General features: G+C 39.2%; 40 protein-coding genes (1 of these 40 running past the window's edge). 4 read left to right on the forward strand and 36 right to left on the reverse strand.

Translation table 11 applies throughout. The features are described 5' to 3' along the window. The 6 genes from ACFPYN_RS12605 to ACFPYN_RS12630 all read right to left on the reverse strand — a co-directional run. Nucleotides 1–223, reverse strand: partial view of an HlyD family efflux transporter periplasmic adaptor subunit gene (locus ACFPYN_RS12605; RefSeq protein ID WP_377734656.1) — the 5' end (the start) only. It extends 1,082 nt beyond the left edge of the window; the window shows 223 of its 1,305 coding nt (coding positions 1–223); it begins with the start codon at nt 221–223; the stop codon falls past the left edge of the window. Then, complete coding sequence (locus tag ACFPYN_RS12610; protein ID WP_377734657.1) at nt 220–909, reverse strand: hypothetical protein; 690 nt, start codon at nt 907–909, stop codon at nt 220–222. The genes ACFPYN_RS12605 and ACFPYN_RS12610 overlap by 4 nt, the downstream gene beginning before the upstream one ends. A gap of 836 nt (nt 910–1,745) precedes the next feature. Then, nucleotides 1,746–2,078, reverse strand: coding sequence for a hypothetical protein (locus ACFPYN_RS12615; RefSeq protein WP_377734659.1), 333 nt, complete (start codon nt 2,076–2,078; stop codon nt 1,746–1,748). Between the two features lie 206 nt (nt 2,079–2,284). Beyond that, nucleotides 2,285–2,749 carry a hypothetical protein gene (locus ACFPYN_RS12620; protein WP_377734661.1) on the reverse strand — a complete coding sequence of 155 codons (465 nt, stop codon included), beginning with the start codon at nt 2,747–2,749 and terminating at the stop codon, nt 2,285–2,287. Between the two features lie 1,901 nt (nt 2,750–4,650). Next, a complete protein-coding gene (locus ACFPYN_RS12625; RefSeq protein WP_377734662.1) occupies nt 4,651–5,085 on the reverse strand; it encodes a transcriptional regulator in 435 nt (144 codons plus the stop codon). 120 nt (nt 5,086–5,205) lie between these two features. Next, the gene (locus ACFPYN_RS12630; RefSeq protein WP_377734663.1) at nt 5,206–5,487 is read right to left on the reverse strand and encodes a hypothetical protein; all 282 of its coding nucleotides are present in this window, start codon (nt 5,485–5,487) and stop codon (nt 5,206–5,208) included. 326 nt (nt 5,488–5,813) lie between these two features. On the opposite strand from ACFPYN_RS12630, the gene ACFPYN_RS12635 reads away from it, so the two are divergent. The 3 genes from ACFPYN_RS12635 (at nt 5,814) to ACFPYN_RS12645 (ending at nt 12,144) form a co-directional block, all read left to right on the forward strand. Then, nucleotides 5,814–7,373, forward strand: coding sequence for an SWIM zinc finger family protein (locus tag ACFPYN_RS12635; RefSeq protein WP_377734705.1), 1,560 nt, complete (start codon nt 5,814–5,816; stop codon nt 7,371–7,373). Beyond that, a complete protein-coding gene (locus ACFPYN_RS12640) occupies nt 7,370–10,102 on the forward strand; it encodes a DEAD/DEAH box helicase (protein WP_377734665.1) in 2,733 nt (910 codons plus the stop codon). Before ACFPYN_RS12635 ends, ACFPYN_RS12640 begins: the two co-directional genes overlap by 4 nt. 1,211 nt (nt 10,103–11,313) lie before the next feature. Beyond that, nucleotides 11,314–12,144 (forward strand): DUF4839 domain-containing protein, encoded by an 831-nt coding sequence (locus tag ACFPYN_RS12645; RefSeq protein ID WP_377734667.1) that lies wholly within the window; start codon nt 11,314–11,316, stop codon nt 12,142–12,144. Between the two features lie 1,044 nt (nt 12,145–13,188). Here ACFPYN_RS12645 and ACFPYN_RS12650 read toward each other — a convergent pair. Further along, complete coding sequence (locus tag ACFPYN_RS12650) at nt 13,189–13,329, reverse strand: hypothetical protein (RefSeq protein WP_377734668.1); 141 nt, start codon at nt 13,327–13,329, stop codon at nt 13,189–13,191. 76 nt (nt 13,330–13,405) lie between these two features. Then, entirely contained in the window at nt 13,406–13,825 is a 420-nt protein-coding gene (locus tag ACFPYN_RS12655) for a single-stranded DNA-binding protein (protein ID WP_377734669.1), read from the reverse strand. Nucleotides 13,826–14,089: 264 nt separating this feature from the next. Between ACFPYN_RS12655 and ACFPYN_RS12660 the strand changes: the two genes are divergently transcribed. Next, entirely contained in the window at nt 14,090–14,527 is a 438-nt protein-coding gene (locus tag ACFPYN_RS12660; RefSeq protein WP_377734671.1) for a YwpF family protein, read from the forward strand. Nucleotides 14,528–14,667: 140 nt separating this feature from the next. Here ACFPYN_RS12660 and ACFPYN_RS12665 read toward each other — a convergent pair whose 3' ends face one another. From ACFPYN_RS12665 to rpiB, 28 genes are all read right to left on the reverse strand, one after another. Further along, nucleotides 14,668–14,952 (reverse strand): hypothetical protein, encoded by a 285-nt coding sequence (locus tag ACFPYN_RS12665; protein ID WP_377734672.1) that lies wholly within the window; start codon nt 14,950–14,952, stop codon nt 14,668–14,670. Between the two features lie 81 nt (nt 14,953–15,033). Further along, nucleotides 15,034–15,420 carry a hypothetical protein gene (locus ACFPYN_RS12670; protein ID WP_377734673.1) on the reverse strand — a complete coding sequence of 129 codons (387 nt, stop codon included), beginning with the start codon at nt 15,418–15,420 and terminating at the stop codon, nt 15,034–15,036. Between the two features lie 89 nt (nt 15,421–15,509). After that, entirely contained in the window at nt 15,510–15,953 is a 444-nt protein-coding gene (fabZ, locus tag ACFPYN_RS12675) for a 3-hydroxyacyl-ACP dehydratase FabZ (RefSeq protein ID WP_377734706.1), read from the reverse strand. A 32-nt stretch (nt 15,954–15,985) separates the two neighbouring features. Continuing rightward, nucleotides 15,986–16,282, reverse strand: a complete 297-nt coding sequence (locus ACFPYN_RS12680; RefSeq protein WP_377734674.1) for a DNA-directed RNA polymerase subunit beta — start codon at nt 16,280–16,282, stop codon at nt 15,986–15,988. Nucleotides 16,283–16,333: 51 nt separating this feature from the next. Then, complete coding sequence (gene mreB / locus ACFPYN_RS12685) at nt 16,334–17,329, reverse strand: rod shape-determining protein (RefSeq protein WP_377734675.1); 996 nt, start codon at nt 17,327–17,329, stop codon at nt 16,334–16,336. Nucleotides 17,330–17,469: 140 nt separating this feature from the next. Next, nucleotides 17,470–17,742: a sporulation transcriptional regulator SpoIIID gene (locus ACFPYN_RS12690; RefSeq protein ID WP_377734676.1), complete on the reverse strand. Its 273-nt coding sequence runs from the start codon at nt 17,740–17,742 to the stop codon at nt 17,470–17,472. A 55-nt stretch (nt 17,743–17,797) separates the two neighbouring features. Beyond that, the gene (locus tag ACFPYN_RS12695; RefSeq protein ID WP_377734677.1) at nt 17,798–18,463 is read right to left on the reverse strand and encodes a peptidoglycan DD-metalloendopeptidase family protein; all 666 of its coding nucleotides are present in this window, start codon (nt 18,461–18,463) and stop codon (nt 17,798–17,800) included. A 34-nt stretch (nt 18,464–18,497) separates the two neighbouring features. Continuing rightward, a complete protein-coding gene (spoIID, locus tag ACFPYN_RS12700) occupies nt 18,498–19,289 on the reverse strand; it encodes a stage II sporulation protein D (RefSeq protein ID WP_377734678.1) in 792 nt (263 codons plus the stop codon). 1,813 nt (nt 19,290–21,102) lie between these two features. After that, complete coding sequence (gene murA, locus ACFPYN_RS12705) at nt 21,103–22,401, reverse strand: UDP-N-acetylglucosamine 1-carboxyvinyltransferase (RefSeq protein WP_377734680.1); 1,299 nt, start codon at nt 22,399–22,401, stop codon at nt 21,103–21,105. Nucleotides 22,402–22,766: 365 nt separating this feature from the next. Beyond that, complete coding sequence (locus ACFPYN_RS12710) at nt 22,767–23,003, reverse strand: DUF1146 family protein (protein WP_377734682.1); 237 nt, start codon at nt 23,001–23,003, stop codon at nt 22,767–22,769. Between the two features lie 364 nt (nt 23,004–23,367). Further along, nucleotides 23,368–23,775 (reverse strand): F0F1 ATP synthase subunit epsilon, encoded by a 408-nt coding sequence (locus tag ACFPYN_RS12715; protein ID WP_377734684.1) that lies wholly within the window; start codon nt 23,773–23,775, stop codon nt 23,368–23,370. 24 nt (nt 23,776–23,799) lie between these two features. Then, nucleotides 23,800–25,215, reverse strand: a complete 1,416-nt coding sequence (atpD, locus tag ACFPYN_RS12720; RefSeq protein WP_377734686.1) for a F0F1 ATP synthase subunit beta — start codon at nt 25,213–25,215, stop codon at nt 23,800–23,802. Nucleotides 25,216–25,246: 31 nt separating this feature from the next. Continuing rightward, nucleotides 25,247–26,104 carry an ATP synthase F1 subunit gamma gene (gene atpG, locus ACFPYN_RS12725; protein ID WP_377734687.1) on the reverse strand — a complete coding sequence of 286 codons (858 nt, stop codon included), beginning with the start codon at nt 26,102–26,104 and terminating at the stop codon, nt 25,247–25,249. A 42-nt stretch (nt 26,105–26,146) separates the two neighbouring features. Further along, on the reverse strand, nt 26,147–27,655 hold the full coding sequence (atpA, locus tag ACFPYN_RS12730) for a F0F1 ATP synthase subunit alpha (protein ID WP_377734688.1): 1,509 nt from the start codon (nt 27,653–27,655) through the stop codon (nt 26,147–26,149). Between the two features lie 27 nt (nt 27,656–27,682). Next, a complete protein-coding gene (locus ACFPYN_RS12735; protein ID WP_377734689.1) occupies nt 27,683–28,219 on the reverse strand; it encodes a F0F1 ATP synthase subunit delta in 537 nt (178 codons plus the stop codon). Then, on the reverse strand, nt 28,216–28,749 hold the full coding sequence (atpF, locus tag ACFPYN_RS12740) for a F0F1 ATP synthase subunit B (protein WP_377734691.1): 534 nt from the start codon (nt 28,747–28,749) through the stop codon (nt 28,216–28,218). Before atpF ends, ACFPYN_RS12735 begins: the two co-directional genes overlap by 4 nt. Before the next feature lie 153 nt (nt 28,750–28,902). Next, entirely contained in the window at nt 28,903–29,127 is a 225-nt protein-coding gene (gene atpE, locus ACFPYN_RS12745) for a F0F1 ATP synthase subunit C (RefSeq protein WP_024535550.1), read from the reverse strand. A gap of 65 nt (nt 29,128–29,192) precedes the next feature. Further along, nucleotides 29,193–29,903, reverse strand: coding sequence for a F0F1 ATP synthase subunit A (atpB, locus tag ACFPYN_RS12750; RefSeq protein ID WP_377734692.1), 711 nt, complete (start codon nt 29,901–29,903; stop codon nt 29,193–29,195). Between the two features lie 29 nt (nt 29,904–29,932). Next, nucleotides 29,933–30,304 (reverse strand): ATP synthase subunit I, encoded by a 372-nt coding sequence (locus ACFPYN_RS12755; RefSeq protein WP_377734693.1) that lies wholly within the window; start codon nt 30,302–30,304, stop codon nt 29,933–29,935. A gap of 3 nt (nt 30,305–30,307) precedes the next feature. Beyond that, a complete protein-coding gene (locus tag ACFPYN_RS12760; protein WP_377734695.1) occupies nt 30,308–30,529 on the reverse strand; it encodes an AtpZ/AtpI family protein in 222 nt (73 codons plus the stop codon). A gap of 392 nt (nt 30,530–30,921) precedes the next feature. Then, nucleotides 30,922–32,037: a non-hydrolyzing UDP-N-acetylglucosamine 2-epimerase gene (wecB, locus tag ACFPYN_RS12765; protein WP_377734696.1), complete on the reverse strand. Its 1,116-nt coding sequence runs from the start codon at nt 32,035–32,037 to the stop codon at nt 30,922–30,924. 19 nt (nt 32,038–32,056) lie between these two features. After that, complete coding sequence (gene upp / locus ACFPYN_RS12770) at nt 32,057–32,686, reverse strand: uracil phosphoribosyltransferase (protein ID WP_377734698.1); 630 nt, start codon at nt 32,684–32,686, stop codon at nt 32,057–32,059. A gap of 321 nt (nt 32,687–33,007) precedes the next feature. Continuing rightward, entirely contained in the window at nt 33,008–33,976 is a 969-nt protein-coding gene (locus ACFPYN_RS12775; RefSeq protein WP_377734699.1) for a nuclease-related domain-containing protein, read from the reverse strand. A gap of 535 nt (nt 33,977–34,511) precedes the next feature. Continuing rightward, entirely contained in the window at nt 34,512–36,707 is a 2,196-nt protein-coding gene (locus ACFPYN_RS12780) for a bifunctional diguanylate cyclase/phosphodiesterase (RefSeq protein WP_377734700.1), read from the reverse strand. Nucleotides 36,708–36,924: 217 nt separating this feature from the next. Further along, nucleotides 36,925–38,301, reverse strand: a complete 1,377-nt coding sequence (locus ACFPYN_RS12785) for an amino acid permease (protein ID WP_377734701.1) — start codon at nt 38,299–38,301, stop codon at nt 36,925–36,927. Nucleotides 38,302–38,676: 375 nt separating this feature from the next. After that, on the reverse strand, nt 38,677–39,912 hold the full coding sequence (gene glyA / locus ACFPYN_RS12790) for a serine hydroxymethyltransferase (protein WP_377734702.1): 1,236 nt from the start codon (nt 39,910–39,912) through the stop codon (nt 38,677–38,679). 21 nt (nt 39,913–39,933) lie between these two features. Continuing rightward, on the reverse strand, nt 39,934–40,485 hold the full coding sequence (locus ACFPYN_RS12795; protein ID WP_377734703.1) for a TIGR01440 family protein: 552 nt from the start codon (nt 40,483–40,485) through the stop codon (nt 39,934–39,936). A 14-nt stretch (nt 40,486–40,499) separates the two neighbouring features. Next, nucleotides 40,500–40,940 (reverse strand): ribose 5-phosphate isomerase B, encoded by a 441-nt coding sequence (gene rpiB, locus ACFPYN_RS12800; protein ID WP_377734704.1) that lies wholly within the window; start codon nt 40,938–40,940, stop codon nt 40,500–40,502. Between the last annotated feature and the right edge of the window lie 1,319 nt (nt 40,941–42,259).

A 42,259-nucleotide genomic window follows, 5' to 3' on the forward strand; every position in this document is an offset into this window, starting at 1 on the left:
TTATCGTATCTTCATTCTTAACATAGATGACATCCATACTAAGTGGTGCAACAAGTGATTCTTTAGGTAATAATTCTTCAAAATCACCTTTAGCTACTCGCTCATATTCGTGTACATATACGGATTTTGAAATAACGCTTTTATCACTAAATAATAGGATGGCGTTTGCTCCGAGGAATGCCGAGATGGCAACGGCTAGGCCAATTGTTAACCATTTATTCATTGAGGGGTACCCCCTTCTACTACGCGTAAGAACCATTCTTCAAGTGGCAATATGCCGACAGTTGCTGTGATTAGTGCCATGACAATATGGATGGCAATGATGATGATTACTATCATGCGTGGGTTCATATCCGTGAAAGAACGGATGAATCGAACTTGCAACGCAATGATCAATGCTGTGAAAATTGAAAGTTGGTTAAAGAAAAATACTAAAAACGGATGATCAAATACAGTTGCTGCGAGTGGTCCAAATGAAAATAGGGACACGGGTGTAGTCATACCCAACATCATAAAAATGAAGAATAATAAAGCTTTTTCCAGTAGGAGAATTCCTACTACATACAGTTGTAGAACGGCTAGTTTTGATAACTCGATTCCTGTGATTTTATTTAATAGGAATGCGATGCCGAAAAAGTGGAATGATAGGTAGAGGACTGCCCAAATAATGATTCCAGCGAGTGATACGAGTCGTGCGATGGCAAATGAATCTTTGCCGCCTAATGCATATACGGATGTGATGTGCTGTGTGTTCATTCCCCACAGTTCTTGTACTACAAACAATAATAATCCAAAAAAGCCTACCATCCATGCGCGTTTTTTAAAATCTCGCATGTTTGAAGAGCCAAGATTGTCTATTAATTCTTGCTGGTTTGCAAGATATCGCCAAAATCGGAAATCAAAAATCATAAGTTAGAATCCTTCCTTTACTATCTTAAGCTATTATTCTTTCTATACTTTCTATACTTTACCAAATATCGACATCATTTGTAACGTCTAAAGGGCATAGTTCTAGAAATATTGTGTGTTTTATTGAAAGAATTTATTAATAATGGATAATTTTAAGCGATTTCTATGAAGCTGTTCCGATAGGCTGGTATTTCAATAGAAGGTTTTCGACAGAATTCGTGTAAATTGTTATTGTGTATAACAACCAGGTTTTCAGTGTGCTTCGGTCGCACTCTCTGCTGCATAATAATCTAGGGAATACAGAGCTTGGGCTTGTGACTTCGTCACTCGCCCAAGCTTTCTTTTTTCAGATCATCTTGCGGCGGGTGTACGTCCTGCGCTCCCTTGCAACCTAGGCGCTCACAGTTAAGATCGTTTGGTTTACTAAAGAATAGACACTATCTTTACGTAGATAGTCGACCAAAAATGATATTTTGGTCTCTTCCTGCTCCCTTTAATTCAGACCATTTTTTAAAGTTAGTGGTGATACTTACTCTAAAGAAAATATAAGGGCGTGCTAGCCAGAGAAACACTGAGTATTTGCTCAGTTTTTTCTATTTCTAATTTTTAGTAAGCCTAATTTTCATCTCCGCTAATTAAACTAAGCACCCCTTATTTGAAGAAGAAAAGGGATGATCCATCCGCAAACAATCAATTCAATTCTCTGTAAGTCGTCATAACACCCGGATTCGGAAGTGTTCGACACATTGCTCAATACGAAAAAGCCACCTTGTAAAGGCAGCCGGTTGTTCAAATAAAGCAAACGTTAGTTGAACAAAGAGAAGAAATATTTTCCATTAGATTACTAAGAAATAATAAGTAACTATTCCAATCACTCCAAATGACATTAGGAGAACACTTTTCTTAATACTTTCGTCCCAGATTTGAATACCTCCAGAAAACCAACCTATAAATATCATAATTGCACCAATATGTTGAAGGATAGCAATAGATGTAATTAAGCCAGAAAAAAATACTGCAAAACCTATAAATCTTAAACCCTCATCAAGGAGGGATGAAGGACTTTTTGTCCCCCTTAATTCTTCTTGTTCTTCTTTATCCTTTTTTAAATATATAATTATAAAATAAAAAATAGGTATCCCCAATAATAAAATCTGTATTATCCTCATTTGACTCCCCCGTTAACAAATTAAAGAACTGATAATCGAATACACTTACTAACCCCAACAAACATAATCAAGATTCGCTACACCTGGATGTATGCTCCATACACACCAGGTTGCCATAACACCACGATGAGAAAGTGTTCGACTTCATTACTCAATAAGAAAAATCTGCCCTTTAAAGACAGCCGGTTGTTCAACTATTGAATCCATTACATTACAAACAGTTTTTGTTCTTTCGTATTGGAAATTGCAAGTATGTAGCTATTACCTTCTAATTTATAAAAGTATCTATCATTATTATTATAAGTCACGGGATTCTCTTGAAATAATCTTTTAAAATTCTGAGTATGATCGTTTATATCAGCCACATCTTTTTGAAAGGTTTCAAAGAGGTTCGAAACTGTATCAGAGGATTCTCCATTAATAGGTATCCAACCGTCTTCCTGCTTTATCTTGTTTTCAATAGCATCATAATCAAGAACTAAATAGGTTTGTCCCTCATTTGGGAACCCATATCTTGTATTAAATACTGTTTCTATCATATTTGGTTTTGGGACCTCAAACCCCCAATTCAATCTCCATTCAGCATATATTGAAATATAATTCCAATTAACTATCATAAATCCAACCAATAATAACGGAATTGTAATCCAAATTATGGTTTTCTTTTTCATGTTAATTCTCCTCTATACAGAACTGGCATTACCATTTAATGTTTTCTTCCAGAATTATGGTTTTATAAAGTAATATTCTCAGTTCAATAGAAAGTTTCCTGGTTAAACTAACGCCCCGTTAGTTCATTAAACAAAGCTCTTTTATGTATTATACCAACAATACCCATTTTTACCTGTTAAAAATAAATTTTTCTGCCAATTATAAAAGCACTTCAAAATGAGGTTCTAATTCGGGTTTTATTTGGCTGTTTATTTTGATAATAAAACAGGTTCGATTTGACCGTTTATTTCGGAATAAATGATCCAAAAATGAATGGCTTAGCCAGAGACACAAATGTCTTTTATTTGTGTCTCTCCTCAACACTCCCAATCTACCGGACTTGTTAACGATGGGTTACCCAACGCAAAAAAGTGTAAGTCCCCAACACTACTTACACTTTTTGCGCTATTTTTGTTGCAAGATTTAGGCCCCCACCTAAATAGGGTAATTGGATTTTCTTCTTGGAGGTTGCATTGTGCGCGGTTTGTTGTAGGAATGAGTAGAGTTCGCCACAGCACTATGTATGTTATCCATCTCCCTCTATTTTCCCTTCCCCAAAAAGGATTAATAGCTCTTCTATAGTTTAAATCTCCTATTCTGAAAAGGAAATATTTCTCCTCAAAATTGAACTTTGCCTACTAGTTCCGCTCCTAAAATTGAATTTTCTCTAAAAAAAGTGCCTCAAAATTGGATTTTGCTTTCTCACAAAAAATTGTATAAATATTTTTAATCAAACCAACACTTTATATAACCTATCAAAGGAAAATTCTCTCATATACTAACTTCATCGTGTTACTTGCGATACGCTGTTGATCTGCATGGCTCCATGACCAACTTGATGAAGTAGATGACTTTATTTCGAGCAGATAATTAATTAGAAAGGTTGTGTTGGTTAAATGAAATTTGGTAAGTTGTTTGATTTAAGTGCTGTCGATTTATTATTCGGTATCATTGGTTCAAGTGTATTTATCATTGTTTTATATATGTTCACTACACTTTAGGAGCGTGTTGTATGTTCAGGTACGATTAGAACCCTTCCCCGGTCGATTTTTCTCGGAGAAGGGTTTTTGCATGGCTGCAAGGTGTTTTTATTGAGGGATTTTTAATTTTAGAGGATGTATGGTGACTTGCACCATTTGTCATATTATGGTGGTTACTCCATTAGTCAGACGTGAGGACGTATTTTTCAGACGTGAAGTCCAATTAGTCAGACGTGGATGCTTTTTTTTCAGACGTGAACGCTAAAAAGTCAGACTGAGCGACCATTCAACTTTTAAAAGAAGTACTCGCTGACAGAAAAACCCGACAAGCGCAAGCGTTCGGGGGCATCTAAAGGTTTTCTTTTGGTTTAGTGTGAATGGTAAACCTTGAATGGTGCTGCCGGTAAGTGTGGCAGCCTTTTTGTTGGATGGCTTTGTGGATATGGGTTTTCAGACGCGAAGTTTATGATTCCTACGTGGGAGCTGATTTTTCTTACGTGGACGGCTATTTTTCCTACGTGACCGCCGAAAATTCCTACGTGACATGCGTATCTCACAATATTGCTATCACCTAGACGTTGAGTCGTGTGAATGGTAAACCTTGAATGGTGCTGCCGGTAAGACTGGCAGCCTTTTTTGTTGGATGGCTTTGTGGATATGGAGTTTTCGGACGCGAAGATCATGATTCCTACGTGAGCGCTGTTTTTTCCTACGTGGATGGCTATTTTTCCTACGTCAACCTCCAAAATTCCTACGTGACGTTACCATTTCCCCAGAATTCCTCTCTCACACTAAAAATCTCCACATAAAAACACCTTCCTCATTTTCATTAAGGTAGGTGTTTTCATTTTTTATAGAATTCCATGGTTATCCTCCAACGGTTAGTGTAGTAAGCGGTTAAAGAGATTTTCATCGCGTGTTTGAAGAGCGTAGTCAATCATTCGGCTATGATTTGCGCCTTCAAGCAACGTGATGAATTCGCTTGCTTCTTCTTTTACATCGCTTCCAGGTTCTGTGTTTTCTGGTTCGCCGTGCTGTAAAATCGTTTGCAAATGCGTATGAATATCTGACACTAGCAATAATTGATAGAGTGGCAAGCGAATGAAGCGATTCCCTTTTTGAAAGACGAAGACTTCGGACAAGTTTTCGACTTGGTATGTGTTCATATTGACGATGATTTCTTTGCCTTCCACAGGAATGAAGTGAAAGAGTTCGTCATCTTTTTTTATGGAAAAGTATTGATAAGCAAATACCAATTTCATCTTTTGGCCTTCTAGTTTTGAGTAGAACGGTTTCATTAGTTGTACGTGTAACATTGTGATCCCCCCTTGTTTTAATCTAAATATTCTGATTACTACTATTGTATCACAATCCCGTCCATTTCGTGCAGGATAAATTCGGAAAAAATACCGCCTAGAGTCAGGCGGCATGCTTGTTTAGGCCTTCGGTTGTCTGTATGTAAAATAAGCAATAGATTTTTCGTCATCTTGAATAAAAAATCCAAGAAGATCGGTTTGTACGGTTGCAGCCATTTCTTTTCCGAATTGCTCGTCACACGTAAATGAGCATTTATTAGTGCGAAAATCAATTTGAATGTCTTTAATTTGAAAGCAATCAAATGTCACCTTTTTAATTATTACGATTCCTTTATCGTTCGACGTAATAACTGTTGATTTTCTTTTGCCGTTCGGAATTTCGTAACCACTTGGCTTTACCATGGCACTTTGCTGTAATCCTGGTAAGATAATTTCATAGGATGGGCAAACAGATCAACCTTTCCTTTACATATTTGTGATGGATTTTGTGTATATCTTAAACTCTATCAATTTCGAGAGATAGTAGAACATCATTTGCCTACGAAACCCGACTATCGTTCGGTTAAATGAGATTCTACATTTCCATATTCCCATACAAAACCATTGGATTTACAAGAAAATTTACAGGATTTTTGAAAACTTATTTGCATTTAAATTCTTAATTCTTTCCTATCACTTACGGTTTCGCTCGAAAAGCCGTATAATGAAAGGAAAGTTTTTTTTTGGAGATGTTGCTATTGAGTCATTCATTATTTAATATTGCTGTGCGTTATCAATCACATATCCAAAAGTGGATGGAGACGCTATCTGAAGACCTGCACCCTTCTCATCTGGATGATGAAGAGCTTGTACGTCGTGCGTCCTTTGCCGTACGTAATGGGGCAGTCCGCGCTATTTCATACGATCCATACGAACATACTTTAGAAGCACGCGTTCATGATGTCAGTTCTGCCGTTGTGACCATTCATCTAGTTGATGAAGAAATTACGTGTTCTTGTCCTGAAAAGCATCTATGCCGTCATAGTTTAGCGGTTGTTTTTAGTTTATATATGCAAAAGTTTTCCCTCTCTGAGTGGCTCCAGGAATGGCGTTTAAAAAAGACGGAACAACTTTCAATTCTTGCTAATGAACGTACACCTGAAAGCTGGAATGCGATTGTTCAATCGACGTTTAATGCCGTTTCTGGTGATTGGTCGTGGAAAGAACGTTATTATATCGACAGTTCAATTAATCAAATGAAACAAAAATTAAAGAAATTTATGCCTTTTGAGCGTGAATGGCAACCTCTTTACGATGTCTATACACGTACGATGTTGTTGCGTCTGTTATTCGAAGTAAGTGAAGAACTGAACGAAAACTTGTTCCGTGCCACCATTCAAGCCGATATTGAAGATATGCAACATCAGCTAATTACTCTATCGAATAAGCCTCGTTTATTCGCAGCTGATCCTTTTTATGATGCGCTTGTTTTGCATGTGCGTCATATCGTCTATGATTTGAAAACGATGGATGATCTTCGTTTCAATTTGCTTCATGCATTTTGGGTCATCATGCTGACTGAAAAAGGTCGTCGTGAGGCAGAATATAAATATTTACTTGATATAAAGAATTTTGACAACGACATCTTCCGCGCATTCTTCTGTGTGTTACTCAAAAAACCAGATGAATTACGAGAAATTGCCGATAAAATTCATGCGAGCCAAATGCCAGAATGGATGCACTTAGCTAAACTTGCGAAAGAACAGGACGACTTAACGTCTCTTACTATTATTTTGCATGCCATGCGTCCGCATATTTTTGACTATGTGAATAGCCATTTATCTGCATGGAATCGTTCGTTGTTTGTGTCGAAATTGTATGCGTTATATAAACATATCGATATGCCGGATGATGAACGTGAGCAACTGTTTTGGCAGTTCGGATCGTTTGGTGTTCGTGCCTATTCAGACTTCTTAATTGATCAACATCGTTATCAAGATTGGGTTGCTCTTCACCATCGTTTTGCGTCCACTCTCGATTATGCAGAGTCATGTGGCATGAAGACGATCATACAAGAGGCTCCAGAGGCCGTCTTACCGTTCTATCATGTATTGGCACTTAGTGAAGTGCGTGAACGGAATCGCCATAACTACAAGCAAGCTGTGCGTATTTGGAAGAAAATGAAATCAGCTGCGAAGAAGAGTGGCAAAATCGATTATTGGAACCTTTACGTTAGCGAGATTCAGACGAAATATCGTCGCTTGCGAGCTCTCCAAGAAGAGATACAGAAAGGAAACTTGCCTTTATGACTTCCCATGTATCGCCTTTTATGAAGAATTTAATCCTTTCATTTGACCAAATGGATGATGGATTTACGACCGTACATGCCTATAACGAAGAAGGCATGCGGTTATTTACGGAACAATGGATTTCGTTTATTTCCTTTCAGCATGAACCATCTTTCTATGGTTTGCATCACGATGAAGAATCGAATTTTTCATCTTTAGAGTTAGTCGAGTTATTTTCTCCTTCAAGTAAACATCCGTACGTTCACGTCAGTGGATTCGCTCCAGAAGATGAGTCCATGATTGCAACTATTCAACAAGCTTCGACTTTTTGGAGTTCACCAACGCTTTGGGACGAACTGACTTTTGAAGAGGATTCTCTCGTTCATTCATCAACAGATGCGCCACCTGCTGCGAAACTGTTGCTAACTTCTGCTATTCAGCAAAAACTGTACAGCGTTGGATTAACGCTGAGCGATATTCCAACACTTCTTCCCTTCTTCAAACAAGGTGGATGGCCGTTGAAAGCACAAAGTGGTCAAGGGGAAGTCAATGTTGCACTGCGTCTTAGCGAGCCTGAATCTTCTTCGGATGAATGGATTCTTGAGACAGTCGTACGTGGCAAAAAAAGCTCCGTGCACTGGACACCACCTTTTCGCAAAAAACAATCTCCAATCGCAGATGCACTACCTGATAAATGGAAAGTTCATGCGGCTTATGTGCATGAAACGCAATCCAACATGCTCGATTTGATGAGTGTCGAAGCTAGTACAGACCTCTTTTTATCACGTTCAATAAGTGATTTAGACGTTCGTCACTTCTTGCGGGATGATGCGGCGCGTTTGCAAGCACTCGGGTTTGAAGTCATCTTACCGTCTTGGTTAAAAGCTGTGAAGGAATCAAAACTTCGTGTCAAATCAAATGCGAAAACAACAACGTTTAAAACGACTGCTGGATTAAATGAAATATTAACTTTTGATTGGAACTTCTCATTAAATGGCCAAGCGATTTCTGAAGATCAATTCAAGTTAATGGTTGAAGAGAATCGGGAGTACATTCGTGCTGGAAACGAGTGGTTCCGCATTGATTCGAACTGGATGCATGAAATCCGTCAATTAATGGAGCAAACGGAAAATGAAAATTGGACAGTCAAAGAATTGCTATTCCGCGAGTTACCTGATGCGCTCATTAACGAAGAAGATACTAGCGATGAAGACGACGATCCGTTATTCCAATTTGAATTGAACCAATCATTAAAGAGATATTTAGAACAGCTTCAAGAGAAAAAGGAATTACCGACAACAACCGTTTCCACTCATCTGTTAACCGAGTTACGCCCTTACCAACAACAAGGACTAGACTGGCTAGTTTTCATGCGTGAACAAGGATTTGGCGTTTGTTTAGCGGATGATATGGGTCTAGGGAAAACGGTACAGTTGATTGCCTATCTATTACATGTGCATCGTACACATCTGACGGATAAGCCATCGTTTATCATTTGCCCAACATCTGTTTTAGGAAACTGGCAAAAAGAGCTCGCTCGTTTTGCTCCTGATTTAGATGTACATGTGCATTATGGACAAACACGTTCGAAAGATGAGTCGCTTGCTGTCGAATTATTGGCTTTAAAGCCTGATGTCGTGTTAACTACGTTTGGTACTGCTTCACAAGATGCGGAAGCGTTAAGTGAAATCGAGTGGTGCAGTGTGACACTTGATGAAGCGCAAAATATTAAAAACATGCATACGAAACAAAGTCGAGCGATTCGTAAATTACGCGGTGAACATCATTTAGCGTTAACGGGTACGCCAGTTGAAAACCGCTTGTCCGAGTTATGGGCCATTTTCGACTTTATTTATAAAGGGTATCTAGGTAGTTTCCGCAAGTTCCAAGAAAACTATATTGCACCGATTGAACGTGATGACTCAGAAAATCACAAACAAAAACTACGAGCTAAAATACGTCCTTTCTTACTTCGACGTACGAAGCAAGATCCGGATTTGTTATTAAATCTTCCGGATAAGCAAGAACAACGCGAGTATTGTCCGCTAACTACTGAGCAAGCGGCACTCTACGAAAGCTTGATTCAAGAAACGTTGTTCAAGCTTGAAACGTTAACTGGTTTTGAGAAAAAAGGTCTTATTTTAAAAATGTTAAGTAAGCTGAAGCAATTGTGTAATCACCCAGCTCTTTATTTAAAAGAGGGATTTGGTGAAGCGGAGTATATGATGGAGCGTTCTGAGAAGTTAGCACGCATTGTCACTCTCGCTGCTGAAATTGCTGCTCGCGGTGAGCAATGTCTGATTTTCACGCAATACATTGGCATGGGCCACTTGTTGCAGCATTGTTTAAGTGAATTACACGATATTGACCCACCTTTCTTATCGGGTAGTATGCCGAAACAACAGCGTGACAATTTGGTTGAAGCGTTCCAAGAAAAAGAGTTCCCCGTGTTTATTCTGTCGCTGAAAGCTGGCGGTACTGGTCTTAATTTAACGGCAGCAAACCATGTGCTTCATGCGGATCGTTGGTGGAATCCAGCGGTTGAAAATCAAGCGACGGACCGTGCTTATCGCATTGGGCAAACGCGTTTTGTGCATGTTCATAAGTTTGTGACGATTGGGACGATTGAAGAAAAGATCGATAAATTGCTTGCCGATAAACAAGCGTTGTCTGAAGATTTGATTCAGTCTAGTCAGTGGATAACTGAGATGGCAGATGAAGATCTGAAGGATTTGTTAACTTTAGGGTAATGATGATTTCAACAAATTAGATGGATTCAGTGGATACTTTGATGTAAAAAGGTTTTCAGTGCGCTTCGGACGCACTTTCTGCTGCATGATAATCTAGAGAATACAGAGCTTGGGCTTGTGACTTCGTCACTCGCCCAAGCTTTCTTTTTCCAGATTATCTTGCGGCGGGTGAGCGCCCTTCGCTCCCTTGCAACCTGGACGTGCACAGTTATGATCGTTTGGTTTACTAGAGAATCGATACTATCTTTATGTAGATATACTTTATTTCAGACCATTTTTTAAAGTTAGTGGTGACACTCACTATAAAGCAAAATAGACAGTAATTGATGTTAAATATCCCGCTTTTCATTCTTCCGATAAATCTCAGTCTGACTTTTTGAGGTTGACGTCTGAAAAAATAGCGTTGACGTCTGAAAAAAACACCTCCACGTCTGAAAAATCGGCATTGACGTCTGAAAAACATGAGTGGCATAAAATTTGGGACACTTTGCTGATACAGTTAGGTTTTCAGTGCGCTTCGGAAGATTCTTCTGCTGCACTATGATCTAGGGAACAAAGAGTTGGGCTTGTGACTTCGTCACTCGCCCAACTCTGTTTTTTTAGATCATTCTGCGGCAGGGGTTCGTCCGCTCCGCAACCATGAAGCGCACAGTTAAAATCGCTTGGTTTACTAAAGAATAGACACTATCTTTATGTAGATATTCGACCGAAAATACTATTTCGGCCTCTTCCTGCTACGTTTATTTCAGACCATTCTTTAGATTCAGTAGTAACACTAACTCTAAAGAAAAAATAAAGGCGTGCTAGCCAGAGATTAAGCCGTTCAGTTTTGAATCACTTTTCCCTAAAAAAACGGTCAAATCAAACCTATTTTATTAACAAAATAAACAGCCAAATATAACCCAAATTAGCACCTCTTTTCGAGATGCTTTTTATAAATCGCAGAAAATTTTAAATTTTTAGAGGTAACATGGGTATTATTGGTATAATAATTAAAAGAGATTTTCTTATTGAACTAACGGGTCAGGTTAGTGAAAGAGTCTTGATTAATCTTTGCTCTGCAATCGGGCAATTATCTGGAATGAAAATAATTTTCTCAATTGTATAAGTTTGTAATAATTGGTGTTAAGCAAACTGACCAGTTTATTAGTTTGGTTAATTAATACTATCTTAAATGAGCGATAAATCTGTTAATTGGAGGATAATCAAAAATGAAGAAAATGGTTAATGTTCTTTTGGCATGTATTATGGTTATGACATTAGTGGGATGTGGTGGAGAATCGAATGAACATGTAGGTGAAGCAAAAACGCCGTCAGGTTCAAGTGTCCAAGAGGGCAGTAATTATCAAGATGTTATTGATAATTTTGAAGAACAAGGTTTCAAGAATATTAAAACAAAAAAACTGGATGATTTAATTACAGGTTGGATAACAAAAGATGGAGAGGTTGAAGAAGTATCTGTTGGTGGTGATATCAATTATTCTCCAGATGAATGGGTATCTGCGGATACAGAAGTCATTATTAAATATCATACATTCAAAATAGAAGATACTGAGAGTGCAGCAAAATCTAAGGTCAAGGATAATTCAAATGCGGAAAAGCCAAAAGCAGAATCTAAGGTAAAGGATAATTCAAATGTGGAAAAACCAGAAGAAGAAATCCTAACGGTAGAAAACAATAAAGAATTGGCAACAATACTTAGCACAAAAGATGAGACTAGTCCTCTTTTTAAAAATTTTGCTGAGAAGTATGATGGAAGAACTATTGAGTTTGATGGGAATACCGCTTATGTGAGTCCTTACAGAGATTATAAAACAAGATTTATTTATTTAATTTTTGCTGGTGACTACAGTACAACTACTTTCTCGGGACCTGAATTCCAATTTAAAAATGTTGATTATTATGGTTTACATCTTACAGGCGATAATATTCCTGACCCTTTTGGAGCAGGTCATAATATTCGTATCACTGCTAAGGTTGTGGGATTTGATGAAGATCCTAATTTTATTCTACTCGAGCCAGTTTCTATCAAAATGAGATAAATATCTTTAACACGTACCTAAATAGGTGAAAATGATACTATAAGTTACAACCAGTGGTAGCATATGCGAAGTTAGGATTAGAAAATCCGAGGATTGAGCGTCTGAATCTAAAGAAAGAACAAATAAATCAATTGATAAGACAACCATAATCCCAGTCGAAATAAAGTTATTCATGAGGGCATATGCTCTTGAGTGAGTTTTTTGAGATGTAATAAAGATTGCGAAGTAAATACTTAAAGTAATGATGGGCGTTTCTGTAACGTGAAAGATTGCACTAAAAGTAACGGGAGCTTTAGTTTAATAAGCGGAGATAAAAATTAGGCTTACTAAAAATTTGAACTAGACAAACACTGAGAAAATACTCAGTGTTTTTTTCTTATTTCCGATCACAAGCATTCATTTCCCAGTTAACAGGTTTCTTGTTTAGTTTTTTCGATTGTATTTTCGTCAATGCAATTCCACCTATCTTTATCATACGAATTAGATACCTAAATACTCAGATTACAATCACAATTGTAATAGCAATAATTGACCTGTCAATAGTATGTTTAGTTTGAAGGTAAAATCAATATAATCTTAATATATCAATGAAAAAATAGACACCCAATTTACTAGCTAATTGGTGGCAGATGGCAAGCCATCTACCACTATTCTGTTCATGACATTCACTTTAAAGAAAAAATAAACGGTGACAGACGCAGCCACAATTGCCATTCAAATTGTGGCTCTCATCAGCTCTCCATTGTTCCGCATGTAGTCGCACCATTGAGTCAATTTCATTTATACCTTTTGATGGATGAAAAACTCCTTTAAATTTTCTAAGAATTTCATTATTTGATTGGAGTGAAGGGCGGCGACTCCAGCGGGAAAAGCATGAGCTGAAGACCCCACAGGCGAGCTTGCTCGTCGAGGAGGCTGAGGCCATGCCCGCGGAAAGCGTCCGCCCGTAACGGAAATCGATCTATATAACCTGCTACGCTTTTCTATGTACAAGACCGGTCGTGCTTCACGCGACCGGTTCCTCTCTTGTCAATCAAGTAAAACTTATTTCCCCACTACTCTTAAGCTTGGTTCTGTGAATTTATGTTCAAGTACTAGGATTCGTTCATTCAGATGGGCAATCATACGAATTAGTTGTTCCATATGTAGTTCCATTCGAATGAGATGATCAGGTGTAGCTTTCATATTGGGTGAATTCCTTTCTCTTGGATTTGAGAAGTTGTGTACAAACCATCGGTGCGGTCTACCGAGGCAATTGAAGCTATACAACAGGTAATTCCTTATGCTCTTGTTCTGTGAAAATGAAATCTTCTGTTGCTTTCGATTCTTTCGTTACATGTGTGTGTTCTGAAGATTCTTCTGTTCTAGGTTTCGTTTGTAGAAACTGGACTTCTTCAACAATCACTTCTGTGACAAAGATACGATTGCCATCTTCTTTTTGATAGGATCTTGAATGAATATGTCCATTAATCCCAACAAGTGAGCCTTTTCCACAATACTTGACCGTGTGTTCGGCAAGTTTCCCCCATACAGTACAGAGTACGAAATCCGCTTCATCTCCTTTAGCATTTTTGTACGTACGTTGTATGGCTAACACAAAACTTGCTTGCACTCTACCTTCTGACAAATGCCGAAGTACCGGATTCTTTGTCATTCTCCCAATCATCCCGACTTGATTCATTTATTCACCTCCTTCTTAGGTATTGAATTTATTGTACAAAGGACTTAAATTGTTGGCAAAGAGCCAAAAATTCATTTTGACCACTTTTGCGTTGGTGAAAATTCAATTTTTAAGGTTCTATATTTTGACAAAAACTGCACATTCTTAAGTAGCTGTAGGCTGAAACCCAGTTTGTCATTATGGCATTTTGGCTAGTTTCCGAAGATTTTTCAACTCTGTGTTATACTAGATTCAAGTAAACTTTGCGGAAAGGCTGTGAGCTTATTGAAAACGTTTAAAATGTTGTCCATGACAGTGGTTCAAGGGGACCAAACCATCTCAATCCCCCTCGTAGATGGCATCATTATTAACCAAGAAAACAGCCACCGATCGTGGATTTTGGAAATGTATGTAGATAAAACTGACAGCACCTTTTTTGAACAATTTAAAAACTCTGGTGAATTGATGGAAGTAAAAGTCATCATTTCGTATCCTGAAAATGAACCAGCAAGCTTTGAAGTCGCTGTGAATGCTGTGAAAACAATCGGAGATTATGTGTCGGTATTGTTTACAGGAACATTAAAACGTGTACGCAGAAAATATGCGGAACAACTTTTATCAGAACTCATCTCAAATGGCATATCAGGCGAAGAACTTATTGCGCGCTTTGAAAAAGATATGCGCAATCGACCTCAATTAAAAAAAGACTCAGCTACTGTTTAACGTAGCCGAGTCTTTTTTTGAGTTATTCGTTCTACAAAGTAACAATCATGTCGAGTGTTGAGCTATCGTGGCATTGTTCCGATATGTTTTTCTTGTTGAGAATGCCGCTACTGGTCTAACTCGAACTGATTTTTTCTTCATTACTCGTCTTTGTCGTCCGCGTCACGTGTGTCCATGTCATCTTCTAATATTTCTTCTTCTTCCGTATTCGGGTCTTTCATCATGTCTTTATCTTCGTCGACATTTTTGTCTTCCTCAGTTGGGGTAACATCGCCATTAGGCACTACATCTTGAACATCTTCACGAACATCGTTTGCATCATCTTCCATTGGTGTTTCATTTGTTGGGATATCATCGTCTCTCATATTACAACCAACCAATAATAAAGCACTCATACCAAATACAACCGCATTTTTTTTCCACATAAAAAAGTTCCCTCCTTTCTCTAATGGTTCACCACACTTCGTGTGATTCAAAGTAGGTTGCCCGAGAAAGGAAAGAACTATTTATGCTTTTTGTTTTTCTTTTAAAAGGGATTCTACGTATGTAGCTTCCGCTTTACACGCATAATTAAAGTGAGTATTACTCTCTTCTTGCATGATTTCTATTTTTGCAACTTGATCTTCTGACGGTGGCTCATTCAAAATTTTGTCTATAACTTGGTTGATTTTTTTTGCAACTTCTTCGTGAAATTCAGGGTGCTGTTTACATTCCACTGAAATTTTATCTGCCCAAAACGGTGATTCATTTATATAGTTGCGCCATTTCAAAATAAAATCTTCCATTTTGAAGTTATTTTCAGACCACTGAATAGTGGCCATGTATTGTTGAAATACAACTGAAATTGAGCGGGTTATATTACTTTTCACTGTAGCTGGTAATTCTTTGTACATTAAGCGTAAACCTCCTACGAAAAGCTACACCGTCTACTTTAGTATTCCCTTAGACGAATAGCATTAAACAAAGTGCTAAATAGTGTAAATTACGTTGTTTTCTCAACAATCGGTCCTAGTGCGAATAGTATATCCGTTTCGCACGCGATTTCACCATCTACTGTTGCAATAGCATGTCCTTTGCCCATTGCGCCGCGGATTTTAGTGAACTCGACTTCTAATCGAAGCTGATCTCCAGGAACAACTTGACGTTTGAAACGACAGTTATCAACGCCCGTTAAGAAAGCGAGACGACCTTTATTTTCTTCTTTATTTAATAAAGCCACTCCACCAACTTGCGCAAGTGCTTCGATAATTAAAACACCAGGCATAACGGGATATCCAGGGAAATGTCCATTGAAATAATCCTCATTAATGGATACGTTTTTTAAACCAACTGCTCGTTTGCCATCTTCAATCTCAATAATTCGATCAACGAGTAAAAATGGGTAACGATGTGGTAAAATCTCTTGAATTTGTTGTGCTGATAAAATCACGTGAATTCCTCTTTTCATAAAACGCAGATTTAGGACTGTTTACCGTTTAATATATCCAAAATATGTTGCCAAGTCTCCCATTTTAGGGCATCTTTTGGATCACCGTCACCTACGTACCCATAACCAATTGTTAAGCCAGCTGCAATCGCACCAACAACAAGAGCTGAGACTAGAATGATGCGAAGCCATATCGGGAAAAGACGGATTTGAACCCACCAAGTTTTCTTTTTGTCCTTAGCCTGAGCTTTTTCAGCTTTGTGCTGTTTCCGCTTTGAAGATGCTGTGGTATTCACTTGTTGTTGTTCGTCTTTTACTTCTTTCGTCATGCGTCGCTCTCCTTATCTTGTATCACTTGTGATTATGAGTTGTACCACACTTTATAGTCGAGTTGAGACTTTGCCGATGTTATTCAACATAATGCCTGTCCCAATTGCTACACAATCCATTGGATGTTCAGCAATCAATACGGGTACTTTAAGGGCGTCAGCAAGCAAGGAATCTATTCCATGCATCAGCGCACCGCCACCAGTTAAGATGACACCTCGATCGATTATGTCTGCAGATAATTCAGGTGGTGTTTTTTCTAACACATTTTTTGCTGCTTGAATAATAAGTGAAACTGATTCGCGTAAACATTTTTCGATTTCTTCAGAACGAATGGAAATAGTTCGTGGTAGACCTGTTAACATGTCACGACCCCGAATATCCATTTCTTCATTGCGTCCCCCAGGAAATACCGTACCTATCTGTATTTTAATATTTTCAGATGTACGTTCACCTATTAATAATTTATATTCGCGTTTTATGTATTGTAAAATATCATTATCAAATACATCTCCAGCAACTTTAATTGACTCAGACGTCACAATGTCCCCCATTGAAAGGACTGCAATATCAGATGTTCCGCCGCCAATGTCAACGACCATATTACCACTTGGTTGGAAAATATCCATACCCGCTCCGATTGCTGCTACTTTTGGTTCTTCTTCTAAATAAATTTTCTTACCGCCAGATTTTTCAGCAGCTTCACGAATTGCTTTTTGTTCTACACTTGTAATATTTGTAGGACAACAAATTAAGATTCGAGGCTTTGAAAAAAATCCTTTGACGTCTATTTTATTAATAAAATGTTTTAACATAGCTTCAGTCACATCAAAATCAGCGATGACTCCGTCTTTTAGTGGACGAATCGCCACTATATGTCCAGGAGTACGACCTACCATTTGTCTTGCTTCTTCCCCCACTGCTAAAACTCGTTTCGTTTTACGATCCATTGCCACGACTGACGGCTCATTTAATACAATTCCTTTGCCTTTAACATGTATTAATACATTAGCCGTTCCAAGATCTATTCCAATATCCTTAGCAAACATGAACACCTTGTTTCCCCTTCCCGCGTTTCCCCACATATTTGAACGTTCTTTTTTTGTCTCTACTAACTGACTATTCTATCATAGAGAGCTAGTAATTACATCTTTTTTCACAGACAAAAAACGTTATGACGAGTCTTTCGTCATAACGTTTTTTGTGTTTTTTCTTCCTTCTGTTTCCACATCTGTTTAGTGGCTTCCCCGCCTCGAATATGTCGAATCGACTTATGATAAGCAAGGATTTCACTAACTTCTTTGGCCAGTGCTTCATTCACTAGTTTTAATCGTTCTGTTAAATCTTTGTGCACCGTACTTTTCGAGTAACCTGATTTCTTTGCAACGGCGCGTACTGTTAAACCCGTTTCATGGACCAATTCACCAAGCTCTAGGCAACGTTTCCGGATCTGTTCGTGCAAGACCGCATCCTTCCGTACAGAACGTTTCCTATACCGTATGCTTTAAATTTGGGACTTAGAACGCTAAATACGTACCTGGGTTAACTGCTTCACCATTATCAAACACTTCGAATTGTAAATGAACACCTGCTGTTGCGTTAAAATCATTTTCAGTTGTAGTCGCTAGTGGTTTACCTTGTGGAACAACATCTCCCACTTTAACTAGAATTTCTTTAACTGAACGATAACGTGTTACCAGACCATCTTCATGTTCAAGAACAACTTCGTCTCCAAGGAATGGATCGAGATTTACTTCTTTTACAGTTCCAGTCATTGCAGCGACGACCTCAAATGGTGCTCCATCGATTGAAATGGAGACCCCATTATTTGTTTCATACGTTTGATTGAATACAAGAAGGGAATTTTCTTGTGATTCTTCTGTAGCGTTGACATCATAGAAATCTTGCAAAATCGTCATATGATCAAGCATAGCTTCATCAAATGGGAATTTCATGCTTTCTTTTTGTGCTGTTACTGCAATTTTCTCCCCGCCCTTGTTGCCGTCAACTTCTGTTCGTGGTCCATCTGCGACTTCACTATCTGGGCCAATAAACGCGTTATAGCCCCAAATCATGCCGACAAATAATAGCGAAAATCCTACGTAAATAGCCGGCCATAGCCACGTCTGTTTTTTACTTGGTTTTTTTGGTAGAGAAGGATTATTAGATTTTTCCTCTCGCATATTCATCACCTCTGTTGCTAGTGTTGTCAGCGATTTAAGGTTTTAAACATGCTAATTGAATAGATTGGAAATTTTTTATTTCTGTATTGGGATAATAATGCTTTAAGATCCCTTCAGCTTTGCTGCCCTCCTGCGCCATCGCGTTGGCTCCGTATTGACTCATCCCCACCCCATGCCCGTATCCTTTCGTTGATACGGTGATTAAATTAGGATTGGATACATCAATGTCAAAATCCGTTGATGGGAGCCCCAAGATGTCACGAATTTCACGGCCCGTCCATTCGCGTTTCGCAGTGGTCACTTGTTGAATGCGTTGTGATTCATTTGGTTTTAAAGTCAGTTGTTTAAAGTGATCAGCCGTCCAACTAAAACCAAATGCGTCGTTCCACTCTTTCAGTGTGAACGATTTTGTTTGTTTAAATTTAGGCGAAGTGCTGTCGCCTAGACTATCAGTTGTTATTAAATATGGAATTTCAGTCCCGCTGTATCCTTCTGCGCTTTCGGTCTTGCCGTTGCTCGTCGAGAAGAACATGGCTGTAATGAGCTCGTTGTTATAGGTGAGAATTTGAGAGGCTGTTTCTGTAACTGCTTGAACGATGTTTGCTGGAGGTTTGCGTTCGCTTTCTGAGACGAACGCCTGGTGTGAGGTTGTGGGTTTAATAGTAGTTGCTCCGAAATTTGTTGTTTTGAGTGCGAATGTACGAGCGGCAATGGCCTGTGCTTTTAAAGCCTCTAGATTGAACGTAGAAGGCATTTCTGCTTGAACCACACCTTTGATGTATTCTTCTAATGGAAGCGGCTCAGCAAGCCCCTCCACGCGAATCATTACTGGATCACACGCAATTGCGGCATCCGGTGGAGGTTCTTTTACTTGTTGCGGTAGTTTCTTTATTAATTGCAGTGGCAGGAGGAATAAACAGAGACATACGATAATAATGGCTAAGTATCTCATGAAGGAATATATGTATTAAGAGAGCAACATATGAAAAGTGTTTATTGTGGAATAGGCTGTTGGTATGGAAAAGATAGAGTGTATTAGAGAGACAGACGATGATAATTTGGAGACAGTTGAGAATCCAACTGTCTCTTTGCTGTTAGTGACGCTTACTATCTATGAAGCGAAAAGGTTTTCAGTGCGCTTTGGTCGTATCTTCTGCTGCACTATGATCTAGGGAATAAAGAGTTGGGCTTGTGACTGCGTCACTTGCCCAACTCTGTTCTTTTAGATCATTCTGCGGCTGGGATTCGTCCTTTGCTCCCTTTCAACCTGGACGCTAACAGTTACCATCGTTTGGTTTACTAGATAATCGTTACTTTTTTTATATAGATATTCGGCCAAAGATGGTATTTCGGCCTCTTTCTGCTTAATTTATTTTAGAGCGTTCTTAAAGTCAGTAGTCAAAGTTACTTTATAGAAAAGATAAACGGTTGCAGACGCAACCACAATTAATCCTTCAAATTGTGGCTCTCATCAACACGACACACTCACGCTTGCTCGTTAAAGAAATCTAAGTGAAGTGATCCTTCTGGTGCAAAAAGGTTTTCAGTGCGCTTCGGATGCTTCCACTGCTGCATAATAATCTAGAGAATTAAGGGCTTGGGCTTGTGACTTCGTCACTCGCCCAAGCTTTCTTTTTTCAAATTATCTTGCGGCGGGTGTACGTCCTTCGCTCCCTTGCAACCTGGATGCTCAATGTTAAGTTCGTTTGGTTTACTAGAGAATCGTTACTTTTTTTATATAGATATTCGACCGGAAATGGTATTTCGGTCTCTTTCTGCTCAATTTATTTTAAAACACTTCTTAAAGTTAGTACTTTTGAAAAAATATACAGTGATTGGTGTAGAAAATCTCATTTTTCATTCTTCCGAAAAATCTCAGTCTGACTTTTCGAGGTTGACGTCTGAAAAAATGGCGTTGACGTCTGAAAAAAACACCTCCACGTCTGAATAATCGGCATTGACGTCTGAAAGACAGGATTAGCACAAAATATCGGGCTATACGATGACACCGCAAAGTTTCCAGATCCCCTTTCGACGTTTCTTTTGCTATACCTTGGTCTAGAGATTTGAGAAAACATCTTACATATAGAAGAACAAACTGAACTTTCATCAACACTATTCACGCTTACCGCTCTTAATGAAAGGACAGTCACTAAAATTAAATTACTACATGCCAGTTGTTGGGGAGTGACGAAAGCATCCCAGCTACAATATTATCTATAGTCGTAATTGAGGGGATGCGATAAAGCCACATCCTCTCAATACTTAATTATAAGGTAAAGGTACAGATTTTTTTCCGAGCTCCCCTAAAATCTGAGTGAATATTCTTTCGGATTTCATGTTGTTCAAAATGGTTCAAACAGCAGCGCAGCGAAAACGAAACCATTCAAAAGCCTTTAGATAGGAGCCATTACACTAAGCTGCATGGCTCTTTACTGTTAGTGAGAGGTTATTATGCCTTATCTACTTCAATAAGTTTGCTCGTGAATGATACAGGTTTGATCGATAAATCTTCTGATATAGTGATAAATATTCCATAATTGAAAGTGGTCATCAATAAGTTTCCGACAAATCGCAACAAAAAAACCGACATCTTGGGTATAAGATGTCGGTTTTTGGAATAGGATAGGATAAGGGAATTAAACGGTTTGCATTACCTTTTCATCTGATGATTCGGATGAAACGCGTTCAATGTCTGCACCAAGTGATGCTAATTTTAAGTGGAAGTTCACGTAACCGCGATCTAAGTGATAAAGCTCAGTGACGCGTGTAACGCCTTCAGAAGCTAGGCCAGCTAAGATTAATGCTGCAGCTGCTCGTAAGTCAGTTGCTGCTACTTCAGCACCTTGTAAATCAGAAGGACCTTGCATAATTACAGAACGACCTTCAATTTTAACATTACCATTCATGCGGCGGAATTCTTCCACGTGCATAAAGCGGTTTTCAAATACTGTTTCAGTAAGCATACCATTACCAGTTGCCGTTAACATTAAAGCCATCATTTGTGATTGCATGTCAGTAGGGAAACCTGGGTGAGGCATTGTTTTAATATCCACAGATTTCAATGTGCCAGTTGCACGGATTCGAAGTCCGTCCTCTTCTTCATTGATGAGAACGCCCATTTCTCTCATTTTCGCAATTAATGCTGTCATATGTTCAGGAACTGCGTTTTCAATTGTAATGTCACCTTTAGTAATCGCTGCAGCTACCATAAATGTCCCTGCTTCGATGCGGTCAGGAATAATGTGATGAAGTGTTCCTTCAAGCTCTAGAACACCTTCGATGCGGATTGTGTCTGTACCTGCACCTTTAACACGTCCACCCATTTCGTTAATAAAGTTAGCTAAGTCAACAATTTCTGGCTCTTTAGCAGCATTTTCAATGATTGTTGTACCTTCTGCTAAAGCTGCTGCCGTCATAATGTTTTCAGTTGCACCAACGCTTGGGAAGTCAAAGTAAATTTTAGCACCCTTTAGACGACCTTCTGTTTTTGCTTCAACGAATCCGTGACCAAATGAAATTTCTGCACCCATTGCTTCAAACCCTTTAAGATGTTGATCAATTGGACGTGAACCGATTGCACAACCACCTGGAAGAGCAACTCTTGCAAAACCATTACGCGCTAAAATTGGTCCCATAACTAAAATGGAAGCACGCATTTTACGTACATATTCAAATTGAGCTTCACTTGATAAGGTAGTAGATGAATCGATAATTACTTCATTGCGTTCAGGGAAGTACTCCACTGTAGCGCCTAAACTTTTTAACACTTCATTAATCGTGTAAACATCAGCTAAATTAGCTACGTCACGAATAATGTTCTTTCCTTTTGTTGCTAAGAGAGCTCCAGCTAAAACGGGTAATACCGCGTTTTTAGCACCCTCCACTCTTACTCTACCTGTTAACTTGTGGCCGCCTTTTACTACTATTTTTTCCAATGATTGACCCTCCATGTACTCTATATTATTTTCATTTATCTATCTGTCGAATAAACTCGTATGATGTCATTTATTAGGAATAAAACATTTCTCATATTACAGTCATTTTGTGTTTAACACAAGTATCGATACCCTCATTTTTTCGAAAATATTCCGACAAGAAACTGTCTTATATGATACGTAAGTCCCGAGTGCTTTGTGTCGGTCAAAACGAAACTCTTTTTTATAAGTGATTCTACTTACATGTTCCCTATAATACTAGATTCAAAACATCCTTCGACAATTTATTTCCCGGGCAATAAATAATTCTCTCCATGGCCATAGCTACGAAACTGATTCATCTTTATGGACAGAAAGAGAATTCCCTACATAAAGAGGTACGGCATTTGTCTAGACCAACTCGACATTGCGAGAAAAAAGTCGGAAACAGTTGTACCAATGGCGATGCTTAAAAGGATATATAAAAGTTGTACTTGAAAGACATGTTGTTTTTTGACGATTTTCTCGATCATTACTGCTCGCAATGCAAAGAATGTAATTCCAATAAAGAATGCGTGCGATAAAACACCTAAAATTGCTTGTTGACCGATTTCATTATACATATCGCTGGCTCCCTTCGACTAAGTTGAAGATTATTAATGCCTTTTACAACAGCTTGTGCCCACTTTAACAAAACGTTTAAAAGTTAGAATTCTGTTTAGTCACGATATAAATGCAACTACTCACGATATATTTCATTTAGTCACGATATAACCACAACTACTCACGATATACTTCATCTAGTCACCATATACCTACGACTACTCACGATATATTTCTTTTAGTCACGATATACCACTCACGACTGACGATACATTCTCGCTATGACTTGATTTAACGCTTAAACAAAGCTGAAAATCTGAACTTCATTGTAATCCATAAAAAAACGAGTCGAAGAGAAGGTTCTCCTCGACTCGTTCGTTTTTTTTAGATGTTACCCTCATAAACGTTGATACGATTCATTGCACGTTTCAATGATAGTTCCGCGCGGTTGAAATCGACGTCGTCTTTTTTTGATAAGTTCAGACGTTCTTCAGCACGTTTCACTGCTTCTTTTGCACGGTCTACATCGATGTTCGTTGATACTTCAGCTGCTTGAGCTAAGATCGATACTTGGTCAGGTCGGATTTCAAGGAAACCGCCGCTTACCGCGACGATGTCTGTTTGTCCGTCTTTTTTCAAACGAATGGCACCCACTTGTAGTGGAGCAACCATTGGAATGTGTCCAGGTAACACACCGATTTCACCAGTTGCCGTATTAGCAATGATCATGTTGACTTCTGAATCGTATACCGGGCCGTCGGGAGTGACAATATTGACTTTGATGGTCTTCATTTTTTCCCCTCCTGGTCCCTGTAATTAAACTTCAACGCCCATGCTTTTCGCTTTGGCAATAACTTCTTCAATGCGTCCAACTAAACGGAAAGCATCTTCAGGTAAATGGTCATACTTACCTTCAAGGATTTCTTTGAATCCTTTAACAGTTTCCTTAACAGGAACGTATGAACCTTTTTGACCTGTGAATTGCTCAGCTACGTGGAAGTTTTGAGATAAGTAGAACTGAATTCGACGTGCACGGTTAACCGTTTGCTTGTCTTCATCAGATAACTCATCCATACCAAGAATCGCAATGATATCTTGAAGTTCTTTGTAACGTTGTAAAGTTGATTGTACTTGACGAGCTAACTGGTAGTGCTCTTCGCCAACAATTTCAGGTGTTAAAGCACGTGAAGTTGAAGCCAAAGGATCTACTGCTGGGTAAATACCCATTTCAGATAATTTACGCTCTAAGTTTGTTGTTGCGTCTAAGTGAGCAAATGTTGTTGCTGGAGCTGGATCCGTATAGTCATCGGCAGGAACATAAATCGCTTGGATAGATGTAACTGAACCTGCGTTTGTAGACGTGATACGCTCTTGCAATTGACCCATTTCCGTAGCAAGAGTTGGTTGGTAACCAACGGCTGATGGCATACGACCTAGAAGGGCTGATACCTCAGAACCTGCTTGAGTGAAACGGAAGATGTTATCGATGAACAATAGTACGTCTGCACCTTGATCATCACGGAAATATTCTGCCATTGTTAAACCAGTCAAGGCAACACGCATACGTGCACCAGGCGGCTCGTTCATTTGACCGAATACCATTGCTGTTTTCTTGATTACGCCAGATTCGCTCATCTCGTGGAATAAGTCATTTCCTTCACGCGTACGCTCTCCAACACCTGCGAATACCGAAATACCGCCGTGCTCTTGTGCGATGTTGTTAATTAATTCTTGGATTAGTACAGTTTTACCTACACCAGCACCACCGAAGAGACCGATTTTACCACCTTTAATGTATGGTGCTAATAGATCTACTACTTTGATACCTGTTTCAAGAATTTCAACTTCTGTTGAAAGGTGTTCGAATGTTGGTGCAAGACGGTGAATTGGATCACGGCGATTTTCTACCGGGATTTCTTCGCCTAAGTCAATTACTTCACCAAGAACGTTAAATACACGACCTAGAGTGATGTCACCAACTGGAACTTTAATTGCTGAACCAGCGTCTGTAACATCCGCACCACGCATCAAGCCATCTGTTGATGACATTGCTACTGTACGGACAGAGTCGTTACCAAGGTGTAATGCTACTTCAAGAGTTAACGTTGAAGGTGCTTGGTTTGGACGTTCAATCGTAACTGTCAATGCATTGTAGATTGCTGGTAAGTGGCCATTGTCAAACTTTACGTCAACAACGGGACCCATTACTTGAAGAACGTGTCCTATGTTCATACTTGTTCCCTCCTGTCATAACTTATTACTTCTATTCTAAGGCCGCTACGCCGCCAACGATTTCTGTAATTTCTTGAGTAATCGCCGCTTGACGTGCACGGTTAAATTGTAATGTTAATGCGCTAATTAAATCACTAGCGTTATCGGTTGCGCTCTTCATTGCTGTCATACGTGCAGCATGTTCACTTGCTTTGCCGTCTAGTAAAGCACCGTAGATCAAGCTTTCCGCATATTGTGGAAGCAACACTTCAAGAATGGCATCGGCTGAAGGCTCGAATTCATATGAAGCTGTTGAACTTGATGGGGTGATGTCCGTTAACGGTAGCACCTTTTTCTCTGTAACGTCTTGTTGAATGGCGCTAACAAAATGGTTGTAGTACATATAAAGTTCATCATACATACCTTCTGTGAACATACCAACAGCCTTGCGCGCAATTTCCTTAATATCTGCAAATGAAGGTTGGTCTGGTAAAGCGACCATGCTTTCAATCACTGTAAGGCCACGTTTCGTGAAGAAATCACGCCCAACACGTCCAACTGCAAAGATTACAAATTCGTCATTTGAATTGTGACGCTCACGAATTGCATTCGTTACAGCACGTAAAACGTTACTGTTGTATGCACCCGCAAGTCCACGATCAGATGTGATGACTAGGTAAGCTGTTTTAGCTACAGGACGAGAAGTTAACATTGGATGTCCACTGTCTTGAGTACCTGTTGCAATTGCAGTTACGACTTCTTGAATTTTGGCCATGTAGGGAACGAATGATTTCGCATTCAATTCAGCACGGTTCAATTTCGAAGCCGACACCATTTGCATCGCTCTTGTAATTTGGCTCGTTTTCTTTGTTGATGTAATTCTGGTTTTTATGTCGCGTAATGATGCCACTGGTATTTCACCACCTTATCGTTTTTTATTCATCCAAAAAGATTACTCTGATTTTGCAAATGTCTTTTTAAACGCAGAGATCGCGTTTACTAAGTCTTCGTCAGCAGGAAGATCTTTTGTAGTACGGATGTGATCCAAAACGTTTGTGTGGTTTGAGTCTAACCAGCTATGCAATTCGTTTTCGAAACGAGTGATATCTTGAACTGGAATATCATCTAAATGACCACGTGTTAGAGCGTAAAGAATCACAACTTGTTTTTCAACCTTAATTGGTTTATTCAAGCTTTGTTTCAATACTTCTACGATACGTACGCCACGGTTAAGTTTTCCTTGTGTAGCTTTATCAAGGTCAGAACCGAATTGAGAGAATGCTTCAAGTTCACGGAATGCAGCTAAGTCTAGACGAAGTGTACCCGCAACTTTTTTCATTGCTTTAATTTGAGCTGAACCACCAACACGTGATACTGAAAGACCCGCGTTGATTGCTGGACGTACACCTGAGAAGAATAAGTCAGATTGTAAGAAGATCTGTCCATCGGTAATCGAAATTACGTTTGTTGGAATATAAGCAGCGATATCGCCAGCTTGTGTTTCAACGAATGGAAGAGCTGTAATCGAACCGGCCCCAAGTGATTCATTCAACTTCGCAGCACGCTCAAGTAAGCGGCTATGTAGGTAGAATACATCCCCTGGATATGCTTCACGGCCCGGAGGACGACGAAGTAATAATGAAAGTTCGCGGTAAGCAGCAGCTTGTTTAGATAAATCATCATAAACAACCAATACGTGCTTGCCTTCGAACATGAATTCTTCAGCCATTGTAATACCAGCATAAGGAGCTAAGTATAATAATGGAGCTGGTTGTGATGCTGATGCTGTAACAACGATTGTGTATTCTAAAGCGCCGTTTTTACGAAGCGTTTCAACTACGTTACGAACAGTTGATTCTTTTTGTCCAATTGCAACGTAAATACAAATCATGTTTTGGTCAGCTTGGTTTAAGATTGTATCAATCGCAACAGATGTTTTACCTGTTTGACGGTCACCGATGATTAACTCACGTTGTCCACGACCGATTGGTACTAATGCATCAATCGCTTTGATACCAGTTTGCAATGGTTCATGAACCGATTTACGGGCCATAACCCCTTGAGCTGGGCTTTCGATTGGGCGAGTTCTTGTTGTGTGAATCGGGCCTAAGCCGTCAACTGGTTGACCAAGTGGATCGACAACACGGCCGATCAATTCTGGGCCAACTGGTACTTCCATAATACGGCCTGTACGACGTACTTCATCGCCTTCTTTGATGTCTGTATATGGACCAAGGATAATAATACCAACATTGTTAGCTTCCAAGTTTTGTGCCATTCCAAGTACACCAGTTGAGAACTCAACAAGTTCTCCAGCCATGACGTTATCGAGACCATGAGCACGAGCGATACCATCACCAATAGTGATAACTGTACCTACATCGCTAACTTTCATCTCAGATTGATAATTTTCAATCTGCTGCTTAATTAGAACGCTGATTTCTTCAGCTTTGATGCTCATGTATGTCACCTCTTTCATTTATTATAGTTAACTTAGTAATTGTTTTTTCAAGCGATCAAGCTTGCCGCTAACGCTGCTATCGAAAATACGATTTCCGATTTGAAGACGAATGCCACCTAATAACGACGGATCAATTTCGTTTTCAATGCGTAACGTTTGTTTTCCAACTTTATGGGCAAATGCAGACGAAATCGCCGCACGCTCATCATCAGTTAAAGGACGTGTAGAATATACTTTCGCATCAGCGATACCTTGTGCGTCATTCGAAAGTGCTTCAAATTCAGTTGCAATTTCTACTGTTTCGTTAATACGTTTGCGGTCAACCAACAATTGAAGAATGTTGACAACAAGTGGATTGGCTTTACCAAACAGTTCACGAATTAATTCTTTTTTGCGTTCTAAAGAAAGTTTTGGCGAAGCAAGCAAAGCCTGCAAATCACTATTTTCTTTAAAAACAACTTTCACTTCACGTAAATCTTCTTCTACTGAAGTTAGTTGGTTATGTTGTTGTGCAAGTTGAAATAACGCTAAGGCGTAACGTTGCGCTGCAGTTGATTGACTCACCCTACATCGCCTGCCTTCGCAATCGTTTGTTCGATTAACGCACGGTTATCTTCCTCAGAAATTTCTTTCCCAAGAACTTTAGATGCGGCAAGAACAGATAGAGATACAACTTCTTCGCGAACTGATGCGATAGCTTTATCTTTTTCTGTTTCGATTTCACGGACAGCTGATTCTTTCAAACGGTTCGCTTCAGCACGTGCAACAGTGATGATTTCTTCACGTTGTACATCGCCTTGTTTCTTCGCGTTCTCAACAATCGCTTGTGCTTCCGTTCTCGCTTCTTTTAATAAACTACGTTGTTGTTCTAATAACTGGTGTGACTCTAAACGGCTATTTTCAGCAGCTTCGATTTCACTCGCAATCAAATCTTCACGTTGTTTCATAACTCCCATCAAAGGACCCCAAGCAAATTTAGCAAGCAAGAGCATCAAGATGATGAAAATAACTAAAGTAGCAAAGATGTCACCTGTGTTCAAAAATTCTACTTCATGACCATCAGTGGCACCTAGTACGAGATAATCCAAAAACACGATTGTTTCACTCCCTTCAAGAGCTTCATTCTATAATTAATCTAATAAGATGTTTTTCAAAAAAGTCAGTTGATCAAAATGATCAGTATTCACAAGAGAATGGCGAAGGCTCTTTAAAGCTGAACTCCGCCATTTTCATATATTCGCTTTAGATTAACGGTTTAAAGTGATGAACGCGATAACTGCTGCGATGATTGGAAGTGCTTCAACTAGTGCAACACCGATGAACATTGTTGTTTGAAGAACGCCACGAGCTTCTGGTTGACGAGCGATACCTTCAACTGTTTTTGAAACGATTAATCCGTTACCAATACCTGCACCAAGTGCACCTAAACCGATTGCTATAGCTGCTGCTAATAAACCTACTGAACCTACCATAATTAAATTTCCTCCTTGGAATATGTGTTTTTTTGTGTTAGTCGTTCAAATAAATGAACATTATATTAATGGTCGCGGCTCACTTTGTGGGCCATATAAACCATCGTTAACATAACGAAGATAAACGATTGGATTGCACCAACGAATATCGAGAAACCTTGCCAAGCCATTGTTGGCAATATTGCACCAGCAAAGTGTAGATAACTTACAGAGCCTAAACTTGCAAGTAAGCCAAGTAGGATTTCCCCTGCATAGATGTTACCGTAAAGACGCAGACCGAGTGTCAACGTATTTGCGAACTCTTCAATAATTTTCAAAGGTGCTAAGAAAGGAAGTGGACGTAAGAAGTCTTTTCCGTATTCTTTAATACCTTTCATTTGGATCGCGTAGAAGTGAGTTAAAATAACGACCATTGTAGCAAGTGTCATAGCAACTAGTGGATCAGCTGTTGGTGATTTCCACCAAAGTTCTCCGTTTATGATGATTGAAAACGGAAGTCCTAACATGTTTGCCACGAAGATAAACATGATTAGTGTAATTCCAAGTACATGGAATCGACCACCTGTACTCCAGTCCATGTTGCTTTTGATAATGCCTTTTACGAAGTCCATAACCCACTCCATAAAGTTTTGCATACCGGTTGGTTTCATACTTAATTTACGTGTGGAGATAAAAGCAATTAAGAAAACAATGAGTGCCGTAACCGATAGCATCAAAACGTTAGATAGATTGAACGTAAGTCCAAGCCATACAACGGTTGGATTCTCATGATGCACGATGTATTCACCTCTCTTTCACAATTTGATTAATGGTATTTCACATGGTATACAATTCTGTCTACTAATAAGTAAACATATGGAATCATCAACCCAATGACCGTGCTATTTAAATGAAATTGTTCGGGAATAGACATAGCAACAGCAACCGCCGCGATACCTGAGGCGAACCTGAGTGCCGTGCCGAGTGAGGCTACTTTCTTCCCTTCACTTAAGGAGCGGTCAAATTTCTCCAATCTTCGTACGAGGAGCCAAAAATTATACAGGCCGAAGAGGCCGCCTAATGCTAAGCCAGCAAACACGGTTGGATAAGGTGTGAAACCCCAGCCTAGCGCACAAAATGCGAGCAAAAAAAATATGAGTTTCTTTTGCCTAGCGTAAACTTGCTGTAAATCTAGCATAGATTATGTATCTCCTGAGTCGTATTTTCGAATGGTCAGAATTATGGCTGTAACACCGGTAGCTAGACCAGTGAACAGACACAGAACTAAAAATAACGGGGTGGTGCCTATTTTGTTGTCGAGCCACATACCTGTGAAAACACCGATTAAAATAGAACCAACAAGTTGTGAGAGAATAGCCGAGTACAGAGCCATTCCTTGTAAAGGACGTCTTGTTTGACGCATGATGATCCTCACGTTTTTGCATTTTTTGTAAAACCGTGAATCTGGTAGAAAGTAGATATGACAAGGTCCAAAAGCATAGTTGCCCGTTGAAAGCCCTCTCATTTAATCCCTTGTAAGCATACAATAGGGGTAAAATGATGTCAATTGATTCCCGTGAAAAACTTCACAAAGGTGCATACCTCGACATATAGTCGACAAATTTATGAACACGCGGATGCGTTGGTTTTAATTAGTGCTGAAAACACTGGATTATTTTCGATTGGCATGATGCCAGTCACCCAACTATGTTAATAGAATTTGTTGTACTTGCTTACATGATACTTTACTAAGTTTCTTCTATATTAAATGTGTTTCAAATAGAAAAGGACTACCGAAGCAGCCCTTTATGATTTCTACCTATTTAAATAAACTTTCAATGCTTCGACGATACGTCTAGAAGCTTCTCCATCCCCATAAGGGTTTGAAGCTTTTGACATGGATGCGTACTTCTCTTCATCCGTTAGCAATTCTTTTGCTAAGCCATAAATTGTTTCTTCATCTGTTCCCGCCAACTTCAATGTACCCGCCGCAATTCCTTCAGGACGTTCAGTCGTATCGCGCAATACAAGAACTGGCTTCCCTAAAGAAGGTGCTTCTTCCTGCACGCCGCCTGAATCAGTCAATATAATGAAAGAACGTGCTGCGAAGTTATGGAAATCAAGTACTTCTAATGGTTCGATCAAGTGAATGCGTGGATCGTTTCCAAGTACTTCATTCGCTACTTCTCGAACAGCTGGGTTCATATGGACTGGATAGACCACTTGAACGTCATCATGTTCTTCAATTAAACGTTTAATTGCACGGAACATATTGCGCATCGGTTGTCCTAAGTTTTCACGTCGGTGTGCCGTTAATAAAATCATGCGATCTGTGCCGATTTTATCTAACACTGGATGCGAATACTCTTCGCGTACTGTTGTTTTTAACGCGTCAATTGCCGTGTTGCCTGTAACAACAATGCGATCTTCAGGTTTGTTTTCACGACGAAGGTTTTCTGCTGACACTTCGGTTGGTGAGAAGTGAAGGTCTGCCATCACACCTGTCAATTGACGGTTCATTTCTTCTGGGTACGGTGAGTATTTATTAAACGTACGAAGTCCAGCTTCCACGTGACCTAACGCAATTTGGTTGTAAAATGCCGCTAAGCTTGCAATGAAAGTCGTTGTCGTATCACCGTGAACTAACACGATGTCAGGCTTCGCTTCTTTCATAACTGCATCCAATCCTTCAAGTCCTCGTGTTGTCACGTCTATTAAAGTTTGACGGTCTTTCATAATATTCAAATCGAAATCTGGTTTGATGCCGAATGTATCCAACACTTGGTCAAGCATTTGGCGATGTTGCGCCGTTACCGTCACGATGGATTCGATATCGTCAGTATGTTTTTCAAGTTCTAATACAAGTGGTGCCATTTTAATTGCTTCTGGTCGTGTTCCAAAAATCGTCATTACTTTCCATTTTTTCGTCAACGTCAAAGCACTTCCTTACTTATTTTGTTCCGAACAAACGGTCTCCAGCGTCGCCTAGTCCAGGAACGATGTAACCATGGTCGTCCAGTTTTTCGTCAAGCGCTGCAATATAGATGTCTACATCAGGATGCGCAGCTTTAAGAACTTCCACACCTTCTGGAGCAGCGATTAAGCACATAAACTTAATGTTTTTAGCGCCACGTTTTTTCAATGCGTTGATGGCAACAAGTGCAGATCCACCCGTTGCAAGCATTGGGTCAACTAATATAAAATCACGCTCTTCAACATCCGCTGGGAGCTTCACATAATATTCGATAGGTTGTAATGTTTCAGGATCACGGTATAAGCCGATATGTCCAACTTTAGCAGCAGGCATTAATTTCAAGATGCCGTCTACCATGCCGATTCCAGCACGTAAGATTGGCACGATACCTAATTTTTTACCTGATAATACTTTTGCTTTCGCAGTTGTGACTGGTGTTTCCACTTCTACATCATCTAGAGGCATATCGCGTGTAATTTCAAACGCCATCAAAGTAGCTACTTCGTCGACTAGTTCACGGAATTCTTTTGTACCTGTTCTCTTGTCACGAATAAAAGTTAATTTATGTTGGATCAATGGATGATCAAATACGAATACTTTTCCCATTATGCCCTCTCCTTTACGTTCAAACTTCATCTATTATAGCAGAAAAAACGCATTGCGCTCGACTTGAGATGAAATCGGATTTTTTAGAAAGTTTGTGAAATCTGTTATTGGGTTGAGGGGTCATGTGGTTATTCCCCTTCATTTGGGTTTATTCCCCTTCACTTTGTGTTTATTCCCCTTCGCGGCTGCTTTATTCCCCTTCATTCTCTATTTAATCCCCTCCAACTATTGTTTATTCCCCATCACCCAATTTTTTTCACAGAAACACCCCCAAACGGAGTGCGTGGGGGCTAATTGGTTTGGTTTTCGCTACGCTGCTGATCAATTATTAGTATTGTCCAACTTGTAGTTAAGTATATATTCACGTTTTTTCTTTGAACCAATTGATTCAACATTTAATTTCCCCAAAATTTTAGATGCCTGTTTACAGGTGTCAATTTGTAGAAAGTGCCTGCATTCTTTATTGGTAATCTTTCTATCAATCAACATTGCAAAATCGCTAAGGGCATTAAGATGCCCTACTTTAGTGGATTCACCACATTTTTGACAGCGCCATTCTCTATAAAACTTTTTCACATCAAACGAATGGCACTTTTCGCAAGTAACACCGGGAACAATATCTTTGGGTTCAATAAAGTATTTAGAGGTAATCGGAAATGGATTGTAATCTTGATGTGCATTTAAAAACTCAGTTAAGACTGCCTCCATCTGATCATGATTCAATTTCACTTTATCTCTAGGGCGTGTTCGAATATAATGTGGAAGCTCCTGAATTCCAATTATCGGAATATCTGATTCTTCAAATTGGAGTGATCGATTGGCATCTTTAAATATCACAATTCGATAAATGGGTAATTCTATATTCTTTATTTCTAAAAAATCTTGTAGCAAGTCAGTTATTTCAACTACTTGAGCTAATGGATTTTTATAATAATCAATTTGGCCAGAAGCTAAAGTTCGTTCGAGTTGCGGATGATTTTTACGAATTTTAATATGCCCACCAATATTTTTCATTTCCAAAATAATCGCGTAGTACGGAGTAAGAATTAAGGAATCAATTTGAAACCAAGCCGTTGAGTAAAGATGTAAGTCGTGTAAAACATAATAATCAAATCTGAATTTCACACGTTCAAAAAAATTATTTAATAGTTCCTCCCCTTTTATACCAGCAATTATTTGCCTTTTTAGTCCTTCTAAAAAAATGTATTGGGGATGCGATGGAGATAACCTTCGAATCGCAGCCTCTACTCCCATTAATTTTAATGAATCCGTTCGATATTTCATAATCATCAACATAGCACCTACCCATAACAGTTCTTAACCTAAATTTTATATCAAACCAATATTCTTTACATCAAAATGGGGCAAAGTTGTATTTTGGCACTGTCTTGACGATGCAAAATTCATTTTCCCCTTGAAATAATGAGGCATAATTGAATTTTGGCTATTTATATAAATCGAGTTGAAAAATTAACTATAGTGGGTATCCCAGTTCAGTTATTCCTCAACAGAAATACCCCCAAACGAAGTGCGTGGGGGCTAATAAGTTTGGTTTTCGATTCGCTGCTGTTGAATGGAATTGATATATGGTGGTTATTCCCTTTCACTTTGGTTTATTCCCCTTCACTTTGTGTTTATTCCCCTTCGCGGTTGCTTTATTCCCCTTCATTCTCTATTTAATCCCCTCCAACTACTGTTTATTCCCCTTCACCCAATTTTCCCCACAGAAATACCCCCAAACGGAGTGCGTGGGGCTAATTGGTTTTCGCTTCGCTCTTGTTTGTATTAGTTTCTTCCTACCCAAAAAAGACTGCCTCGGCAGTCTTTAGTGTTGTTCCCTGTCTAAAATACTATCCATCTCATCTAATGTCATGGGTTTGTGGAAGTAGTAGCCTTGGCCACTGTTGCATCCGATGGTCCTGAGTATGGTTAATTGTTCGACGGTTTCGATGCCTTCAGCAATTGATTTCATATTTAAATTGGCCGCGAGTTGTACGATGGTGCGAACGATGGCGAGTGTGCCTTCGCTTTCAATTTTAGATATGAAGCTTCGATCAATTTTGATTTCACTGACTGGTAATTGTTGCAAATAGCTGAGTGACGAGAAGCCCATGCCGAAATCATCAACGGAGCTTTCGAATCCTGCTAACTTCAATTGCTCAAAAATATTTTTGGCTAAATCAAAATCTACTAAACCGACACTTTCTGTAATTTCAATGCGTAAATATTTCGCTGAAATCCCGTATTCTTTCACGGTTTTGCGTAAATCTGCAACAAAGTATGGATGGAAGAAATGATCGTTGGAAATATTGATTGCCACCGGAAACAGCGTTTTACCCTCTCGCTTGCGCTTTTGTAACCAGGTTAATACCTTAGCCAGGATGATTTGCTCTATGGCTCTAATCTTCCCTGAGTTTTCAGCGACAGGAATAAATACACTCGGTGGTACTTGACCGAGTTCTGGTGAATTCCATCTTGCTAATGCTTCAAATGAAAAAATCTCGCCTGAATTCAAATCGACTTTCGGTTGAATATGAATGTCAAATTCACTTCTTTGTAGAGCATGTGATAAATGATTAATAATATATAGTTTGCGCTTCGCTTTTTCATCTTGATCAATCGTAAAGAATGATAACGCATTTCCTGCTCGCTTCTTGGCTTCTGAAATTGCTGTATCTGAGTAACGTATAAGTTCTTCACAATCAATTTTGTTACCTTGAAAAGGTGTTACACCGATTTTCATCGTTACATACATTTCTTCATCACCTATTAAAAAGGGATCATTCACACTACTCAAAATCAAGGATGTGTATCGTTCAAATTCATATGTCGGAATTAAACTAGCAATAATTAACGCTGGGCTTGAGAAGCGAGCGATAATGTCCTCGGAGCGTTTACACACTCGTTGAATCCGCTTGCACATTTGCTTAATCAATTCGTCTCCAGCAACTCGACCATAGACGTCGACTATATGTGCAAATTCTGATGGTTCTATGATAGCGACGAAACCAGGTTCATTTTCATTCAATAAATCTTTAAGTTCATTAATAAAATAATGACGATTTGGAATACCCGTGTCTGCATCCATATAGGCAAGACGCAATATTTCTTCTTGATGATCCGAGTATTTCACGACAAGTGAAATGAGTGGAGCAAGTCGTTGCATAAATTCTAAATCAACAGCACGTGGCTTGTTTGGATTGGTAAAATATGTAGCAATGGTGCCCACTACTTTATTTTCCTGTGTCAAAATCGGAATGGACCAGCATGCACGTAAATTATGAGCAAGTGCAAGGTCTTTATAATCAGTCCACAACGGGCTTGTTTCTATATCTGTCACAATCACTGGTTTTTTAGTAAAAGCGGCTGTGCCACATGATCCTGCATTGATGCCAATTTTACTACCTTGAATAGCTTGGTTATAACTTTCAGGCAAAGACCTAGCTGCTGCTACAATCAATTGATCTTTGGAATCGAGCAAAAGAATCGAGCATTTCGTGTCTTGTTGAAAGAAACTTTCGGCAACATCACATATTTTTTGTAGTAAGACGCTTAATGCATATCCTTTTTCAATACCTTGGTATATATCTTGTTGAACAACAAATAATGCCTCAGTTTGTTTACGACTTGTGACATCTAGTTGTAAACCTATATAAAATAATAGAATTCCTTTATCATCACGCAATGGTTGAATTACTAGTTCATTCCAAAACGGAGTCCCGTCTTTTCGATAGTTTAATAGTTCAGTATGTATGGGATCTCCAGTAGCCATTTGGTTTCGTATGCTGTGAACGGTATTAGCAAGAGTTTCTGGACCTTGAAGTAGACGACAATTTCCACCAACTATTTCTGCACGAGAAAAACCAGTTAATCGTAAAAATGAATCATTGACATATACAAGTGGATTGTTTGGTTGATCTGGGTCAGACACGACAAATCCCGTCTGATATTGGTCGCCCAAACGACATAACCAATCAAATAATAAATCTTTGCTTAATTCTTTCGGATAATTCGTTTTCAAGCCAGACACCACCTTTTTATATCTATGTAGTCCTATAGTAGAATATTTGAACACAAAAAGCTATATTAGAATGCACAAATATACCCAAAATTCCAAATGTTCAACTAATTAGAAAATACTTCTTTTATTAATAATTAGTTTGAAAATTTCAGTCTCTTTTACTACATACCCTAAATGAAAGCGCCATAGACAAATTCGTCCATGGCGCTAATCTATGTTAGTTTACTCGATTTTTTTTATGAAACCCTTTTGCGTAATAAAACAGCGTCAAGAAAATTAACCAAAGTGGTCCAACAACGAGCGCAATTCTTGTATCTGGATTGTAAGCCATTACAAGAATAACAAACCCTAGGAAGGCCAGTGAAATATAAGAGGTGATTGGGAATAAAGGCACTTTATATTTCAATTTTTTTCGTTCATTCGGTTTTAATCCCTTACGGAAACTAAGTTGTGATAACAGGATAATTCCCCATGTCCAAATAGCGCCGAAAGTCGCAATACTCGTTACCCATGTGAATACCTTAGCTGGAACAATATAATTTAAAAGTACGCCAACTAATAAGACAGATGATGTAGCAATTACGGCTGTTCCAGGTACACCGCTTTTTGTTAGGTTACCAAATTTCTTGGGAGCTTCCCCATGTTCTGCAAGGTTAAATAACATTCTTCCCGTACTAAACAGACCACTGTTACAAGAAGAAAGAGCTGCAGTTAAGATAACAAAGTTGATGATACCCGCTGCTCCTGGTATTCCAATTTGTTCAAATGCAAGTACAAACGGACTGCCTTTTGATCCAATTTCATCCCATGGATAAATGGACATAATAACAAACAATGCTCCAACATAAAATATCAGAATACGCCAGAACACCGTATCAATCGCTCGAGCAATTGATTTCTCCGGATTTTTTACTTCTCCTGCTGTTACACCAATCATTTCAATTCCAAGATAAGCAAACATGACCATTTGAAGTGATAGTATAAGACCTTTTATTCCATTAGGGAAGAATCCACCGTTTTCCCACAGGTTACTAATTCCGGTAGCAATTCCTCCGTTACCAATCCCGAAAGTAATCATACCTATTCCAATAAAAATCATTGCAACGATCGTTATTATTTTAATCAATGCGAACCAAAATTCCAGTTCACCATATGCTTTAACAGCAAGGAAATTAATAGCAGCCATTGCTACTAATGCAATTAATGCCCAAATCCATCGTGGCGTATCTGGATACCAAAATTCCATATAAATACCTACAGCCGTGATTTCCGCCATACAAGTAACAACCCATAGGAACCAGTAATTCCATCCTGTTATGTATCCAGCAAGAGGTCCTAAATAATCACGTGCATATTTACTGAACGAACCTGCTACCGGTTTGTGAATAGCCATTTCTCCCAGCGCTCTCATAATAAAGAACATGATCATTCCGCTGAATGCATAGCCAATTAAAATACTGGGTCCAGCTAATTTAATCGCAGTTGCAGATCCTAGAAATAATCCTACTCCTATTGCAGCGCCTAAAGACATAAGTGTGATATGTCTTTCTTCCAATCCGCGTTGTAATCCTTTTGATTGTGAATTTTTCGTCATCCTTGTGTCCCCCCTTTCGCTAACCATTTTCAACTTCATCCCATCGTTGTAAAACGATTTAAATAATTCTAATATAGTTAAATGCTCTGAAAATATGGCATTCATTTAATATAAGGCACTTTTACTAATTTGGCTAGTTACATATGTTCTATTAAATGAAGTCCATATTTACTAGTGTTTTAATTAAGGGCTAATCAATACTGTATGATAGAAATCAATAGGATATGATTTTTACAGTAATTAATTAAAATTATATTAACAAAGTGTTTCGAATACTTTGAATGGAGTATTTACTATTTAAAAGTAAATAAAAAAGGACCTTTTCAGGGACAAGTAGATGTCCTTGAAAAGGTCCTTTTTTTTTAGAGCTTTGTCTTATTGATATAAAGGGAACTTAGCAGTCAAGGTAGCAACACGTTCAGCCGCTTCTTTGTGAACCGCTTCGTCTTCAATATTTTTCAGTAATTTCGCCATGATTGACGCAATTTCTTTCATTTCTGGTTCTTTAAATCCACGAGATGTCACTGCAGGAGTTCCGATTCGAATACCTGAAGTAACAAACGGGCTTGTTGTATCGAAAGGAATTGTGTTTTTGTTTACCGTAATACCGACTTCATCCAAGACTTTTTCTGCCACTTTACCTGTTAGCTCTAAAGAACGTAAGTTAACTAGTAGTAAGTGATTATCAGTACCGCCAGAGACAACGTCAATTCCTTCATCAATCAAGCAGTCCGCTAATACTTTAGCATTTTTCACGACTTGTTGAATATACGTTTTGAATTCTGGTTGTTGTGCTTCACCAAATGCAACCGCTTTTGAAGCAATCACGTGCATTAATGGACCACCTTGAATACCTGGGAAAATTGTTTTATCAATTTTCTTCGCAAATTCTTCAGTTGTCAAAATTAATCCACCACGTGGACCACGAAGTGTTTTGTGTGTTGTTGATGTTACAAAATGAGCATGTGGTACAGGATTTGGATGTTCACCAGCTGCAACTAAACCAGCAATATGTGCCATATCGACCATCAAGTATGCTCCTACTTCATCAGCAATTTCACGGAATTTCGCAAAATCAAGTGTACGAGAATAAGCACTTGCTCCAGCAACAATCATTTTTGGTTGATGTTCAATTGCTTTTTCACGAACTTCTGAGTAATCAATTGTTTCTGTTACTTCATCAACACCGTATTCAACAAAGTTGTATTGAATTCCACTGAAGTTGACTGCCGACCCGTGAGTTAAGTGACCACCGTGTGATAAGTTCATTCCTAAAACGGTATCGCCTTGCTCAAGTACTGTCATGTAAACTGCCATGTTCGCTTGAGAACCTGAGTGTGGTTGTACATTCGCATGCTCTGCTCCGAAAATTTCTTTCAAGCGGTCACGTGCAATATTTTCAACAACGTCTACATGTTCACAGCCACCGTAATAGCGTTTGCCAGGATAGCCTTCAGCATATTTATTTGTTAATACAGACCCTTGAGCTTCCATTACTGCTTCTGACACAAAGTTTTCAGAGGCTATTAATTCAATGTTACCTTGTTGACGTATTTTCTCAGCATTCATCGCTTCATAAACCACTTTGTCTTGCGCAGCAATCTTTTTCATGTGTCCATATCCCCTTTAAGTCTATTTATTTTTATATACTGCTCGTTCACCGCCGATAAGTTTCGGGCGAGTGGTAGCGAGGGTGATAATCGCTTCACCAATTTGTTTAATAGATGTTCGAATCGGCACGGCAACTGGTTTGATGTGCATGCCGATGAGTGTTTGTCCGATATCGATGCCACCGTGGGCTTGTGCATGCTCAACTACAACTGGATCACTAAAATGTGTGTAAGCATAAGCAGACATTGATCCCCCTGCTTTTTGAACAGGAATGACGGATACGGGTTCTAGTCCGAAGGCTATCGCCGTTTGTCGTTCAACTGTAAGTGCACGGTTAATATGTTCGCAACCTTGGAAGGCTAAATGGATGCCATGTTTTTGTGCAAATGTATAGAGTGGCTTATATAAAACTTCCGCAACTTCCAATCCACCTGCAGATCCAATTCGCTTGCCTACAATTTCAGATGTCGAGCAACCAATAACTACAAGTTGTCCGGGTGAAAATGTGACTTGCTCTGCAAATCCATCTAATAATTCTTCGAGTTGAGATTGCCACAATGTGTAAGCATCCATATGACCAAACTCCTCTATTTGTTTTCTAGTTCAGAAAGTTTTGAGATGCGACGTTCGTGACGACCGCCTTCGAACTCGCCTTCTAACCATGTTTTCACGATTTCGCGCGCTAAGCCACCGCCAATTACGCGTTCGCCCATTGCTAAAATGTTGGAGTCATTATGACCTCGTGTTGCTTTTGCGCTAAATACATCGTGCACTAGTGCACAACGGATACCTTTTACTTTGTTTGCCGCAATCGACATACCAATTCCTGTGCCACAAATTAAGATGCCACGGTCGAATTTCCCTGCTACTACACCTTCAGAAACTGGTTGTGCATAGTCTGGATAGTCGACTGAGTCGCTTGTTTGTGGACCGAAATCTTGGTATGTGTGACCTAGTTCGTCAAGTAAAGAGGTAATTTCTTTGCGCAAATTATTGCCGCCATGATCGGAAGAAATCGCGATGTTCATAATAGTCCCTCTTTTCTTTTCATACTCGGTTTTATCTTACCATTTTTAATAGGAAAAGCGCAAAGTGACTTTTTGGTAAATCCGATTTTTCGCATTTTACTCTTTAAAGTTATGTGAAGTTACTTCAATGAATGGTCGCAGATGTTGAAAGACCGGTTTTTCATCCGTCCGAAAAATCTCAGTCTGACTTTTCGAGGTTGACGTCTGAAAAAATGGCGTTAACGTCTGAAAAAAACGCATTGACGTCTGAAAAATAGGCATTGACGTCTGAAAAACTTTTAAATCACAAAATATAGAGCTTTAACGCTGGACAGCTAAGGTTTTCAGTCCGCTCCGGAACGCATCCTCTGCTGCACTATAATCTAGAGAATAAAGAGTGGGGCTTGTGACTTCGTCACTCGCCCCACTCTATTTTTTCAGATCATTGTGCGGCGGGGGTTCGTCCTTCGCTCCCTGAAAACCTGGACGACCACAGTTAAGATCGTTTGGTTTACTAGAGAATCGATACTGTCTTTATGTAGATATTCGACCGAAGATGTTATTTCGGCCTCTTCCTGCCTTTATTTATTTTCAAACCACCACATAAAGACAGTAGTGACACTCACTATAATGGAAAATAAACGGTGGCAGACGTAGACACAATTGTCCTTCAAATTGTGACTGCGCCTGATCCCGTGGGGGCAGTTCTTTAGAGAAAGTGGATTCTAATCGCCTGCGGTATTGTGCCCCTTCGATGAAGAGACACAATTGATCTTAAAACTGTGGCTCTCATCAACTCTCCACACACTCGAAGAAATCAACAAATAGGTGTCAGTTGGCAAGCCGCCTGACACTTTTCTGTTCATGACACTTACTCCAAAGAAAAATAAAGGCGTGCTAGCCAGAGCCACAAATGTCTTTTATTTGTGGCTCTGGTTGGCAACCTGGGGGTAGTTCTTTAGAGTAAGTGGATACTAGTCGCCTGCGGTAGTGTGTCCCTCCGATGATGAGACAAAATTGCCTTTCAAATTGTGGCTCTCATCAACACCCCACACTCTCGCGGAAGTCGTTACAGAACATCAGGGTCACTAATACTAATGATGTCATGGTTTTCAGTGCGCTTCGGACGTTTCCTCTGCTGCACAATAATCTAGAGTTTAAAGAGTGGGGCTTGTGACTTCATCACTCGCCCCACTCTATTTTTTCAGATCATTGTTGGATAGGATACAATTAGTTGGACAACGAAATTAAGGGCAAGTAGAATAATACACAACCAGTGAGGAGAATCTACTATGTCCAAAAAAAGAAGAACATTTTCAACCGAGTTTAAAAAACAAGTG

Source organism: Paenisporosarcina macmurdoensis (assembly GCF_042658845.1).
GTDB lineage: Bacteria > Bacillota > Bacilli > Bacillales_A > Planococcaceae > Paenisporosarcina > Paenisporosarcina macmurdoensis.

What these genes read in the sequence shown, in the direction of transcription:
- ACFPYN_RS12645 (WP_377734667.1), top strand. Translation starts at nt 11,314, where the DNA reads ATGAAGAAAATGGTTAATGTTCTTTTGGCATGTATTATGGTTATGACA.
- ACFPYN_RS12610 (WP_377734657.1), bottom strand. Translation starts at nt 909, where the DNA reads ATGATTTTTGATTTCCGATTTTGGCGATATCTTGCAAACCAGCAAGAA.
- ACFPYN_RS12620 (WP_377734661.1), bottom strand. Translation starts at nt 2,749, where the DNA reads ATGAAAAAGAAAACCATAATTTGGATTACAATTCCGTTATTATTGGTT.
- ACFPYN_RS12655 (WP_377734669.1), bottom strand. Translation starts at nt 13,825, where the DNA reads ATGAATCAAGTCGGGATGATTGGGAGAATGACAAAGAATCCGGTACTT.
- ACFPYN_RS12640 (WP_377734665.1), top strand. Translation starts at nt 7,370, where the DNA reads ATGACTTCCCATGTATCGCCTTTTATGAAGAATTTAATCCTTTCATTT.
- ACFPYN_RS12755 (WP_377734693.1), bottom strand. Translation starts at nt 30,304, where the DNA reads ATGCTAGATTTACAGCAAGTTTACGCTAGGCAAAAGAAACTCATATTT.
- ACFPYN_RS12710 (WP_377734682.1), bottom strand. Translation starts at nt 23,003, where the DNA reads ATGTATAATGAAATCGGTCAACAAGCAATTTTAGGTGTTTTATCGCAC.
- ACFPYN_RS12695 (WP_377734677.1), bottom strand. Translation starts at nt 18,463, where the DNA reads ATGCGAGAGGAAAAATCTAATAATCCTTCTCTACCAAAAAAACCAAGT.
- spoIID (WP_377734678.1), bottom strand. Translation starts at nt 19,289, where the DNA reads ATGATTCGCGTGGAGGGGCTTGCTGAGCCGCTTCCATTAGAAGAATAC.
- atpA (WP_377734688.1), bottom strand. Translation starts at nt 27,655, where the DNA reads ATGAGCATCAAAGCTGAAGAAATCAGCGTTCTAATTAAGCAGCAGATT.
- upp (WP_377734698.1), bottom strand. Translation starts at nt 32,686, where the DNA reads ATGGGAAAAGTATTCGTATTTGATCATCCATTGATCCAACATAAATTA.
- glyA (WP_377734702.1), bottom strand. Translation starts at nt 39,912, where the DNA reads ATGAAAAAGATTGCTGCGCAAGACAAAGTGGTTTATGAAGCGATGAAT.
- ACFPYN_RS12760 (WP_377734695.1), bottom strand. Translation starts at nt 30,529, where the DNA reads ATGCGTCAAACAAGACGTCCTTTACAAGGAATGGCTCTGTACTCGGCT.
- atpE (WP_024535550.1), bottom strand. Translation starts at nt 29,127, where the DNA reads ATGGTAGGTTCAGTAGGTTTATTAGCAGCAGCTATAGCAATCGGTTTA.
- ACFPYN_RS12665 (WP_377734672.1), bottom strand. Translation starts at nt 14,952, where the DNA reads ATGTGGAAAAAAAATGCGGTTGTATTTGGTATGAGTGCTTTATTATTG.
- mreB (WP_377734675.1), bottom strand. Translation starts at nt 17,329, where the DNA reads ATGTTTGCTAAGGATATTGGAATAGATCTTGGAACGGCTAATGTATTA.
- ACFPYN_RS12795 (WP_377734703.1), bottom strand. Translation starts at nt 40,485, where the DNA reads ATGGATGCTTACACATTGTGGCAATCTCAACTCGAAGAATTATTAGAT.
- ACFPYN_RS12615 (WP_377734659.1), bottom strand. Translation starts at nt 2,078, where the DNA reads ATGAGGATAATACAGATTTTATTATTGGGGATACCTATTTTTTATTTT.
- ACFPYN_RS12680 (WP_377734674.1), bottom strand. Translation starts at nt 16,282, where the DNA reads ATGACGAAAGAAGTAAAAGACGAACAACAACAAGTGAATACCACAGCA.
- ACFPYN_RS12715 (WP_377734684.1), bottom strand. Translation starts at nt 23,775, where the DNA reads ATGAAGACCATCAAAGTCAATATTGTCACTCCCGACGGCCCGGTATAC.
- ACFPYN_RS12775 (WP_377734699.1), bottom strand. Translation starts at nt 33,976, where the DNA reads ATGATTATGAAATATCGAACGGATTCATTAAAATTAATGGGAGTAGAG.
- ACFPYN_RS12625 (WP_377734662.1), bottom strand. Translation starts at nt 5,085, where the DNA reads ATGTTACACGTACAACTAATGAAACCGTTCTACTCAAAACTAGAAGGC.
- rpiB (WP_377734704.1), bottom strand. Translation starts at nt 40,940, where the DNA reads ATGAACATCGCGATTTCTTCCGATCATGGCGGCAATAATTTGCGCAAA.
- atpD (WP_377734686.1), bottom strand. Translation starts at nt 25,215, where the DNA reads ATGAACATAGGACACGTTCTTCAAGTAATGGGTCCCGTTGTTGACGTA.
- ACFPYN_RS12650 (WP_377734668.1), bottom strand. Translation starts at nt 13,329, where the DNA reads ATGAAAGCTACACCTGATCATCTCATTCGAATGGAACTACATATGGAA.
- ACFPYN_RS12670 (WP_377734673.1), bottom strand. Translation starts at nt 15,420, where the DNA reads ATGTACAAAGAATTACCAGCTACAGTGAAAAGTAATATAACCCGCTCA.
- ACFPYN_RS12635 (WP_377734705.1), top strand. Translation starts at nt 5,814, where the DNA reads ATGTTGCTATTGAGTCATTCATTATTTAATATTGCTGTGCGTTATCAA.
- ACFPYN_RS12630 (WP_377734663.1), bottom strand. Translation starts at nt 5,487, where the DNA reads ATGGTAAAGCCAAGTGGTTACGAAATTCCGAACGGCAAAAGAAAATCA.
- ACFPYN_RS12785 (WP_377734701.1), bottom strand. Translation starts at nt 38,301, where the DNA reads ATGACGAAAAATTCACAATCAAAAGGATTACAACGCGGATTGGAAGAA.